The organism is Hydrococcus rivularis NIES-593 (genome assembly GCF_001904635.1).
Lineage (GTDB): Bacteria > Cyanobacteriota > Cyanobacteriia > Cyanobacteriales > Microcystaceae > Hydrococcus > Hydrococcus rivularis.
Window position 1 is genome coordinate 1 of the sequence record NZ_MRCB01000017.1, and the last position, 56,697, is coordinate 56,697.

Annotated in this window: 57 protein-coding genes and 4 pseudogenes (1 of these 61 only partly in view); 33 read left to right on the forward strand and 28 right to left on the reverse strand. The window is 46.2% G+C overall.

Annotated features, from left to right (window positions below; translation table 11 throughout):
- Nucleotides 1–267 precede the first annotated feature (267 nt).
- The 3 genes from NIES593_RS14205 to thiS all read left to right on the forward strand — a co-directional run bounded on the left by NIES593_RS14205 (nt 268) and on the right by thiS (nt 2,306).
- The gene (locus NIES593_RS14205; protein WP_073600211.1) at nt 268–945 is read left to right on the forward strand and encodes a uracil-DNA glycosylase family protein; all 678 of its coding nucleotides are present in this window, start codon (nt 268–270) and stop codon (nt 943–945) included.
- 13 nt (nt 946–958) lie between these two features.
- A complete protein-coding gene (locus NIES593_RS14210) occupies nt 959–2,002 on the forward strand; it encodes a thiamine phosphate synthase (protein ID WP_073600212.1) in 1,044 nt (347 codons plus the stop codon).
- A gap of 82 nt (nt 2,003–2,084) precedes the next feature.
- A complete protein-coding gene (gene thiS, locus NIES593_RS14215; RefSeq protein ID WP_073600213.1) occupies nt 2,085–2,306 on the forward strand; it encodes a sulfur carrier protein ThiS in 222 nt (73 codons plus the stop codon).
- A gap of 209 nt (nt 2,307–2,515) precedes the next feature.
- Here the strand turns inward: thiS and NIES593_RS25240 are convergent, their stop codons facing one another.
- The 6 genes and pseudogenes from NIES593_RS25240 to psaA all read right to left on the reverse strand — a co-directional run bounded on the left by NIES593_RS25240 (nt 2,516) and on the right by psaA (nt 8,895).
- Nucleotides 2,516–2,656 (reverse strand): photosystem I reaction center subunit IX, encoded by a 141-nt coding sequence (locus tag NIES593_RS25240; protein ID WP_073600214.1) that lies wholly within the window; start codon nt 2,654–2,656, stop codon nt 2,516–2,518.
- Nucleotides 2,657–2,710: 54 nt separating this feature from the next.
- Nucleotides 2,711–3,190, reverse strand: coding sequence for a Photosystem I reaction center subunit III (locus NIES593_RS14225; protein ID WP_073600215.1), 480 nt, complete (start codon nt 3,188–3,190; stop codon nt 2,711–2,713).
- Nucleotides 3,191–3,292: 102 nt separating this feature from the next.
- Nucleotides 3,293–3,421, reverse strand: a pseudogene (psaI, locus tag NIES593_RS25595) (photosystem I reaction center subunit VIII); the annotation flags it as partial.
- Nucleotides 3,422–3,486: 65 nt separating this feature from the next.
- Nucleotides 3,487–4,056 carry a photosystem I reaction center subunit XI gene (locus NIES593_RS14235; protein WP_073600216.1) on the reverse strand — a complete coding sequence of 190 codons (570 nt, stop codon included), beginning with the start codon at nt 4,054–4,056 and terminating at the stop codon, nt 3,487–3,489.
- A gap of 160 nt (nt 4,057–4,216) precedes the next feature.
- Complete coding sequence (psaB, locus tag NIES593_RS14240) at nt 4,217–6,448, reverse strand: photosystem I core protein PsaB (protein ID WP_073600217.1); 2,232 nt, start codon at nt 6,446–6,448, stop codon at nt 4,217–4,219.
- Between the two features lie 83 nt (nt 6,449–6,531).
- Nucleotides 6,532–8,895: a photosystem I core protein PsaA gene (gene psaA, locus NIES593_RS14245; RefSeq protein ID WP_073600218.1), complete on the reverse strand. Its 2,364-nt coding sequence runs from the start codon at nt 8,893–8,895 to the stop codon at nt 6,532–6,534.
- A 946-nt stretch (nt 8,896–9,841) separates the two neighbouring features.
- On the opposite strand from psaA, the gene NIES593_RS14250 reads away from it, so the two are divergent.
- From NIES593_RS14250 to NIES593_RS14260, 3 genes are read left to right on the forward strand one after another with little or no spacing between them, the layout of a single operon-like run.
- The gene (locus tag NIES593_RS14250) at nt 9,842–11,755 is read left to right on the forward strand and encodes a response regulator (protein WP_073600219.1); all 1,914 of its coding nucleotides are present in this window, start codon (nt 9,842–9,844) and stop codon (nt 11,753–11,755) included.
- Nucleotides 11,756–11,767: 12 nt separating this feature from the next.
- On the forward strand, nt 11,768–14,371 hold the full coding sequence (locus tag NIES593_RS14255; RefSeq protein WP_073600220.1) for an ATP-binding protein: 2,604 nt from the start codon (nt 11,768–11,770) through the stop codon (nt 14,369–14,371).
- 51 nt (nt 14,372–14,422) lie between these two features.
- Nucleotides 14,423–14,791 (forward strand): response regulator, encoded by a 369-nt coding sequence (locus NIES593_RS14260; protein ID WP_073600221.1) that lies wholly within the window; start codon nt 14,423–14,425, stop codon nt 14,789–14,791.
- Nucleotides 14,792–15,154: 363 nt separating this feature from the next.
- Here the strand turns inward: NIES593_RS14260 and NIES593_RS14265 are convergent, their stop codons facing one another.
- Nucleotides 15,155–15,745, reverse strand: a complete 591-nt coding sequence (locus tag NIES593_RS14265; RefSeq protein WP_073600222.1) for a protoglobin domain-containing protein — start codon at nt 15,743–15,745, stop codon at nt 15,155–15,157.
- Nucleotides 15,746–16,167: 422 nt separating this feature from the next.
- Here NIES593_RS14265 and dps point away from each other — a divergent pair, with 422 nt between their 5' ends.
- The 3 genes from dps (at nt 16,168) to NIES593_RS14280 (ending at nt 17,727) form a co-directional block, all read left to right on the forward strand.
- On the forward strand, nt 16,168–16,746 hold the full coding sequence (dps, locus tag NIES593_RS14270) for a DNA protection during starvation protein (RefSeq protein ID WP_073600290.1): 579 nt from the start codon (nt 16,168–16,170) through the stop codon (nt 16,744–16,746).
- 67 nt (nt 16,747–16,813) lie between these two features.
- On the forward strand, nt 16,814–17,182 hold the full coding sequence (locus NIES593_RS14275; protein WP_073600223.1) for a Rieske (2Fe-2S) protein: 369 nt from the start codon (nt 16,814–16,816) through the stop codon (nt 17,180–17,182).
- Nucleotides 17,179–17,727, forward strand: a complete 549-nt coding sequence (locus NIES593_RS14280) for a pentapeptide repeat-containing protein (protein WP_073600224.1) — start codon at nt 17,179–17,181, stop codon at nt 17,725–17,727. Before NIES593_RS14275 ends, NIES593_RS14280 begins: the two co-directional genes overlap by 4 nt.
- 160 nt (nt 17,728–17,887) lie before the next feature.
- Here the strand turns inward: NIES593_RS14280 and NIES593_RS24885 are convergent.
- A pseudogene (locus NIES593_RS24885) lies at nt 17,888–18,034 on the reverse strand (NADH-quinone oxidoreductase subunit B); the annotation flags it as partial.
- 484 nt (nt 18,035–18,518) lie between these two features.
- On the opposite strand from NIES593_RS24885, the gene NIES593_RS14285 reads away from it, so the two are divergent.
- Nucleotides 18,519–19,469, forward strand: a complete 951-nt coding sequence (locus NIES593_RS14285) for an NAD(P)/FAD-dependent oxidoreductase (protein WP_073600291.1) — start codon at nt 18,519–18,521, stop codon at nt 19,467–19,469.
- Between the two features lie 417 nt (nt 19,470–19,886).
- Here the strand turns inward: NIES593_RS14285 and NIES593_RS14290 are convergent.
- A pseudogene (locus NIES593_RS14290) lies at nt 19,887–20,123 on the reverse strand (iron-sulfur cluster biosynthesis transcriptional regulator SufR); the annotation flags it as partial.
- Between the two features lie 139 nt (nt 20,124–20,262).
- Between NIES593_RS14290 and NIES593_RS14295 the strand changes: the two are divergent.
- The 3 genes from NIES593_RS14295 (at nt 20,263) to NIES593_RS14305 (ending at nt 23,576) form a co-directional block, all read left to right on the forward strand.
- Nucleotides 20,263–20,661 carry a response regulator gene (locus NIES593_RS14295; RefSeq protein ID WP_083602450.1) on the forward strand — a complete coding sequence of 133 codons (399 nt, stop codon included), beginning with the start codon at nt 20,263–20,265 and terminating at the stop codon, nt 20,659–20,661.
- A gap of 540 nt (nt 20,662–21,201) precedes the next feature.
- The gene (gene psbA, locus NIES593_RS14300) at nt 21,202–22,284 is read left to right on the forward strand and encodes a photosystem II q(b) protein (RefSeq protein ID WP_073600226.1); all 1,083 of its coding nucleotides are present in this window, start codon (nt 21,202–21,204) and stop codon (nt 22,282–22,284) included.
- A gap of 140 nt (nt 22,285–22,424) precedes the next feature.
- The gene (locus NIES593_RS14305; RefSeq protein ID WP_139253713.1) at nt 22,425–23,576 is read left to right on the forward strand and encodes a photosynthetic reaction center family protein; all 1,152 of its coding nucleotides are present in this window, start codon (nt 22,425–22,427) and stop codon (nt 23,574–23,576) included.
- A gap of 18 nt (nt 23,577–23,594) precedes the next feature.
- Here the strand turns inward: NIES593_RS14305 and NIES593_RS24615 are convergent, their stop codons facing one another.
- Nucleotides 23,595–23,798 (reverse strand): hypothetical protein, encoded by a 204-nt coding sequence (locus NIES593_RS24615; RefSeq protein ID WP_217651910.1) that lies wholly within the window; start codon nt 23,796–23,798, stop codon nt 23,595–23,597.
- Here NIES593_RS24615 and psbC point away from each other — a divergent pair.
- From psbC to apcD (NIES593_RS14360), 11 genes are all read left to right on the forward strand, one after another.
- A complete protein-coding gene (gene psbC, locus NIES593_RS14315) occupies nt 23,786–25,219 on the forward strand; it encodes a photosystem II reaction center protein CP43 (RefSeq protein ID WP_073600228.1) in 1,434 nt (477 codons plus the stop codon). The two genes, NIES593_RS24615 and psbC, sit on opposite strands and share 13 nt — an antisense overlap.
- A gap of 71 nt (nt 25,220–25,290) precedes the next feature.
- Nucleotides 25,291–26,352: a photosystem II D2 protein (photosystem q(a) protein) gene (gene psbD / locus NIES593_RS14320; RefSeq protein ID WP_015143536.1), complete on the forward strand. Its 1,062-nt coding sequence runs from the start codon at nt 25,291–25,293 to the stop codon at nt 26,350–26,352.
- Nucleotides 26,353–26,363: 11 nt separating this feature from the next.
- Entirely contained in the window at nt 26,364–26,525 is a 162-nt protein-coding gene (locus NIES593_RS14325) for a hypothetical protein (RefSeq protein WP_083602451.1), read from the forward strand.
- A gap of 39 nt (nt 26,526–26,564) precedes the next feature.
- Nucleotides 26,565–28,097 (forward strand): photosystem II chlorophyll-binding protein CP47, encoded by a 1,533-nt coding sequence (gene psbB, locus NIES593_RS14330; protein WP_073600229.1) that lies wholly within the window; start codon nt 26,565–26,567, stop codon nt 28,095–28,097.
- A gap of 91 nt (nt 28,098–28,188) precedes the next feature.
- Complete coding sequence (gene psbH, locus NIES593_RS14335) at nt 28,189–28,413, forward strand: photosystem II reaction center phosphoprotein PsbH (protein WP_015143539.1); 225 nt, start codon at nt 28,189–28,191, stop codon at nt 28,411–28,413.
- Between the two features lie 20 nt (nt 28,414–28,433).
- Nucleotides 28,434–28,577, forward strand: coding sequence for a hypothetical protein (locus NIES593_RS24245; protein ID WP_015143540.1), 144 nt, complete (start codon nt 28,434–28,436; stop codon nt 28,575–28,577).
- Nucleotides 28,578–28,619: 42 nt separating this feature from the next.
- Nucleotides 28,620–29,096, forward strand: coding sequence for an allophycocyanin subunit alpha-B (gene apcD / locus NIES593_RS14340; protein ID WP_073600230.1), 477 nt, complete (start codon nt 28,620–28,622; stop codon nt 29,094–29,096).
- 88 nt (nt 29,097–29,184) lie between these two features.
- Nucleotides 29,185–29,670 (forward strand): globin family protein, encoded by a 486-nt coding sequence (locus tag NIES593_RS14345; protein ID WP_073600231.1) that lies wholly within the window; start codon nt 29,185–29,187, stop codon nt 29,668–29,670.
- A 111-nt stretch (nt 29,671–29,781) separates the two neighbouring features.
- Nucleotides 29,782–30,261 (forward strand): allophycocyanin subunit alpha-B, encoded by a 480-nt coding sequence (gene apcD / locus NIES593_RS14350; protein ID WP_073600232.1) that lies wholly within the window; start codon nt 29,782–29,784, stop codon nt 30,259–30,261.
- Between the two features lie 44 nt (nt 30,262–30,305).
- Complete coding sequence (locus tag NIES593_RS14355; RefSeq protein WP_073600233.1) at nt 30,306–32,582, forward strand: phycobilisome rod-core linker polypeptide; 2,277 nt, start codon at nt 30,306–30,308, stop codon at nt 32,580–32,582.
- Nucleotides 32,554–33,063, forward strand: a complete 510-nt coding sequence (gene apcD, locus NIES593_RS14360; RefSeq protein ID WP_073600234.1) for an allophycocyanin subunit alpha-B — start codon at nt 32,554–32,556, stop codon at nt 33,061–33,063. The genes NIES593_RS14355 and apcD (NIES593_RS14360) overlap by 29 nt, the downstream gene beginning before the upstream one ends.
- 21 nt (nt 33,064–33,084) lie before the next feature.
- Here the strand turns inward: apcD (NIES593_RS14360) and leuD are convergent, their stop codons facing one another.
- From leuD to NIES593_RS14380, 4 genes are all read right to left on the reverse strand, one after another.
- Entirely contained in the window at nt 33,085–33,678 is a 594-nt protein-coding gene (gene leuD, locus NIES593_RS14365) for a 3-isopropylmalate dehydratase small subunit (RefSeq protein ID WP_073600235.1), read from the reverse strand.
- Between the two features lie 67 nt (nt 33,679–33,745).
- Entirely contained in the window at nt 33,746–34,606 is an 861-nt protein-coding gene (locus NIES593_RS14370; protein ID WP_073600236.1) for an SWIM zinc finger family protein, read from the reverse strand.
- A complete protein-coding gene (locus tag NIES593_RS14375) occupies nt 34,603–35,364 on the reverse strand; it encodes a M15 family metallopeptidase (protein ID WP_073600237.1) in 762 nt (253 codons plus the stop codon). The genes NIES593_RS14370 and NIES593_RS14375 overlap by 4 nt, the downstream gene beginning before the upstream one ends.
- A gap of 53 nt (nt 35,365–35,417) precedes the next feature.
- Nucleotides 35,418–36,809 (reverse strand): malic enzyme-like NAD(P)-binding protein, encoded by a 1,392-nt coding sequence (locus NIES593_RS14380; RefSeq protein ID WP_073600238.1) that lies wholly within the window; start codon nt 36,807–36,809, stop codon nt 35,418–35,420.
- Nucleotides 36,810–36,966: 157 nt separating this feature from the next.
- On the opposite strand from NIES593_RS14380, the gene NIES593_RS14385 reads away from it, so the two are divergent.
- Both NIES593_RS14385 and NIES593_RS25245 read left to right on the forward strand, forming a co-directional pair.
- Nucleotides 36,967–37,593, forward strand: coding sequence for a hypothetical protein (locus NIES593_RS14385; protein ID WP_073600239.1), 627 nt, complete (start codon nt 36,967–36,969; stop codon nt 37,591–37,593).
- Complete coding sequence (locus NIES593_RS25245; RefSeq protein WP_281250748.1) at nt 37,590–37,724, forward strand: hypothetical protein; 135 nt, start codon at nt 37,590–37,592, stop codon at nt 37,722–37,724. Before NIES593_RS14385 ends, NIES593_RS25245 begins: the two co-directional genes overlap by 4 nt.
- On the opposite strand, the gene NIES593_RS14390 is transcribed toward NIES593_RS25245, so the two are convergent.
- From NIES593_RS14390 to NIES593_RS14420, 7 genes are all read right to left on the reverse strand, one after another.
- Nucleotides 37,711–38,058, reverse strand: coding sequence for a translation initiation factor (locus tag NIES593_RS14390; protein ID WP_073600240.1), 348 nt, complete (start codon nt 38,056–38,058; stop codon nt 37,711–37,713). The genes NIES593_RS25245 and NIES593_RS14390 overlap by 14 nt on opposite strands.
- A gap of 159 nt (nt 38,059–38,217) precedes the next feature.
- On the reverse strand, nt 38,218–38,625 hold the full coding sequence (locus NIES593_RS14395) for a CAAD domain-containing protein (RefSeq protein WP_073600241.1): 408 nt from the start codon (nt 38,623–38,625) through the stop codon (nt 38,218–38,220).
- 213 nt (nt 38,626–38,838) lie between these two features.
- Complete coding sequence (gene trxB, locus NIES593_RS14400; protein ID WP_073600242.1) at nt 38,839–40,221, reverse strand: thioredoxin-disulfide reductase; 1,383 nt, start codon at nt 40,219–40,221, stop codon at nt 38,839–38,841.
- Nucleotides 40,222–40,342: 121 nt separating this feature from the next.
- Complete coding sequence (locus tag NIES593_RS14405) at nt 40,343–40,546, reverse strand: hypothetical protein (protein ID WP_217651911.1); 204 nt, start codon at nt 40,544–40,546, stop codon at nt 40,343–40,345.
- Nucleotides 40,547–40,626: 80 nt separating this feature from the next.
- Nucleotides 40,627–41,217, reverse strand: a complete 591-nt coding sequence (locus NIES593_RS14410; protein ID WP_073600243.1) for a chromophore lyase CpcT/CpeT — start codon at nt 41,215–41,217, stop codon at nt 40,627–40,629.
- A gap of 27 nt (nt 41,218–41,244) precedes the next feature.
- Nucleotides 41,245–42,408, reverse strand: coding sequence for an esterase-like activity of phytase family protein (locus tag NIES593_RS14415; protein WP_073600244.1), 1,164 nt, complete (start codon nt 42,406–42,408; stop codon nt 41,245–41,247).
- Between the two features lie 57 nt (nt 42,409–42,465).
- Nucleotides 42,466–42,915, reverse strand: a complete 450-nt coding sequence (locus tag NIES593_RS14420; RefSeq protein ID WP_073600245.1) for a hypothetical protein — start codon at nt 42,913–42,915, stop codon at nt 42,466–42,468.
- Nucleotides 42,916–43,007: 92 nt separating this feature from the next.
- Here NIES593_RS14420 and NIES593_RS14425 point away from each other — a divergent pair, with 92 nt between their 5' ends.
- Nucleotides 43,008–44,186 carry a tetratricopeptide repeat protein gene (locus NIES593_RS14425; RefSeq protein WP_217651912.1) on the forward strand — a complete coding sequence of 393 codons (1,179 nt, stop codon included), beginning with the start codon at nt 43,008–43,010 and terminating at the stop codon, nt 44,184–44,186.
- Nucleotides 44,187–44,275: 89 nt separating this feature from the next.
- Here NIES593_RS14425 and NIES593_RS14430 read toward each other — a convergent pair whose 3' ends face one another.
- A complete protein-coding gene (locus NIES593_RS14430; protein WP_015143558.1) occupies nt 44,276–44,503 on the reverse strand; it encodes a photosystem II protein, Psb35-related in 228 nt (75 codons plus the stop codon).
- Between the two features lie 71 nt (nt 44,504–44,574).
- Entirely contained in the window at nt 44,575–44,772 is a 198-nt protein-coding gene (gene pgr5, locus NIES593_RS14435; protein WP_073600246.1) for a cyclic electron transport protein PGR5, read from the reverse strand.
- Between the two features lie 198 nt (nt 44,773–44,970).
- Between pgr5 and NIES593_RS14440 the strand changes: the two genes are divergently transcribed.
- Both NIES593_RS14440 and NIES593_RS14445 read left to right on the forward strand, forming a co-directional pair.
- On the forward strand, nt 44,971–46,380 hold the full coding sequence (locus tag NIES593_RS14440; RefSeq protein ID WP_073600247.1) for an amidase: 1,410 nt from the start codon (nt 44,971–44,973) through the stop codon (nt 46,378–46,380).
- A 52-nt stretch (nt 46,381–46,432) separates the two neighbouring features.
- Nucleotides 46,433–46,666, forward strand: coding sequence for a hypothetical protein (locus NIES593_RS14445; protein WP_073600248.1), 234 nt, complete (start codon nt 46,433–46,435; stop codon nt 46,664–46,666).
- Between the two features lie 81 nt (nt 46,667–46,747).
- On the opposite strand, the gene folE is transcribed toward NIES593_RS14445, so the two are convergent.
- Nucleotides 46,748–47,476 carry a GTP cyclohydrolase I FolE gene (folE, locus tag NIES593_RS14450; protein ID WP_073600249.1) on the reverse strand — a complete coding sequence of 243 codons (729 nt, stop codon included), beginning with the start codon at nt 47,474–47,476 and terminating at the stop codon, nt 46,748–46,750.
- Between the two features lie 46 nt (nt 47,477–47,522).
- Nucleotides 47,523–48,251 carry an SDR family oxidoreductase gene (locus NIES593_RS14455; RefSeq protein ID WP_073600250.1) on the reverse strand — a complete coding sequence of 243 codons (729 nt, stop codon included), beginning with the start codon at nt 48,249–48,251 and terminating at the stop codon, nt 47,523–47,525.
- A 480-nt stretch (nt 48,252–48,731) separates the two neighbouring features.
- Between NIES593_RS14455 and NIES593_RS14460 the strand changes: the two genes are divergently transcribed.
- Nucleotides 48,732–49,955, forward strand: a complete 1,224-nt coding sequence (locus NIES593_RS14460; protein WP_073600251.1) for a DUF790 family protein — start codon at nt 48,732–48,734, stop codon at nt 49,953–49,955.
- Nucleotides 49,956–50,179: 224 nt separating this feature from the next.
- Here the strand turns inward: NIES593_RS14460 and NIES593_RS14465 are convergent, their stop codons facing one another.
- A complete protein-coding gene (locus NIES593_RS14465; protein ID WP_073600252.1) occupies nt 50,180–50,575 on the reverse strand; it encodes a response regulator in 396 nt (131 codons plus the stop codon).
- A gap of 668 nt (nt 50,576–51,243) precedes the next feature.
- Between NIES593_RS14465 and htpG the strand changes: the two genes are divergently transcribed.
- Nucleotides 51,244–53,250, forward strand: a complete 2,007-nt coding sequence (gene htpG / locus NIES593_RS14470; protein ID WP_073600253.1) for a molecular chaperone HtpG — start codon at nt 51,244–51,246, stop codon at nt 53,248–53,250.
- Between the two features lie 120 nt (nt 53,251–53,370).
- Nucleotides 53,371–53,607 (forward strand): 50S ribosomal protein L28, encoded by a 237-nt coding sequence (gene rpmB / locus NIES593_RS14475; protein ID WP_073600254.1) that lies wholly within the window; start codon nt 53,371–53,373, stop codon nt 53,605–53,607.
- A gap of 30 nt (nt 53,608–53,637) precedes the next feature.
- Here the strand turns inward: rpmB and NIES593_RS14480 are convergent, their stop codons facing one another.
- A complete protein-coding gene (locus NIES593_RS14480) occupies nt 53,638–55,569 on the reverse strand; it encodes a S9 family peptidase (RefSeq protein ID WP_073600255.1) in 1,932 nt (643 codons plus the stop codon).
- Nucleotides 55,570–55,701: 132 nt separating this feature from the next.
- Here NIES593_RS14480 and NIES593_RS25600 point away from each other — a divergent pair.
- Nucleotides 55,702–55,969: pseudogene (locus NIES593_RS25600) on the forward strand (Txe/YoeB family addiction module toxin).
- Between the two features lie 13 nt (nt 55,970–55,982).
- On the opposite strand, the gene NIES593_RS14490 reads toward NIES593_RS25600, so the two are convergent.
- Nucleotides 55,983–56,697 carry the 3' portion of an FAD-dependent hydroxylase gene (locus tag NIES593_RS14490; RefSeq protein ID WP_073600256.1) on the reverse strand. The gene runs 530 nt beyond the window's last position, so only the last 715 of its 1,245 coding nucleotides appear in the window; its start codon lies beyond the right edge, outside the window; it ends in the stop codon at nt 55,983–55,985.

The window sequence follows — 56,697 nt, forward strand, 5'->3', positions numbered from 1 at the left end:
TAAGGTTGTTGTCATTTGCCTATGATTCCTATTCCTTTTTCAAGGTTCTTTATGATTTACATCATTATCTTAATAAAACTTCTTAGTTTTGTAAATCTTTTTAATAAAAACTATAGTTATACTAATCTATAAGCTTTTCTTATATAGCATTGGCAATGCGAGGTGAAGATCGCGTTGGTGCGATTGGTTGATTTCGGTGGTATGTTGGAAGATGCTTTGCGGCGATCTATAGTTATTGAACTAGCTCAGTAGTTACAGCTAAATCCAATGTCAGATGTAGACACTTTAATCGAACAAGTTCGACAAGAAGCAGAAAGAGAACCCTTTCCCATTGATGTAGATGTCTATAAAGCTGCTGGAAAAGAACCCACTCAACCCATACTCTATGCAGGCAATCTGAAAAGTCAGATTTGTTTTTTTGGTCGTGATTTGGGTAGGGATGAAGTGATCGCGGGGCAACCTTTGATTGGGGCGGCAGGAACTCTAGTACGCGAGGGATTTTACTGGGCAATGCACCATCAAAAACCCAAGGGAAGAAAAGATTTAAATTCGGTTTGCGATCGCGTCTTGCTAACCAATACAGTTCCCTACAAACCCCCTGGCAATAAAGCCTATGAAACAAAAGTCAAAGAAAGATTCCGCCCTTTTATAGCACGCTTATTAGTCATTCATTGGCAAGGCAATCAAATTATTACGCTGGGAACTGAAGCCTTTAAATGGTTTGCACCCTACGGCGCTAAAGGAGAGATAAATAAGTTTTTTCAAAGCAGCGATCGCTTTACATCTAAGCTCAAAGTTACCCTTACAGCCTTAGACGAGCAAGGAATACCATACCAGCGTCAAGTGACGTTATTGCCGCTGCCCCATCCTTCCCCTCTCAATCAACAGTGGTACGAAAAATTCCCCCAACTGCTTCAGGAGAGACTGAACGAATTTGAGTTTTGAAGTTAGATAAACGATGGACGAGCAATCTAACCAAAGAAAAGAACAACCGTTTGCGATCGAGCGGATCTTGGATGCAAACTTAGATCGTGCTAGAGAAGGATTGCGAATCGTAGAAGAATGGTGTCGCTTTGGTTTGAATGACACTCAACTGGCAGAAAAATGCAAGCAAATGCGACAAGAAATCGCTAGTTGGCATAGTTCGGAGTTGCGATTGGCACGAGATACATTAGAAGATGTGGGCACTGGGCTATCCCATCCCCAAGAAGAAACGCGCAGCAGTGTCGAACAAATTCTTCAAGCAAACCTGTGTCGCACCCAAGAAGCAATGCGAGTTTTAGAGGAGTATGGCAAGCTATACAAATCAGGGATGGGAGAAGCGTTCAAACAAATGCGCTATCAGGTTTATATTATGGAAAGCACATTATTAACATCCCGCCGTCGCCAGCAACTCAAGGACACTCGACTCTATCTCGTTACTTCTCCCTGCGAACAATTATTCTCCATCGTAGAAGCTGCCTTGAAAGGAGGACTGACGCTAGTTCAGTATCGAGATAAAAATACTGACGACATTGTCAGATTAGCAAACGCTCAAAAATTGCGCCAGTTGTGTCGCGATTATGGGGCATTGTTTATTATGAACGATCGCGTCGATTTAGCGTTGGCAGTCGATGCCGATGGCGTGCATCTAGGACAGCAAGACCTTCCCATTGCAGTGGCACGGCAAATATTAGGTCCTCAGCGGATTATCGGGCGATCGACCACCAATCCGCAAGAAATGGAGCAAGCGATCGCCCAAGGCGCAGATTACATCGGCGTGGGCCCTGTTTACGAAACGCCAACCAAAGCAGGCAAAGCAGCAGCAGGATTGGAGTACGTTCGCCATGCTGTCAAACATGCCCCGATTCCCTGGTTTGCGATCGGCGGGATCAATCTCTTTAATGTTAAAGATGTTATTGATGCAGGGGCAGAACGAGTGGCTGTCGTCCGCGCTATTATGCAAGCAGAAGACCCCACTAGAGTGACTCAAGTTTTTCTCTCTCAATTGATGAAAAAGTAGGAAAGAGGGAGAGATAGGGAGACTGGGGAACAAGCCGGGGGACAAGAAAGAATCAATCCAAAATACTTTCATCCAAAATCAAATGATCGATGACCAAGAACAAATCACTTTACAAGTGAATGGGAAACCGTATACTTGCCCTTCTCAGACGCGATTGCCCCAGATGCTAGAACAGTTAGGGTTAAATCCACATTTAGTGGCTGTTGAATATAATGGTGAAATTCTTCACCGACAGTATTGGGAGGAGACTCAACTGCAAGCGGGCGATCGCTTAGAAATTGTAACCATCGTCGGAGGCGGCTAATAATAACTTTTTTGTCACCAATGGTTGTTATTTTATGAGAGAATGTCCTACCTACTGGGGCAGACACTTTTTATATAAAGACTTCTAAGCTCATAAAAAGTGCCTACCTTACTAAACTAATTAGCGATTGTTAGTACCCTATTCAATAGCAAACTGTCGCGCTTTAGCAGCGATGCGAATTGTGAATTGTTTTAGTTAATCTCATGTTTTCAGGGTAGAGAATGAAAATAGGTGCCATACTGCAAACCTGGATAAAAGTAGTTCAACTCAATAAAAACGACGAAAACAATCACTAGCGACAGAATTGCCATTATGGGTGCAAGTGTCAAATATTTGAAGAAAGATTGCACAATCGAACCTCCTATTTATTGGATGAACTGATTTTATTATTTAGACTCAAGCAACTACCGAGGTGACACAGAAATCTCGCTATCTTTAGCAGTCAATTGACCAGTAATAAGTTCTTGAAAAGCTAAAACGGGCCAAAGTAAACCTTTAGCAAAAGATTGAATGGCTAAAGGAATATCGATGAAAATCTCCATCTGTTCTGGATTTTTAGACTGATTAGAAACTTGTAAATAGGAACGACCCGACCAACCTACAAAGCCAGCAAAATAGAAAAATATTCCGAAGGCAATAGCGATGTCGCCCGCGCGATCGAAACTGAGAGCTAAATGGGGCAAACCATCTTCCCCACAGAGAAGATATTCGGCATAGGCTTTACCCGGCTTATTGAAATAATAATTATCGGGAGCCTTTTTCATGCGTTCCTGATAGGCAGGTGAGTCCTTACAAGGAACGAGATGAGAAGTTTGTGCCCAAGCAGCAGGGACAAGAGTGAACCAAATAGCTAGGATTAAAACTAATGCCAGTAATCGTTTCATGATCTTTTATCCTTGTTGTTCGGTAACGCCAAATTGTTCGATAACATTAACTCGCTCAACTGAATTTTGAAATTGTTCTCTTGGGCTTTCTTCTTGAGATCCTTCTTTTTCAATCCAGAGAAAAAGTAATGCAAATACTGGGAAAGGAAGAATGTAAAAAACAAGAGGAATCATAATCCAAGGAAGCCATGAAGCAGCATAGGAACCCGTTAATTGTGTCATGTCTACCATGAGACAAATTCTCCTTTTTATCCTTTTTAATTAGTTGTCATTTGTCACTGATAACTGGTAACTGTTTAACTCGTTACCCAAGGAAGCCATTGTTGGCTCACATTAACTGCACCTCGCAGGATGGCATCCAAGTCATCAAAATTTTCGAGAAGGAGGTAGGCAAATATTGCTCCTCCCATCGATCCTAAAAAGACTCCACCTGCAAGCTGGAACCAGTCTTCTTTACTTCTCAAAGGTCTCAAGTCATCTTTGGAGTAAGAATTGTAAGAACCTTTAGGATTGTTTTGGAACATGGCAAGGGCAAAGATCGAAATTCCTAAAACTGCCGAGACGGCTATGTAAATAGCGCAAATTAAGCCGCTTAAATTGGCTCCATGTGCCGTTTCCCGTAGCGGCCCTACGACAACCTGCGGACCGACCAAAAAATAGCCATGAGCCATACCAATTTCTAGTCCTCGCATAAAGGGGGTTAGTCCAGGACGGTAGGCTGGAAGATTGCGAATGTAAGCTCTGACGATAGGAGAGTCATTAAAGGGAGTTGATAAATTGCCTTTCCAAGGGTCATTCTGATAAGGCTTAATCGGATCTAGTTCGGAATAGGCTTGAGGTAGCGATTGTGTTTCAGTTGTTGTCATATCTCTATTTCCTTTGTCGCTCTAATCTTGGAACAGGAAACCTGGTCAGTGCCCACATGACCAGGCGGTTTTTAGGAGAGAGGAGATCTCCCTAAACTTGAAGGCTGGGGTAAGGGGTAGAGTTGAGGCGATGCATTCATCTCCCTTACCCCATGACAAACTAGCCAAACCGACTAGCAGTTGAAGCAATCAAAAAGGCTCCGTAGGTGGCGATATAGCCCACTGTAAAGTGAGTTAAGCCCACCAAACGCGCTTGAACGATAGAGAGCGCAACTGGCTTATCTTTTGGATATCCAAACGAGAGCGGTGTATTTTCGTGCGCCCACATGAGGGTTTCAATCAACTCTTGCCAGTAACCGCGCCAAGTGATCAAGAACATGAAACTGACTGCCCAAGCAAGGTGTCCGAATAGGAACATCCACGCCCAAACAGCCAGGTTATTCGTACCAGCCGGATTATAGCCATTGATCAACTGGGCGGAGTTAGCCCACAGGTAATCGCGGAACCAACCCATCAGGTAGGTCGAGTTTTCATTAAATATGGCGACATTCCCCGACCAGAGGGTGAGGTGTTTCCAGTGCCAGTAAAAGGTGAGCCAACCTAAAGTGTTGAGCATCCAGAACATGGCAAGGTAGAACGCATCCCAAGCCGAGATATCGCATGTGCCACCCCGTCCGGGACCATCGCAAGGGAAAGCATAGCCGAAATCTTTCTTATCCGGCATCAGCTTGGAACCGCGAGCATCGAGCGCTCCCTTGACTAGGATCAGAGTAGTCACGTGAAGTCCGAGCGCGATCGCGTGGTGGACTAAGAAATCCCCAGGTCCGATAGGCAAGAATAGCGAGTTAGTACCACTATTAATTGCATCCAACCAACCGGGTAGCCAAACGTTGCCATAGTTGGGCCAAGCCGTCGAAGCAATACTATCGGGATTGGACAGCAGCGTACTCAGACCATAGAGAGTCTTGCCGTGGGCAGCTTGTATCCACTGGGCAAACACTGGCTCGATCAAAATCTGTTTTTCTGGTGCGGCAAAAGCGACCTCGCAATCGTTGTGGACGTATATCCCTAGCGTGTGGAAGCCCAGGAAGAGGGATACCCAGCTTAAGTGAGAAATAATCACTTCTTTGTGATTCAGCACCCGTGCTAATACGTTATCGCGATTGAGTTCGGGGTCGTAATCGCGTACCATAAAGATAGCGCCATGGGCAAAGGCCCCCACCATCAAAAATCCAGCAATGTACTGGTGGTGAGTATAAAGGGCTGACATGGCCGTGTAGTCTCTAGAGATGAAAGCATAGGGCGGCATTGAATACATATGCTGGGCAACCAGAGAGGTAATGACTCCCAAGCAAGCTAGGTGCCATCCCAACTGGAAGTGGAGCGAATTGTTGTAGTCCTCAAAAATCCCTAGGTGACCTCGACCAGTTCTGGGAGCGATAAAGAAGCCTTTCCAGCCCGGACCTTGAAGGGCATCGAGCATTTCCTTAATGTTGTGGCCGATGCCCCAGTTGGTTCGGTACATGTGTCCGGCGATAATGAATATTACGGCGATCGCTAAATGGTGATGCGCCATATCCGTCAGCCAGAGCGACTCGGTTTGGGGATGAAATCCGCCCAAGAAGGTTAAAATTGCTGTCCCCGCACCTTGAGAGGTATTAAATACATGCTCGGCAGTGTCGGGATTTTGAGCGTAGACTCCCCAATTCCCGGTAAAGAATGGTCCTAAGCCAGCCGGATGCGGTTTAGTGGTGAGAAAGTTATCCCAGCCGACGTGCTGTCCTCTCGATTCGGGAATGGCAACGTGAATGAGATGACCCGCCCATGCCAGGGAGCTAACCCCAAACAAGCCAGCCAAATGGTGGTTCAGGCGAGATTCTGCATTCTTAAACCAGCTTAGGCTGGGACGAAATCTGGGTTGCAAGTGCAGCCAGCCTGCATACAAGAAAACAGCAGCCAGCAGAATTAAGAATATTGCACCCGTATACAAATCGTTATTCGTCCGCATCCCGATGGTATACCACCAGTGATAGACACCAGAGGTACAAATATCTACTGGGTTTGAGGCTCCAGCTTGAGTATACGCTTGGATTGCTGGCGCTCCGAATTGAGCGTCCCAAATCGCGTGAGCGATAGGACGAACGGTGAGAGGATCTTTAACCCATTGTTCAAAGTTACCTTGCCAGGCTACGTGGAAGAGAATACCCGACGTCCACAGAAAGATGATGGCAATGTGACCGAAGTGGGAAGCAAAAATCCGTTGATAGAGATTTTCCTCGGTCATGCCATCGTGACTTTCAAAGTCGTGGGCAGTCGCGATCGCATACCAGATACGCCGCGTCGTTGGGTCTTGCTGTAAATCCTGGCTAAATTTGGGAAATTTTGTAGCCATAGTTTAAATCTTCGTTTTCTTTGTCAACTGCTTTTGTTAGTAGTTAGTCGAACCATTAACTATCAACCAATCACTACTAACTCTTACCCAATTGCCGCCATACGAGCTAAGAAAAACGCCCAGGTTGTCACAATTCCTCCCAGGAGGTAATGAGCGACTCCTACGGCTCGACCGTGGATGATACTCAAAGCGCGAGGCTGAATGGCTGGCGTAATTTTGAGCTTGTTGTGCGCCCAAACGATCGACTCGATCAGTTCCTGCCAATAACCGCGACCGCTAAAGAGGAACATGAGGCTGAAGCCGAAGATGAAATGTCCGCCCAAGAACAGCAAGCCATAGGCGGACAGTGCGCCACCATAAGAGGTGATAGCTTGAGTGGACTGTGCCCATAAGAAATCGCGCAACCAGCCGTTATTCGTAATCGAGCTTTGCGCCCAGTTTCCCAAAGTAATGTGGGTTATCGAGCCATCGGCATCGACCGTTCCCCACACGTCCGATTGCATCTTCCAGAAGAAGTGGAAAATGACGATCGACAGGGAGTTATACATCCAGAACAAGCCTAGGAAAACGTGATCCCAAGCCGATACTTGGCAAGTACCGCCGCGACCGGGACCGTCGCAGGGGAAGCGGAAGCCCAATTCCGATTTGTCGGGAATCAGACGAGAGTTGCGGGCATATAGTACGCCTTTGAGCAGCACCAACACTGTTACGTGAATGGTGAAGGCATGGATGTGGTGAATGAGGAAGTCTGCCGTACCCAGAGTAATGGGCATCATGGCGATTTTTCCGCCGACAGCGACGACTCCACCGCCAAAAGCATAGCTGACAGGTTCGCTCAAGCCAGGGGCTGTAGTCCCCAGTCCCGACAGTTCGATATTCCGCAGTCCGCCAAAGACATTGCCTAAGGGCTGTGCTGCTTGTCCAACCCCGACCGCTGCCGTGTGAACGTGTTGAATCCACTGGGCAAATACGGGTTGTAATTGGATGCCAGTATCTGAGAACATGTCTTGAGGGCGACCAAAAGCTCGCATCGTATCGTTGTGACAATACATGGCAAAGCTATGAAAGCCTAAAAATTGGCACACCCAAGCTAGGTGGGAAATAATGGCATCTCGGTGACGGATGACGCGATCGAGGACATTGTTGACGTTCTTGGCAGGATCGTAGTCCCGCACCATGTAGATAGCGGCGTGAGCGGCAGCACCAACGATCAGAAAGCCGCCAATCCAGACGTGATGGGTAAACAGAGATAGCACGGTGGCATAGTCCGTTGCCAAGTAAGGATAGGGCGGCATGGCATACATGTGATGAGCAACGATAATGCTCAGCGAACCTAACATCGCCAAGTTGATCGATAGCTGCGCGTGCCAAGAAGTGGTGAGGGTTTCAAAGAGACCTTTGTGACCTTCTGGACCGATAAAGCTTAAGAATGGCAGCATGTTAGGAGTTCTGGCATCATCGAGCATTTCTTTGATGCTGTGACCGATACCCCAGTTGGTTCGGTACATGTGTCCGGCAATGATAAATAGCACCGCGATCGCAAGGTGATGGTGCGCCGTATCCGACAGCCACAAGCCCCCCGTTGCCGGATTCAGACCACCTTTGAAGGTAAGAAAATCAGCATACTGACCCCAGTTGAGCGTGAAGAACGGAATCACGCCGCTGGGAAAACCCCAATTTACGTGGGGATATAGCTGCTGCATCAAATTGGGGTTGAGGATGAACTCGTGGGGTAGGGGAATTTTCTCGATGGGAACTCCGCGATCGAGCATCTGGTTAATCGGCAAGGCGACATGAATTTGGTGCCCCGCCCATCCCAGCGAGCCAAGACCGAGCAAGCCCGCTAGGTGGTGATTCAGCATTGCCTGCACGTTCTGGAACCATTCCAGTTTGGGCGCTCGCACGTGGTAATGGAACCAGCCAGCAAATAGCATCAAGGCTGCCATGACTAGCCCGCCTATAGCAGTGCAGAAAAGCTGAAACTCATTGGTGATGCCAGAGGCACGCCAAAGTTGAAAGAGACCGGATGTGATTTGAATGCCATGGAAGCCTCCCCCTACGTCGGCGTTGAGGATGTCTTGACCGAAAATGGGCCAGACGACTTGAGCGCTGGGCTTGATATGTAGGGGATCGGCAAGCCAAGCGGTATAGTTAGAAAACTTAGCGCCATGAAAATACATGCCGCTCAACCAGACGAAGACGACGGCAAGATGCCCAAAGTGAGCGGAGAAAATCTTGCGCGATACGTCTTCGAGATCGCTGGTATGACTGTCGAAATCGTGAGCGTTGGCGTGGAGATTCCAAATCCAGGTGGTGGTTTTTGGACCTCTGGCTAGAGTGCGATCGAAGTGTCCCGGCTTGGCCCAGTTTTCAAAGGAAGTGGGCACCGGATTGTTATCGACGACCACTCTTACCTGTTGCTCCGGTTTCGGAGGCGTAATGGTCATTGCAACTCTCCTTATGACGATTTGATTTTTTGCCAAAAACTCTGTCGCTAGGCAGATAAGAAATTCTCTGTCTCAGATGTTAAAGTCTGTTTAGAGCCAGATCTTGCACCTTTGACATCAACGCCTAGAATAAAGTTCTAGGCTCAAAGCTTAATTCAATTAAAATCGACTGAAATTCCTATCGGGTCTTCTTTAGAAGAATTCTTCGATCGGACAGGGCATTCATTACAAAAGCGGTTGTTGCCACTGCTGCAAGAGCGAAATTTAGACAGACTTAATCTTTGAGTTCCAAGAAATATACTTGTTGTTGGCAAACTAAAACCTATTGGAGGATAAGGGCACGAAAACATCCTCACCTGTAGAGATAAAATTGATGGTGATGAAGATATTCGGCGGTTTAGCTAAATACTTGAGAAAAAAACTAAGATTTAACCAAGGCGAGTATCTGCGCTCGTTTAGCAGCATAAATTAAAGACTCCTTACTTAGGGTTAGATTGGTTCTCTTCACAGCGGTTTCCGAGGCCAGATGCGAGAGAGAAACCTTCCGCGATCGTAACTAAAATGTTTGTTATCAAACTACTCTCGATTCAATGGATAGATTTATTTGAATGGGGTAGTTTTCTAAACATTAATGTTTTCGGTCTTTAGGAAATAAACTCCTCGATTAGAAACTTAGCAAAAACTGAGATAAGTTTGTACCAGTTCGACTTTTTTTTAACAAAAGTTTAAATAAAGTGAGTATTTGCTCATATATTTTTGCGAAAATATCAATAAATTGCTCAAAATGTAAAAAAAATTAAACTTTAATAAATTCAATTGAATTTTTAGCTAGAAAGAAAAATAAAAATATTGACTTCTTAAAATCTGAGTCAATTCTTTGTGCGATTAAACCATAGACTTTTATCAATAAAAGTCTGCGGCATTGATGCAGATAAAGTAACAAAGCATGAGAATTTTAGTAGTCGAGGACGATAAATCTATCGCCGAGACTCTCGAAAGAGTTTTAGGCGAGCAACATTACGTCGTGGATGCAGCTACAGACGGCGAAATGGGTTGGGAACTGGTAGAGGTATTTGCCTACGATTTAATCGTGCTTGACGTAATGTTACCCAAACTCAACGGAATTGAGTTTTGCCAGCGCTTGCGATCGCCTCGCGATCGCACTCCCATCTTGCTGCTGACTGCTAAAAGCTCCAGTACCGATAAAACGATGGGATTAAATGCCGGAGCAGATGATTATGTCGTTAAACCGTTCGATCTTCCAGAATTACTAGCTCGCATTCGCGTCCTGCTGCGTCGGAAAAATTCATTGATCCCTCCAGTTCTGGAATGGGGAGACTTGCGTCTCGATCCCAATACTTGCGAAGCTAGTTATGGCAGTCAGCCTCTACGCTTAACTCCCAAAGAATATCGATTGCTAGAGCTTTTTCTGCGCAACTCCCAGCAAGTGTTGACTCGCAATGCAATTCTGGAAAATCTCTGGTCGGCGGAAGAAACGCCAAGTGAAGATACGATTACCGCTCATATCAAAAGTCTGCGACAGAAACTCAAAAAGGCTGGAAGTCCGCCCGATGCGATCGCAACGGTTTATGGGATCGGATATCGGCTAAAATCATCTGCCCCAAGTAAATCGGAAGCGTCTTGTGCGCCATCTGCAACGGATAAACGCGCGATTTCTTCCTCGATCGCTATTTCCTACTCAGACGCTACGCGATCGCGGATCGCCCAGCAAACTAAATCGGGATTAAAGGTCGTTTGGGAAAAGTTTCAAGGACAGACTAAAGCGAGAGTCACCATTTTAGAACAAGCGACAGCAGCTTTGCGAGACAATGCTCTAGATGAAGACCTCCAACAACAAGCTAAAGCAGCAGCGCATAAATTGGCAGGAACCTTGGGCGTTTTTGGTTTTCCGGAGGGATCGCGTCTAGCAAAAGAAATAGAGCAGTTCTTCTCGAAGAAAACTATCGTTCCAACTCGAAGTTCCCATCTGTCTAGGCGAGTAGTAGCTCTGCGGCAGCTGTTAGAGGAATCATCTGCCACTCAGATAGCCGAACCGATAGCTCGTCATCGCTCGCCCGTTCTCCTAGTTATTAGTGACGATGCCAAAGCAGCGAGGCGTTTGGTCGAATTAGCTGTAGCATCGAAAATCCGCATTCGGCTAGTGCTAAGCTTAACAGCAGCCAAAGAGGCACTAGCTCATGGGTCTTTAGATGTAGTATTGCTGGTTTTTTCTCTGACCAATGCTGCCAAAGACAATCTCGCTGTTCTGGCCGACCTAATTAACCAAACGCCACCGACTCCAGTACTCTTCTTGACGAATAGCGATAATTTAACCGTTCGGATCGAGGCGGCTCGATTGTGCGATCGCGCTTTTTTTCAGAAACTTCAACTACCAGAACGGGGACTGGCCACAATGACCCAAGTCCTGAAGCAGATTCGCAGGAGAGTTGCCAAAGTCATGATAGTCGATGACGACCCGCAGATGCTATCCGTGATGAAAACATTACTGGAAATTTGGGGAATTAAAGTGGCAACCTTAGAAGAGACATCAAGATTTTGGGAAACTTTAGCCAAATTTTCGCCAGATTTACTTATTCTTGACGTAGAAATGCCAATTTTTAACGGTATCGAACTGTGCCAAGTCGTGCGCAACGACCCTTATTGGTGCGGTTTGCCAATTGTGTTTGTCTCAGTTCACACTGACGAGGGCACGGCAAACCAGATCTTGAGAGCGGGTGGCGACGATCGCATCAGCAAGTCTCTCATCGGACCAGAGCTGGTGAATCGCATTCTCAATCGTCTCGAACGAGTCCACACTCTACGAAGTTTAACAAACGCAAATAATCCTCAGTTGAGATAGAGACGCTCGCCGATGGTCAAACCCAAAAAATCTCCCCAAAACGCCCTCTTATCGTCTAATTCTGCCTCTGGCAGGAAGGTTGAAAAAAAACACACCGCCGCCAGCTCCACCGGGCGACAGAACCTTGATTCCCTCGCCATTCTGTTGCACCGGATGACGAATCGCATCCGTCAATCGCTGGAATTGTCGGAGATTCTCTGTGCTACTGTCGCCGAAGTCCGCGACTTTTTAGAAACCGATCGCGTAATGGTTTATCGATTCGATCGAGATGGGAGTGGAGAAGTCGTTGCCGAATCGGTACGAAAGATGCGTCTACCATCCCTGCTCGGACAACATTTCCCAGCCCAAGACATTCCAGAAGAGATTCGAGAACTCTATCTCAAAGCACGCTTGCGATCGATTGTCGATGTTACCTCGCAACAAATCGGTTTGAGTCCCCTAGATTGCCCGGAAACGGGAGAGCCATTAGCCGAGGAAGATATCCGATTTCGACCGGTAGATCCCTGTCATGCAGAATATTTGACGGCGATGGGAGTAAAATCGTCGCTGGTAATCCCGATTTTACACGGCGAGCGCCTGTGGGGGCTGCTGGTCTCTCATCACAGTTTACCGCGACGGATGACGGAGCGAGAATTGCAGGTCGTGCAGTTAGTTGCCGACCAAGTATCGATCGCGATCGCTCACGCGATTTTGCTCGAAGGAACGCGCCTTCAAGCTCGACAAGAAGCAACGATCAACCGAGTAGCGACGCTGCTGCACTCCATGACTGAGATGCAGGTGCAACAAGCTCTCGAACAAACCGTCTCCGCTCTGGAGGGAGTGGGAGGTAGAGTGTGCATTGCCCCACAACTGTTTGTCTGCGGGAAACAGCCATTGGCAACTCAGAAGTCGGAAGACAGAAGGATGGGGAGACGAAGCGATAAGAAGACTTGGGGACAATTAATCCAAAATTCTATTGAAGAGCATCCCGATTGGCAAGCATGGTTAGATAAAGAAGCTCAAGTTAGTCAAGAAAGCGAAGTTTGGGCGATCGCGGATTTACATCGAGCTTTATTGCCATCCGATTTGGCGAGTGCATTTCTGGCGGCTGGGATTCGCAGCGTGCTGATAATTCGCTTGCAATATCGGCAGCAGTTTTTGGGGTATTTGAGTATTTTTAGAGAAGCGATCGACATTGAAATTTTCTGGGCGGGAAGACCCGATGGCGACGATCCGCGCAATCTACGTCCCAGACAATCTTTTGAGACTTGGCGCGAGTTAAAGCAGGGGCAAGCGCGATCGTGGACTAGCTCGGAAATCGAACTCGCGCGATCGCTGGCAAACCACTTCGCCATGGCAATCCATCAATATGAATTATATCGACAAGTCCAGGCACTTAATGCCGATTTAGCTAAAGATATCGAAAGGCGCAAGCTTGCCGAGATCCAGATTTGTGCGTTGAATGCCGAACTAGAGCAACGAGTAGAAGAACGAACGGCCCAATTGCAGCGTGCCAATACTGAACTGATGCGGGAAATCGGAGAGCGCCAACAAGCAACAGCGTCTCTAGAACGACTCAGCCATCAAAACGAGTTAATCCTAAACTCGGCAGGCGAGGGAATCTTTGGATTGGATCTTCAGGGAAAAACCACCTTCGTCAATCCCGCAGCCGCCAGAATGCTGGGATATGAAGTCGAAGAACTCGTCGATCGATACATGCATGCGGTCTTAAAACACTCGAAGCCAGATGGAACTCCCTATCTGCCAAAAGAAAGCCCCATCCATGCCACTCTGTCCGTCGGAGAAGTCCATCACATTGCCGAGGAGATCTTTTGGCGGCGGGATGGATCTAGTTTCGCCGTCGAGTACGTCAGCACCCCAATCCGAGAACAAGGCGCGATCGTCGGTGCAGTGGTCATCTTCAAAGACATTACAGAGCGACAGATCGTAGAGCGGATGAAGGATGAATTTGTCTCTGTCGTAAGTCATGAATTGCGAACGCCCTTAACTTCTATTCGCAGCGCCTTGGGCGTACTCATGAGCGGTCGGCTCAACGCCCAACCCATCAAAAGTCAGCGCCTGCTAGAAATTGCCTTTGAGAATTCTAATCGCTTGGTGCGCTTGCTCGACAATATCCTCGATCTAGAGCGCATCAAATCCGGTAAAGTGACGATGGAAAAACGGCCTTGCCGAGCTGCCGACCTCATGGCGCAGGCGGTGGAAGTGATGCAGGCAATGGCGGAAAAAGCCGAAATCCGCCTCTGTGTCATGCCAGTACCGATTCAGCTCTGGGCAGATCCCGATCGCATCATCCAAACCCTAACCAATTTGCTCAGTAACGCGATTAAATTTTCGCCACCCAACACCACTGTTTTACTATCTGCCGAGTTGCAAGACGAGCAAACGGTCTTATTTCGCATCCAAGATCGGGGGCGAGGCATTCCTAGCGATAAATTGGAAACGATCTTCGATCGCTTTGAGCAAGTCGATGCCTCTGATTCGCGCCATCAGGGAGGCACGGGTTTGGGATTAGCTATTTGCAGAAGCATCGTACAACAGCATGGCGGTCAGATCTGGGCTGAGAGTACTCTAGGAGAAGGCAGCACTTTCTACTTCACGTTGCCCATTAGTCATTAGTGACTAATAACCAATTAATAGTCAGACTCTAATTACGAATTGGAGTTAATCATGCGTATCCTGATTATTGATGACGAAGACGATATCCGGGAAGCAACCCAGATCTGTCTGGAAGTAACAGGGGATTGGGAGGTACTGACAGCTAGTTCGGGCAGGGAGGGATTAGCCAAAGCAGCAGCCGAACAACCCGATGCTATTCTTCTAGATGTGATGATGCCCGATATGGACGGCCTGGCCACTTTGGAGAAATTGCAAGCCTCTCCGGCTACCAACAGGATTCCCGTCATTTTGCTTACTGCCAAAGCCCAGCCTGCCGAACAACGTCGATTTAGCCAGCTAGATGTAGCAGCCGTGATTCTCAAGCCCTACGATCCTTTTACGCTCTCCGACCAAGTGATCGACGCTTTAAAGACAGGATAAAATTTGACGGAAAAATTCAGGATCTAACTGTATCTAAAAACTATTTTAACCACTACTTTGCAGTCATTCTGTTTGACGACAGTTAGACAACAGCAATCCGCCCCTCGATGTTCTATCGCTGCCTCATAGAGAAAGTCGTCTTGCATACGACTGCATAACATTTGAGTTCATTAAAACTGAGATCTTGTGCTTTTTTTGACAACTGCTGTTGCAATTAATTTCTTGTCCGATCGAAAAAGTCTTTTTTAGAAGACTCGATAGGAATTTCAGTCGATTTTAATCGAGTTGGCATTAACGCCTAGAACTTGAGTTCTAGGCGTTGATGCTTGAGCAATAAGCCGGAAAATTCATTTCCTGGCGACTTTAAAAATACCCTTGCTTAGCGTAAGGATAACTCCAAAGCGTCACTTGCAAAACAATTGATTTAAACCATGCCTGGTACATCTTCTCGACTTCTTCAGAACTGTTCCCCTTCTTGGCTAAAAAGGGCTTAATTGTTGCTGTAATTGGATAGATGAAGGCAATCATGTATCGAAGTCCGATGTGAGGAACGGATTGAACGTGGTCTGTCTGACCTTTTTTTTCCTGGGTGTGCCGTAGACCAATCTCTTGCTGATAGTTTAACCAATCGCGATCGTAGGGGCGCTGACAAGTATCCAAAATCCACTGACCGAAGCGCTTGCGAACAGCCATAAGATATTCTTCAATTAGCTTTCCATCAGGCGTGCTAAAGTAACGAATTAAATGAGGATGAGAGCCGACAAAAGAGTACCACACATCAAGCACATCCTCAACCCGATCTTGAAGCACTTCACCAGCTAAGTGCAAATACTTTTCATCTTCCTCTGTAAAAAGCACGGTTTTTTTGATGAGTTCAAAGTCTTCCATCGAGATTGGGGACTTGGCTACTGTCTCAGTACCGTAGGTATAGCCAGGGATTGCTGCAGTCGTCATTTTTACCTCCTCTTAATTTGAGAGGACAATGGATTCCAGTTGAACTGGTTTTTGTGCGTCGGTGCAAACTTCTAAATTTACAGAAAATTTAGATAGTCTAAAAATTTTGTTCGATAAGCTACAGATTTTTATAATACTTTTATGATAGAGAAAAGCCAAAAAAAATTTTTTTAATTTTTGTATCAAAAATCACACATTATCTTGGCATCCGTACAACATTGAAGTAAGCAGATATACAAACTCATTACGAGTTTGGGTTTGTGAATCAAAGAAGCACGATCGCAACAGCGATCGGCTGAAGGGACTTGCTTGATCTTAAACTCGGCGATCGCGCGTTAACTGCCGATCCACTATCAAGTTAATTCATGACTACCTGGTTTAAAAAATTCTTTTTTACAAATTTATTTAAGAGGAGAACGACCATGGCACAAGTTGCACAGCAAGTTGTAAGAGATACTGGTGTCAATACCGAAGAACTGCTCAAGAAACTGGTTCGCGCAGCAGCAGCTGAGTTTACTACCTACTACTACTACACGATCCTCCGGGTAAACGCCATTGGTTTTGAAGGCGAAGGACTCAAAGAAATTATCGAAGATGCTCGCTTAGAAGACCGAAATCATTTTGAAGCGCTGGTACCCCGAATTTACGAGCTAGGCGGCGAATTGCCCAGAGATATTCGGGATTTTGCCAACGATGCCGCTTGTCCCGATGCATACCTTCCCCAGAACCCACGAGATGTCAAGGAGATGCTCAAAGTACTGGTAGAAGCCGAACGTTGCGCTATCAGAGTTTATACAGATATCTGCAATATGACTTTCGGCAAAGATCATCGCACCTACGAGCTATCCCTCGCTATCCTCAACGAGGAAATCGAACACGAAGCCTGGTTCTCCGAGTTTCTGGGCGAAGGACCCTCCGGTCATATCCGCCGGGGTTCGCCTGGGGAATCTCCCTATACTTCCCGCTTCTTGGTAGTACCCAACCACCATCAGAAAGCATAAATAAAAGCTGAAGAGAAGGGTGAAGGTTGAAGAGATTTTCAGACTTTATCCTTCGCCCTTGAATGCTATGAGCGAGTTCGTTAAAGTAGCAAAAGTCAGCGAGGTGCTTCCAGACAGTCTACTAGCTGTTGAAATTAACGGTCAGCGCCTGCTCCTAGTCAACTTAGGTCAAGAATTTTATGCGATCGATGCCCGATGTCCCCATCGAAATGGTCCTCTGGAGAAAGGGCATTTGTATGAGAACGAAGGCATTATCGAATGCCCTTGGCATTATTACCGTTATGACGTGAGGACTGGGAAAAATCTCTATCCCCGCAATGTTTATCCGGCCGATCTTACTTATTTAGAGCGAGATTTAAAACCTTTGCAACACTATCGGGTGCGGGTGGAAGGCGATGAGATCTTGGTTGAGTTTCACGGAGATCGAAAGGAATGAGCGCGAATTTTTTCTCCTTTCAAGGGAGAGCATATCAAGACGACATGGACGTGGCAGAATTGGTAAGCCGATATGCACGAGGAGAAAGGAATTTTCACGAAATCAACCTCAATGGGGTAAGTCTGTGGAAAATAAACCTCAGCGAGGCAGACTTAAGCGGAGCAGATTTGATTGGGGCAGATTTGAGTCAGGCAAACCTGAGAGGGATAAACCTCAATAGTGCTAATTTAACAGGAGCTAACCTGCAAGGTGCTAATTTAATTGATGCCAAGTTGATTCTGACAACTCTGCGCGGCGCTAATCTGGAGCGGGCAGAATTAAGTAAAGCCAATTTGACTCAGGCAGACTTAAGCTGGGCAAATCTGAGCGAAGCTAACTTAAGCGCGGCTAATTTGGGTGAAGCTAACTTAAATGGAACAAAATTGAGTTTGGTTATTCTGCGGGGAGCCAACCTGAAGCAGGCAAAAGTTGATTTAAGGAATGCAGACATACCCGACTTAAATCTAGCTTGGACGATTATGCCCGATGGCACCATCCATAAGTAAACTACTCCCGATAAATCGGGAGCTTCCTATGTGATATCAAATCTGTGTAGCGTGCGCGTAAGCGCATACGTCCTGCTCGCGAGCAGGATGTAAAGTGCTCCGCACCCGCTACGCTTTCCGCACTACTAGGTATTGCGGTTGTTTACCGGATTTAATATGACTTGCCATCGTGAATGGGAAGGATCGCTTTCATCTTATGAGCGATGCTATGGTAACGGTGGGTTGGCTGCATCGAAGCTACTCGCTCTTGGATAGATCGATCGGCAATCTTTTTTCTTAACTTCACGATCGCATCAATAATTGCCTCTATTGCTAGTTTTGCAACAAAAAAAGTTGCTAAAGCTAAGTTGCTAAAGCTAATTGTTAGCGATCGCTCTCTTGGCAGAAATTTTTAAATATTAGTATTAAAAAACTCAAGCTTATAAGAGGAAAGTGAATATAATTGCCTTATTAAAATTATTTTTCATTCATATAAGCAATAAATCGCTATCTTTGCTGTTTGACTTTAGCAAGATGAATATTGCTAAACTAGCAAGCAATGACTTAAACAACATTTTTGTTGTTTAACTAAGGATGAGATACTAAAAAGTTAAACAACGAAACGATAAGCAGGGAAAATCTAAATACTTGGAAATAATCTAAGGACTCCTGGCTGACTTTTTTCCTCGCCTTCTAACCGCTGCCGTCGTGAGGCGCGGTAGCGGTTTTCTTCAAATCAATATATGCAAGTTCAATATGTGCATGTGAAAGTCGGAGGGGCAAAACAACTAGAGTTTAGACTAAGTAGGACTATGGATTACTTTGATTACGATGTTGTCATTATTGGCGGCGGACCAGCAGGTTGTACTTGTGCCCTCTATACGGCACGATCTGACCTAAAAACAATCATCCTCGACAAAAATCCGGCGGCTGGCGCACTCGCCGTTACTCATAAGATTGCTAACTATCCCGGCGTGCGAGGTGAGGTAGGTGGCGACGAATTGCTAGAGGTAATGCGCGAGCAAGCGATTGAATTTGGCGCTGACTATAAGCGGGCACAAGTTTTCGGGATCGATGTCAGCGATTCCCAGAAAAAAGTCTATACTCCAGAAGAGACTTTTAGGTGTCGCGCACTCGTACTTGCCTCTGGCGCAATGGGTCGGGTTGCCTCGATTCCTGGCGAGTCCGAGTATTTAGGTCGGGGAGTAAGCTACTGCGCTACCTGCGATGGGGCTTTTATGCGCGATCGCGAAGTGGTCGTCGTCGGCAGCAGCGAAGAAGCTATTGAAGAAGCTCATGTACTCACGAAGTTTGCTGCTAAAATCCATTGGGTCACTCCTAAAGACCCAGCAACGCTTAATGGTCATGCCGAGAACCTACTAGCTCATCAGTCGATCAAACTCTGGAGCAAAACTCGTCTGCTGAAGATCCACGGCGAAGAAAGCGGTGTCACGGCGGTTGAAGTACTTCCCAAAGGTCGGGAGCCAATCTCAATTGCTCCGGTTGAAGGCGTTTTCATCTATCTGCAAGGTGCCAAACCAATTACAGATTTTTTAGGCGGTCAGATCGAACTGAAACCCGATGGTGGCGTTAAGGTCGATGAGATGATGCAGACTAATATACCTGGCGTTTGGGCGGTTGGCGATATCCGCAACACCCCTTTTAAACAAGCAGTCGTCGCCGCTTCAGACGGTTGTATTGCCGCGATGGCAATTGACCGCTACCTGAATCAACGCAAGAATATCCGACCTGACTGGAGTTAATGTTTTTAATAGTTTTAACAAATCGAGAACACTAATTCATGCGATCGCGTCACAAGATTTTCAGGTTTTCGCGATCGACATTCTTCTCCCCTCTCCCTATTTGGGAGAGGGGTTGGGGGCGAGGGCGATCGACTATCTGTGTCATTAATGAATGAAAAATGGTATAACCAGCATCAACGCCTAGAACTCAAGTTCTAGGCGTTAATGCCAACTCGATTAAAATCGACTGAGTCGATCGGCCGGGAAATTCATTACAAAAGCAGTTGTTGCCACTGCTACAAGAGCTAAATTGAAATGGACATAAACACTTATCCAGTCGTCTTTAGACGACTTTACCTATGAGGCAGCGATTTCAACCGCTGACTGACTGGTTGGAAAGTTAACTTCGTGTGCTGGTTTATCAGTCCCATCATATTCTCACTTAGCTCGAATCAAATAGCCACAGCAGCGATCGCCGTTATTAATCCAATGGGGTCGCTCGATCGTACAATCTGGCAAGAGAGCAGCAAACATTTCTAATTCATGAGCGCACACCACGGGAAAAAACTTGGCAACTTTTGCGATCGCGCAGTTATGCTCGGTGAGGACAAATTGATTTTGGCAGCGATCGCTTTCTAGTCGATAAAATTCTGCCATGTACCCTTCCTCTTTTTTAGAAATGGTCTTAAAGATTGAAAATCGGTAAAAAATTTCATCGGTTTTTCAGAATTTTTCTCTACCCTACAAGATAGGACTGACAAGATTTTAACGGCAGCCAACAACTTAGCCAAGCCATCGAGCTTCCTGGCATTAAATGCACATGACAACATTGCCAACCCGACGCATCCTGCTCATTAGTCAGGAAAAAGCGGTGCAGGAGATTACTCAGATTTGCCTAGAAACAGTTGCCAACTGCGAAGTCCTGACGGCAGATTCGGGCAATGAGGGAATAGCCAAAGCCGAGACTCAACAAGTTAATGCTATTCTTCTCGATCTCGACGAGATGACGGTCGATCCGGACTGGTACGCGATCGTGCAAACGCTCCAAAATAACCCAGCTACTCGGCACATTCCCGTGATTTTGTTAACCACTACGGAACACTCCAAAGACTTACCTAGATTTAATCAGACAGGAGTAAGGGCAGCAATCGCTAAATCTTTCGATCTTTTAGCTTTAGCCAGTCAAGTTGCGGCGGCGCTGGAGTGGAACTAATCCACTCAATTGTAACTTTTTGTTAAGACAGTAACTTCTTTCATGAGTTTTTCAGGTTTTTTTCGTACTCTGCTAAACAAGCTAGTTTTTTAATTTGACTAGCCAGCGACAATCGTTTTCCCAATCTTGCTCGATAGGGCAAGACAGTCAATTTCACTTTTTTCCTTTTAGAAGAATCGATTTTTCGGAAGACATTTTAGTGTTTGCTTCCTAAAATAATCCCCTCGCCTCTGGCCTCGGAAACCGTGACGAGGGGAAATTCCATACCCTTTTAGTAAGGATTCTCTATCTATGATACCGCAAGAATTTACCCTCAAGCCATCTATCCACAGCAGTCTTTTTGATAAACGCTTAACCAAGCCGATAGCTCTTAGGGTAGATAGTCCCCATTCTCCAAGAATTTTTTGGCTCGTTTAGTAAAGAGCTAGTCAGAGCTATTATTTCGCCAACATGCCCAAGCTTTGCGATCGCGCAAGGTTCTCAACTTACCTGAGTTGGTTGAGTTCAAATTTCTGTTGAAAAAAAACACTGGTCAATTCTATGACGACAACTCTTCAAAAACGCGAAATTCCTAACTTATGGGAACAGTTTTGTCAATGGGTCACCAGTACCGAAAATCGCCTTTACATTGGCTGGTTTGGGGTGCTAATGATTCCACTGCTCGGAGTCTCCACCACGGTTTTTGTTCTCGCCATCATTGCTGCTCCTCCCGTGGATATGGACGGACTCCGCGAACCGATAACGGGTTCGATCCTCTATGGCAATAACATTATTACTGCGGCTGTCGTTCCCACTTCCAACGCCATCGGCTTGCACTTTTATCCCATTTGGGAAGCCGCCTCTATGGACGAATGGCTATATAACGGCGGTCCCTATCAAATGATTGCTCTCCACTACGTCCCAGCCCTGTGTTGCTATCTAGGACGAGAGTGGGAGTTGAGCTATCGCCTCGGCATGCGTCCTTGGATTTGCGTTGCTTTCAGCGCTCCTGTTGCTGCCACGACATCCGTTTTTCTAATTTATCCTCTCGGACAAGGCAGCTTCGCCGATGGTCTGCCCATGAGTATTAGCGGCACGTTCAACTTTATGTTCGTCTTCCAAGCCGAACATAACATCCTCATGCATCCCTTCCACATGCTGGGAGTTGCTGGTGTATTTGGAGGTGCTTTTTTCTGTGCCATGCACGGTTCGCTAGTGACTTCTAGCCTGATTCGGGAGACTAGCGAGAACGAATCGCAAAACTATGGTTACAAGTTCGGACAAGAAGAAGAAACTTATAACATTGTTGCCGCTCATGGCTACTTCGGTCGCCTGATCTTCCAGTACGCCAGCTTTAACAATAGCCGCAACCTGCACTTCTTCTTAGCCGCTTGGCCAGTAATTTGCATCTGGTTTACGGCTTTGGGGATCTGCGTCATGGCGTTTAACCTCAATGGATTCAACTTTAATAATTCCATCCACGACGCTCAAGGTCGGGTGTTGCCTAGCTGGGCAGATGTGATTAACCAGGCCAATCTGGGTTTTGAAGTTATGCACGAGCGCAATGCTCACAACTTCCCACTCGATCTTGCCAGTGGCAAGGCTATCCCAGTTGCTTTACGTGCCCCTGCAATTGCTAGTTAGATTGAGTTTTCTCCAAAAAGACGCGAGCGTCTGCTTTAGTCAAGTTACTATCTCCAAACAAGTTACCCCCGTCGTCTCTAAACTCGGAAACCGGGGCGATGGGGTTATCTCCTACCCTTTCTGTAAGGAAGAGTTAATACATGGTACAGCAAGAGCCTACTCTCACGCCTTCGATTGAAGTGGATTCTGTTATTGAATCTCCAACAGAGTCAACGACTGCTCTCAATAGACGCGAAACTCTATTAGCCAAGTGGGAGGAATTTTGTCGATGGATTACCAGTACCGAAAACCGCATTTATATTGGCTGGTTTGGGGTAATCATGATTCCGACCCTTTCAACGGCTGCGATCGCATTTATCATTGCTTTCATCGTCGCTCCTCCAGTCGATTGGGAGGCAACGGGCGCGCCTGTGACTGGCGCTTTACTCGGCGGCAACAATCTGATTACGGCTGCGGTTATTCCTACCTCCTCAGCCATTGGTCTGCATTTTTATCCTATTTGGGCAGCAGCTTCAATCGATGAGTGGCTGTACAATGGCGGTCCTTACCAGCTCATCGTGCTGCATTTTTTGATCGGCATTATCTGCTATCAAGATCGGGAGTGGGAATTGAGCTATCGGTTAGGAATGCGTCCTTGGATTTCCCTCGCTTTCACCGCTCCCGTTGCTGCTTGCATATCGGTGTTTTTGGTCTACCCCGTCGGACAAGGAAGCTTTTCTGAGGGAATGCCGTTGGGAATCTCCGGTACATTTAACTTTATGTTGCGATTTCAAGCCGATCACAATATCCTGATGAATCCTTTTCATCAGATAGGAGTCATTGGGGTATTGGGCGGTGCTTTTTTAGCTGCCATGCACGGTTCGTTGGTCACGTCAACGCTCATTCGCAAGACGGGCGAGTCTGAATCGATTAATACCGGATACAGACTAGGTCAGAAGAACCCAACTTACAGCTTTGGCGCGGCACGAGGATACATGCAGCGATTCTGGCATTTTAGTTTTCCCAATTCTCGCACTTTGCATTTTTTCCTTGCCGCTTGGCCCGTGGCAGGAATTTGGTCGGCTGCTTTGGGGATCGACATCGCTGCCTTTGGCTTTGACGGATTCAACGTCGATCGCTGGGTTCCGATCTATCAATCGCAAGGACAATTTCTTCCTAGCTGGGTAGACATAATCGATCGCGCCAATCTGGGGATAGAAGCCATGCAAAAGCGTCCTTTTGAAAACTTCCCCTTGAATTTAGATTCAAACGAAGTACTTCCACTCACGATCGATACGGACGATCGCCCTTAGGCGAACCTCTCTCATCAGTCAATTAAGTTTTTCTGCGCGATCGGTCGCTGGTTTTGGCATCGATTGACAACTCAGCAGCGATCGATCTCGCCAACCAAGCAGCAATGATGCCAAGCTCTTCGGAAGAATGGCTCCGAGTGGGTGAGGAATATCTTCAAAATTCCTAGATTTTAGGACTTCAACCGTTCGTTTTTCACAAGGACTCAAGCATGGAAACACCATTTAATTCTTCTACTGTCAAAATTGGGACAACCGTCCAAGACGTTACTACCAGAGATGCTACCTTCGATCTTGCCCGCGAAGGTCGCGATGAAGCTTCCACCGGATATGCTTGGTGGGCGGGAAATGCCCGTTTTATTAATCTGTCTGGGAAATTCTTAGGGGCACACGTTGCCCATGCAGGGCTGATGGCTTTTTGGGCGGGAGCGATGCTGCTGTTTGAGATCGCTCACTATGTTCCAGAAAAGCCCATGTACGAACAGGGGTGCATTCTCATGCCCCACCTTGCCACTTTGGGCTTCGGCGTCGGTCCTGGCGGTCAAGTAGTCGATACATTTCCCTATTTTGCGATCGCGGTAATCCATTTAATTGGTTCTGCCGTTCTCGGCATTGGCGGACTCTATCACTCGCTGCGCGGACCGGAGAAACTAGCAGGTTTCTTCGATTTTGATTGGTCGGACAAGGATAAGATGACTAGCATCATCGGCTATCATCTGATTGCCCTGGGAATTGGCGCGTTCCTGTTGGTAGGCAAAGCCATGTTCTGGGGGGGCTTGTACGACACTTGGCTGCCGGGAGGCGGTGGCGTGCGCCTGGTTACCAATCCTACCCTCGATCCGAGAGTTATCTTCGGTTACTTTTTCAAGTCGCCTCTAGGCGGTTCGGGTTGGATCGTGAGCGTGGATAATTTAGAAGATATCGTCGGCGGACATATTTGGATGGGTGGCATCCTGATTGCGGGCGGCATTTGGCACATTTTTACCAAACCCTGGAAGTGGACAGATAAGGTCTTCATCTGGTCTGGAGAAGCTTACCTTTCTCAAAGCTTGGGCAATATCGCCGGACAAGCGTTTATTGCCGCCATGTTTATCTGGTTTAACAACACCGCCTATCCGAGCGAATTCTACGGTCCGACCGTTCCTGAAGCTTCTCAGGCTCAAGCGTTGGTGTTTCTGGCAAGAGACCAACGCCTGGGAGCGGATATAGGAACCGCTCAAAGTGTTACGGGACTGGGCAAGTATTTAATGCGATCGCCGACTGGAGAAATTATTTTTGGCGGGGAAACCATGCGTTTCTGGGATTTTCGCGGTCCTTGGCTAGAACCGTTACGCGGCACGAATGGTTTAGATCTCAAAAAACTTCAGCATGACATTCAACCCTGGCAAATTCGCCGCGCTTCCGAATACATGGTTCATGCACCCCTGGGTTCGATTAACTCAGTAGCAGGTCTTGCTACTGATGTCAACTCCTTTAACTATGTATCTCCGCGCACCTGGATGACTGCCTCTCACTTGATTTTTGCCCTCTTTTTCCTAGTCGGTCACTGGTGGCATGCCGGTCGGGCACGGGCGGCGGCTGCTGGTTTTGTCAGAGGGATTAACCGCGAAGACGAACCAGTTCGCTCGATGGGGGACATAGATTAGTTAATTCGATTCACAATTCACAATTAGCAATTGCCAATTGAAAAAATTGAGTTTTTAGATGATTAAAAACCATGACTATAGCAATTACTCGCAGACAACCAACCCAAGGATGGTTTAGAACGCTAGACGACTGGCTCAAGCGCGAACGCTTTGTCTTCATTGGCTGGTCGGGACTGCTGCTCTTTCCCTGTGCCTATCTAGCAATCGGAGGATGGTTTACTGGCACTACCTTCGTTACCGCTTGGTATACTCACGGGTTAGTCAGCTCTTACCTAGAAGGATGTAACGTCCTGACTGCCGCTGTCTCTACTCCTGCCGACAGCATGGGACATTCCCTGCTGCTGCTGTGGGGACCAGAAGCCAACTGGAACTTTACCCGTTGGTGTCAGATAGGGGGGTTATGGACGTTTACTGCCTTACATGGCGCTTTAGGATTAATGGGCTTCATGCTGCGGCAGTTAGAAATTGCCCGTTTGGTAGGAGTGCGACCCTACAACGCGATCGCTTTTAGCGCTCCCATTGCCGTATATGTCAGCGTCTTTTTGGTCTATCCTTTATTCCAATCGAGCTGGTTTTTTGCCCCCAGCTTTGGCATCGCTGGCATTTTCCGTTTCGTTCTTTTCTTCCAAGGCTTCCACAACTATACCAATAACCCCTTCCACATGATGGGAGTAGCTGGCGTTCTCGGAGGCGCTTTATTGTGTGCCATTCACGGTGCAACGGTACAAAACACGATCTTTGAAGACACGAAAAGTTTCAATACCTTTGGCGGATTCAGTCCCACGCAAGAAGAAGAAACCTATTCGATGGTGACTGCAAACCGCTTCTGGTCTCAGATCTTTGGCATTGCTTTCTCCAACAAGCGCTGGCTGCACTTCTTTATGTTATTCGTTCCGGTAACTGGCTTATGGATGAGTGCGATCGGCATGGTCGGTTTAGCGTTCAACCTGAGAGCCTACGACTTTGTTTCTCAAGAGTTGCGAGCAGCCGAAGACCCAGAGTTTGAGACTTTCTACACCAAGAATATTCTCTTGAATGAAGGTTTGCGAGCTTGGATGGCAACGATGGATCAGCCTCACGAACGCTTCCAGTTTCCCGATGAAGTGCTGCCTCGCGGTAATGCGGCTAAGTAGGAGATCGACCAATGAAGAAGTTTCTGAAGTATATCATTGCCGCTCCAGTAGTTTCTACTATTTTGTTTGCTGGTTTTTCAGCCCTAGTCGCTGCGTTAGATCGCTGTTTCCCCGGTTCGCTGGACGGCACTTATCTTCGACTCTTTTTTCCACCGACAGATATAAATGTTTGATGCAATTTTAAATCTTCTTTCAGACAAGGAGAATCTTTCATGGGACTACCTTGGTATCGCGTCCATACAGTGGTTTTAAACGACCCAGGACGACTCATTGCCGTCCATCTGATGCACAATGCCCTTTGTGCGGGTTTTGCTGGCTCGATGCTTTTGTTTGAGCTAGCTTTGTACGATCCCAGCGATCCAGTTCTCAACCCCATGTGGCGGCAGGGATGTTTCTTAATGCCTTTTGTGGCACGACTGGGGGTAACGAACTCCTGGCAGGGCTGGAGCATTACGGGCGAAACCTTTGACGATCCGGGTTTCTGGACATTTGAAACCGTCGCGATCGCTCATATCGTCTTTTCCGGTCTCGAATTCCTGGCTGCTGTCTGGCATTGGGTTAACTGGGATCTCGTCACCTTTTTTGACGAAAAAACTGGCGAGCCAACTTTGGATTTGCCCAGAATCTTTGGCATTCATCTATTTTTAGCAGGTTTACTCTGTTTTGGTTTCGGAGCTTTTCATTTAACCGGTATTTTTGGTCCGGGGATGTGGGTTTCAGACCCTTATGGTCTCACGGGTCACGTACAAGGCGTTGCCCCCGTCTGGGGACCGGAAGGCTTTAATCCTTACAACCCTGGCGGCGTGGTCGCTCACCACATTGCAGCGGGGATTGTCGGCATTATCGGCGGACTATTTCATATTGTCGTTCGACCTTCAGAAGGACTCTATCGACTCCTGCGGATGGGAAATATAGAAGGCGTACTCGCCAGTTCTCTTGCTGTCTTCTTTTTCGCGGGTTTTGTCGCCAGTGCCAGCATGTGGTACGGAACTGCCACCACTCCCATCGAATTGTGGGGACCGACACGCTATCAGTGGGATAAAGGTTACTTCCAGCAAGAGATTGACAGGCGGGTGCAAGCTGGCTTAGCTGAGGGAAAAAGCCTTAACCAAGCCTGGTCGGCGATTCCTCCCAAGCTGGCTTTCTACGACTATATCGGCAATAGTCCTGCTAAGGGGGGTCTGTTCCGAGTCGGTCGCATGGTCGATGGCGATGGACTTGCTACGGGTTGGTTAGGGCATCCCGTCTTTAAAGACGGCGAAGGTCGGGAATTGACCGTGAGGCGCATGCCTAATTTCTTTGAGACTTTCCCCGTAGTGATGACCGATAAAGATGGAGTCGTTCGGGCAGATATTCCTTTTCGGCGCACCGACGCTAAGTATAGTGTCGAGCAAACCGGAGTCACGGTGAGTTTTTACGGCGGTCTTCTCGACGGTCAAACCATTAGCGATCCCGCATTGGTGAAGCAATATGCTCGTAAGGCTCAACTCGGCGAACCGTTTGAGTTCGATCGCCAAGCCTATAATTCCGATGGCGTATTCCGAACCAGTAACCGAGGCTGGTTTGCCTTTTTCCACGCATGTTTTGCGCTGGTCTGGTTTTTTGGGCACGTCTGGCACGGATCGCGCACTCTCTTCCGAGATGTTTTTGCTGGCATCGATCCAGACCTTGATGAAGAGCAAGTAGAATTTGGTGTCTGGCAAAAAGTGGGAGATATTACCTCGCGCAAACGGCAAGTTGCTTAGGAGTGCCAGTAGTAGTGCGGGCAGGATGCCTGCACTACTACCAAAACCTTCAAAAATTTCATCGAGATTCAGAGATTCACTAGAGGAATTCATGCAAGTACGAAAATTTGCTCCCAAAAAAGTTGCTCCCTTGCAATATTTTTTCAAGCGCTTTAATTCCCAAGCAGGTAAGGTAATTCCTGGCTGGGGAACTACGCCTCTGATGTTGGCTTTGATGCTGTTGTTTTTCTTCTTTTTGTTGATGCTGCTCGAGATTGTCAATGCCTCGATTCAATTGGAAGGGATTGACGTGGATTGGAAAAGCTTGAGCTATTAGTGCGATCGCGAGGAGGTTCGATGTCATCGATCTTTTTTGCCTACGGAGAGGGACAGTTTTCCTCAACTGCAACTGGAATAACTTTAGGGTTGCTAGCGGCTGTATTATTTTGCGTCCTCCTGGGAGTCTATGCAGCCTATACCTACCCAGCCAACCGAGAATAAAACACTTTTAAATGTTTGATTGTCAAAAACAAGGAGAAAACCATGAGCATCGTCACCGAATTAATTCTCAATGCCGATAGCGAAGCTCGCTATCCCGGTCCCAAAGAGCTACACATCTTCCAAGACTTCTTAAAAACAGGAGAGCAACGGCTTCGGATTGCAAAGTTTCTGGCAGACAACGAACAACAGCTCGTCCAAAATGGCAGTGCCCGGTTCTGGGAACGGTGTCCGGTTACGCCGAGCAACAGCGGCAATCCAAGAAAAACAGCCTCCTGTCAGCGCGATCAAGGCTGGTATATCCGTCTGATTGCCTACTCAGTTTTGGCAGGTAGCGAGAAACCCCTCGAAGAAATAGGCACGATTGGGATTAAAGAGATGTATAACTCCCTGGAGATTCCAATCGCCAATATCGTCGTAGCAATGCAATGCCTCAAAGAAGAAGCCGTATCTATGATGGGTGAGGAGGATGCCGCCGAAGTCGCCCCCTATTTTGACTACGTTATTCAGGCATTGTCCTAACGATAAGTCATTAGTCATTGGTCGTTGACCATTTGTCCCAATGACTAATGACCAATAACAAATAACAAATCACAAGGAGACAAGATTTATGCAAGACGCAATTACTTCTGCAATCAATGCCTTTGACGTTCAAGGTCGCTATCTAGACGACGACGCGATCGCAAGGCTGCGGGGATATTTCCAAAGCGGCACCATGCGAGCCAAGGCAGCTACGGTTATTGGCGCTAATGCCAAATCTATCATCACTAAGACCGTAGCCAAGTCTCTGATGTACACAGATATCACTGCTCCTGGCGGCAATATGTACACCTGCCGTCGCTATGCTGCTTGCATCCGCGACTTGGATTATTTTCTTCGCTATGCAACCTATGCCATGCTTGCAGGCGACCCCTCAATTCTCGACGAGCGCATCCTCAATGGACTGAGGGAAACTTATAACTCTCTAGGCGTTCCTATTAGTGCAACGGTAAGAGCATTACAGGCAATGAAGGAAGTGACTGCCGATATTGTAGGGCCGGATGCTGGCAAGGAGATGGGCGTCTACTTCGACCACATTTGCTCTGGCTTGAGTTAAAGACTTTTTGGTTAATCGATAGTTGTTAGTCGTTGGTAGAGAGTTTCTTGTATCCACTAACGACTAACTTTACTGAAATACTCGATCGCTATCACAAACAAGGAAAACGACATGAGCATTATTACTCGCTCTATTGCGAACGCCGATCGCGAAGTTCGCTATCTCAACCTCGGAGAATTAAATGCCATTCGCAATTTTTATGAGGGAGGAAAAAATCGACTCCGGATCGCTGAGATTTTGACAGCAAATGAAGAAAGCATCCTCGAAAGAGGAAGTCAAAAATTCTGGAAGCGATGTCCCGATACACCGAGCAATACTGGCAACGCAACTTTTCGCGCCTCCTGCATGCGAGATCAAGGTTGGTATATCCGCCTAATTACTTATGCGATCGTAGTGGGGGATATAGAACCCTTAGAAAAAACTGGCATCAAAGGCGTAAAGGAAATGTACGAATCCCTAGAAATTCCTCTCACAAATGTCGTTGAATGCATGCGTTGCCTCAAAGAAGTGACTCTAGAGATGCTGTCGCTAGAAGATGCTGCTGAGGTAGCGCCTTATTTTGATTATTTGATACAAGGAATGATGCCTTAATTTCAATTTTGGATTTTAGATTTTGGATTTTGGATTGAAAAAAAATGAGTGTCAATGCTAGTGGTGGCAGTCCGGTTGTCCACCCACAACAATATCAAACTTTACCGACTTCTCTACTTTCCCAGGCAGAACAGCAAGATCGTAGCTTAAGACGCAGCGAACTCGATGAATTATTGAGTTTTTTTAGATCTGGTGTCAAGCTGCTGCAAATTGTCGAAACCCTAACCGAGAATGCAGACCAAATTGTCTCAGCTGGTGCCAAGCGAATTTTTTGGGGCGGGAATCCGATGGATTACCTGGACAAGCCCATAGAAAAGATAGATTTACCGGGGTTTGGGAGGCCGGTAACCCTTGCCGAAGCAGCGCTTGCCAAGGAGGCTGTACTCGATCGCGAATTCAAGAAGCTGCAAGTCCCTAGTTCGATAAATCCTCCTCGCAACTTCAATCCCTTCAGCCACTTGTGGGAGAATCTTCAGGGGGCTATTCAAGGCATGCTGGCAGGCGATCGAGAAGCCCTGCCTGGGGGATTCAAAGCCATTAATATCTCTCGCTATGGCACCGTCAGAATGAAAAGGTCGATGCGGGATCTGGCTTGGTTTTTGCGCTACATCACCTACGCGATCGTTGCCGGCGATGGGAGTATTCTAACAGTCAATGCTAGGGGATTGCGGGGAGTTATTCCCGAAGATGTCACGATGGCTACGGTGGTGGCACTCAAGGAAATGCGCTGGAAGTCTTTGACCTACTTCAAAGGGGATGAGGAAGCCAGCGAAATTATCAAACACTATTTCGATGTATTAATTGATGCCTATCAAGTCGAAAAACCTCCCGTCAGACTCCGGCAAGGGGTATCGAACGACCAGCAGGGATTGCAACTACCCGAAAGTTATTCCCTCAGTGCCGAAGTGCGATCGAAATTTTTCATCCAGCCCGGTTTCTTGGCAACGGAGAAGCAAGCAGCCATCAAAGCTGCCTACCGACAAGTCTTTGAGTGCGACATTAACCGCGCCTACGGACTATCTTTATCCGACCTCGAATCGAAGGTCAACAGCGGTAATCTTTCGATGAAGGAATTTATCCGCGCTTTGGGGAAATCTCGTCTCTACCGCAGACAGTTCTACGAACCTTACGCCATTAGCCGAGTTATAGAACTTGCCTTTCGTCACTTTCTCGGTCGCGGGTTGAGTTCTTTAGAGGAGTTCCAAGAACACTTTGAGATTATGTCAAAAGGCGGCCTGCCTGCTTTGGTGGATGCTTTAGTAGACTCTGAAGAATATGCCGATTACTTTGGCGAAGAGACGGTGCCTTACCTGCGGGGTTTGGGTCAAGAAGCTCAAGAATGCCGCAACTGGGGCCCCCAGTTCGATCTATTTAAACACAGCGCCCCTGTCCGCAAAGTTCCTCAGTTCGTTACGCTGTTCGCCAATTACCAAAAACCCTTATCCAATCAACACGTCTATGGGACTGGAAACGATCCGCTAGAAATCCAGTTTGGGGCGATCTTTCCCGAAGAAACTCGCAATCTGGCTGCCCAACCCTCACCTTATGGTAAGGATAATCGCCGCATTTTGATTGGTTGCGGTTTGGGAAATGGCAACGGACATAAGAATGGGAGTCCTCTAGGAAGAGCACCTTCTTTGAGTTCGAAAGTATTGAAGCTCAATGGTGCTGCGAATGGAAATGGGAATCGGGGTGCAAACATCAACCTGGCAATCCACTGTGCCGAAACGGCAATTAGAGGGGCTTACCGACAGGTATTCGGACGGGATGTCTATTCGGGTCAGCGTCTCGTGAGTGCTGAAACCAAGCTTAAAGGCGGCGAAATTACCATGCGAGAGTTTGTGAGACAGCTAGCCAAGTCTCGTTTATTCCGCAGTTTGTATTGGGATTCGTTCTATATTACCAAAGCGATCGAATACATCCATCGGCGTTTGTTGGGTCGTCCTACTTACGGGCGAGCAGAAATGAGTCGCTACTACGATCTCTGCGCCAAAAAGGGTTTTTATGCCTTAATCGACGAAATAATTGATAGCCTCGAATACTCAGAAGCTTTTGGAGAAGATACAGTTCCTTACGAGCGGTATGTAACGCCGAGGGGATTTGCCATGCGATCGCTGCGGGAACCCGCCCATTGGTCATCCTCTCAACTGAACCGAACCGTTAGTGCGGGTATGTTTCTAGCTCAAAAAATGCAAGAAAAAAATAAGACTCGCATAACTGCTGCCAATCGTAACGCCAGTCAAACCCAAGCTCAACAGACAACTCTGCTAGTTACCGTTCGGGAGGAAACCCATGAGTATAGTCAAACAAGTGATTCTTAACGCCGATGAAGAACTTCGCTATCCTACTCCTGGCGAACTCCGCCTATTTCAAAATTTCTGCCAGTCGGGAGAAAAGCGAATCCGCATTGCTAACAAGCTAGCGGCAAACGAAAAGAGGTTAGTAGAAAGAGGTTCGGCAAGGTTTTGGCAACGTTGTCCGGTTACGCCCAGCAATAGCGGCAATATGAGAAAAACAGCTTCCTGCCAGCGCGATCAAGGCTGGTATATTCGCTTAATTGCTTACTGCGTTTTAGCCGGAAACGAACAGCCCCTTGCAGAGATCGGCACGATTGGCATGAAGGAAATGTACCAATCTTTGGGCATTCCTATATTTAATTGGGTTGAGGCTTTAAAATGTCTCAAAGAAGAGGCGATCGCGTTGCTGGGCGAAGAGGATGCTGCTGAGGTCACGCCCTATTTCGACCATATTATCCAAACGCTTGCTTTACCGGGACCGCCTTATTATATGAATGATAAATGAGCCAACAATCGTGTTGGGAATTTAGCTTGCCCAAGATAGATAAGGCAATTTTGAGGCTGTGGCTCGAATTCGGTCGGTATCTTGGATCAGTTGTCCGCAGCTATCCCAGGTTCCCGAAATCAGCATTTGCCGCGAACCTTCATCCATAAAAACGGGAGCGCTAAAATCTCCGCAGCGAACTTGCATGGTTTCTAGATCGACGGACATGGCAGCTTGAGGATTTTCTTGTAGCAACGCTTGTAGTCGTTCGATCGCCTTCGGTTCTGCGGTAAGGCAAGGAACGCCATTGGCCACGCAATTGCCAAAAAAGATTTCGGCAAAACTTTCGCCGACGATCGCTTGGATTCCCCATTTAATAATCGCTTGGGGAGCGTGTTCTCGCGAAGATCCGCAGCCAAAGTTAGCGTTGACGACTAAGATATTAGCACCTTGGTATTGAGGGAGATCGAAGGGATGCTGTCCGCTAGCTTGGGCGCGATCGTCGGCAAAAACCTGCGCTCCTAGCCCGTCAAAGGTCACGCAGCGCAAAAAACGCGCGGGAATAATGCGATCGGTGTCAATATCGTCTCCAACTAAAGGAATTCCTCGTCCCGAAATCCGTTCTATCTTACTCATGAAATAATACGCCAAATTGACTTGCTACTATCATCGCAAATAATTGCTAGGCTAGGACATTGGGATGTCAATCGCTGCTTAAGGCAGACGCGATCGCTTGTTGGCTTGCGGTTCGATAAACTTGCTCTAGGTATTGCTCTACCGCCTGCGCGTCAGCATAGGCTAACGGAATCCTGCCCAAAAGATTGAGGACGGTTTTGCCGTCGGCGGGAGGAACGATTGCCACCAGCGAAGAGTCTAGCGGCTCGTCATATTGCCAGAATTGTTCAATATTACTTGTTTTTTGGGATTTTTTACCAATTTCTGGCTTCTGGACGGGCGGGTTTTCCAGATTAACTGTCGGTAAGTCGGTTGAGTTTCTAGATAAACCCGCCTCTACGGCTGACTCCTGACTTCTCAGCTGCCGGAGGGCTTCGAGAATCTGTTCTTTTGTACGTCCTCGGAGTTGAAAGAGAACGAACGGATCTTCGCTAAAGCGATCGCCCAATTGATAGTAAACCGCACCGATATGCTTGCAGGGATTGGCTTTATCGGGACAGCTACAATGGGAATGAATATCCGATAGGGTAAAGGGAAACAAACTCAATCCATTAGCGGTAAAAACTTCTTCAATCTTGTCGGGCATTTCTCCCGCCAACAGTTGAGCGGAAAAAATTGCTTTTTGGGACAGGGTATCTATGACGTAATTCCAGTCTTCATCGGTAAACGGATCGAGGGAGATGGAGACTCGATAAGGTTCTGGTTCGCTTCCCTGTACCTTTGCCAAAACCTTAGCCCCTTCAAATTCGATACTGAGGACGTTTCCTTCCCTGGCATAAATTCTGGCTCTTTCCAGACGTTTTTTAAAACGGTAGGAATCGAGCAATTCTAACCAACGCTGTACCCACCAGGGAGAATTCCCAATTGTGAATTCTGAATTTTGAATCATCTTGATTGACTGTTGTTGGTTGGTTGTTTGAGTTCTCTGGCTTTATAGAAAGTTTCTAGGCTATTGCGATCGCCCACATATCGCCAGTGCCAGGGTTCATAACTCACTCCTTGAGGATTATTGGGTGGAAAGGACAATTCAAAACTATAGCGATTGGCGTTATTTTTCAGCCAGCGAAAGGCAGCGGTTTTCTCAAAACTAACGCTGAGATTGGTTGCGGGCGATCGCCCATCGCCAAGATCGATCGCGTAACCCGTGTGATGTTCGCTATAACCGGGAGGGGCGCTAACTTCTGCTCGCTTACTTGCTTCTTGATTGCGCTGTTGCTTGACTTCAAAAAACAGGCGATTTTGTTCCCTAACCGAGCGAAATCCGGAAATAGGAATCAAAATAACGCCATCCGCTCTTGCTGCTGCCTGTAATTGCAAGAATGCCTCTGCCGCCGCCAAGCGCATGCGAATGCGACCGTCGGGCGTTATCGCTTTCAACTCCGATTCGGGAGCTTCTTCATAAGGAAGATGACCCAAAACGTTTTCCACTGGTTCGCTAGTTGGCGTTGGCGCAGGGGTGGTTGGAGTAGGGGTAACGGTGGCAGCAGACTTTTGGGGCACTTTAGCGGGAGAACGAAACAATAATACCCCCGCGATAATCGCTAGCATCCCCAGTCCTAACGAGAAGCCAATGAGGAATAGCGGCAACTGTCGCGACGATTGTTTGTTCTTTGGGCTGTCTCGCAACGCCTCTGGAATCTCGTCCATACTCCCCCACCAAATCTTCCCATTCCTAATTTAGCGGAATTTCTGTAGCGATATCATTGACGGGCGACTCCATCCTGACGGGCTGCCTGTTGAACCGCGGCAGAGACAGCAGTTGCGACTCGCCGATCGAACACCGAGGGAATAATATGTTCTCGGTCGAGGTTGCCACAATGAACCAGAGATGCGATCGCTTTGGCAGCTTCTAGATACATATGGTCGGTAAAAGTTTTAGCGCGACAATCTAACGCGCCGCGAAAAACGCCGGGAAAAGCGAGGACGTTGTTGATCTGATTGGGATAGTCGCTGCGTCCGGTTGCCATGACTGCCACATCATTTTTTACCAGTTCGGGTTGAATTTCGGGAATGGGATTAGCCATGGCGAAGACAATGGGATCTTTTGCCATAGAACGCACCATCTGGGGCGTTACCACTCCGGGAACGCTCACGCCCAAGAAAACATCGGCCTCTTTGATGGCATCGGCAAGGTTTCCGCTAGCTTCTACGGCAAATTCTTGTTTCTGAGGGGTGAGATCGGTACGTGTTTTGGAAAGAATGCCTTTAGAGTCGCACAGCCAGATATCAGTCGCTCCGGCTTGGCGCAGGAGGCGGGCGATCGCGATGCCTGCGGCTCCCGCCCCATTGATAACGATTCGCACGTCTTCCATCGGCTTCCCGACGAGTTTGAGGGCATTAATTAAGGCTGCTAGCGTAACGATCGCCGTTCCGTGTTGGTCGTCGTGAAAGACGGGAATATTAAGTTTCTCGCGCAACCGTCGTTCGATTTCAAAGCAACGGGGAGCGGCAATATCTTCGAGATTAATACCGCCAAAAACGGGAGCGATATTTTTAACCGTCGCCACGATTTCATCGGTGTCTTGGGTTGCCAAACAGATAGGAAAAGCATCCACGCCAGCAAATTCTTTAAAAAGCATGGCTTTTCCTTCCATGACTGGCAGGGCAGCTTCGGGTCCCAAATTTCCCAGTCCGAGAACGGCGCTGCCATCGGTGACAATGGCGACGGTATTGCTTTTGATCGTCAGGGAAAAAACTTGAGCGCGATCGTGGGAGATCGCTTCACAGATCCGTCCTACCCCAGGCGTGTATGCCATCGCCAACTCGGACTGAGAGGCAAGGGGAAATCGACTGACAATCTCTATTTTGCCACCCCGATGCAGGTCGAAAGTGCGATCGGAAACTTCCAGGACTTTGATATCCGGTAGTGCTTTAATGGCAATGACAATTTGTTGGGCATGTTCCTCGCTGGCAGCATCGACGGTCAGTTCTCGCCGAGAGATTTTTAAGTTGCGATCGATCAAAGAAATCTGTCCGAGACTGCCACCCACTTTTGCGATCGCTTGGGTGACAGAGGCTAAGCTTCCGGCTTGATTGGGTAGTTCGATCTGAAGCGTTAGGCTATAACTAGGATTAGGGGTTAAATTGACCATTTTGCTGCTGAGTGATGCCGCTTGCTTGAGGCGGATAAATATTAGCTAATAGATAAATATTAGTAAATGACGAAGTCTTGATTGTATTGTATTAGTCTTATCAGTGAGTCGCGATCGCATAGATATAAAGAATTAATTGCATCAATCTAAAAAATTAATGGAAAATTTGCTATCACTCGAACGAGCTGCCAAATCTATTATTACCAATTCTTCCCAAAAACCGTCCCCAAACGATCTGGTTAATGCTTTACTCCAGGCAGAAAAAACTGCCAAGCGCGACAAAAAACGCTATTCCTTTCTACAATTAATCGGAACTTGGCGGTTGTGTTTCATCACGGGAACCCAAAAAACGCGCCAGCGTGCGGGCATCGTATTAAAATCTGGGCGATATCTTCCCTCTTGGGTCAAGATATATCTGTCTTATTCTCCTGTAGGCGATGGAGACTCGCCCGAAGCGCGCGGTAATATTCAAAACCTGGTCGAGTTGGGTTCTCTACAATTTTCTTTTTCTGGTCCGGTGAAATTTTTGAGTGGGAAAAATATTCTTGCCTTTGACTTTACGCGAATAATAGTTAAATTGTTTGGATTCAAGCTCTATGAAGGATATATCAGAGGTGGCAAAACTAGCGAAGAAAAATTTTATGCAGAAAGGGTAGGCAAGCAGGCATTTTTTGCTTATTTTCTAGTCCAAGAAAATCTTATTGCTGCCAGGGGAAGAGGAGGCGGGTTGGCATTTTGGGGAAAGGATAAAACTAACGATATGGAGCGACGCAGAGAAAGATGAATGAGATGCTAACCGAAAAAATTCGGAATGATTTCGACCGAATTGCCTTGTACGATCGAGAGAGAAAGACTTTTGCTATTAGCTTGGGCATTCATTTCCAAGCTGATGCCAGTCTAATCAGCCGCCACTAATTTTTGCCTTGTATCCCAATTCTATTAAAATTTGCAAAATTTTTTGTTGATGTTCTCCCTGAATTTCTAAGGTATTTTCTTTAACTGTGCCACCACTGCCGCATTGAGTTTTTAATTGTTTTAGTAACTGTGCCAAAGTTTCTGGCTTACACTGAAAGCCACTAATAATCGTCACGGTTTTTCCCTTGCGTCCGGATTTGGAAGCCTGCACTCGCAAATTTTGTTGGTTAGGTGGTAACTCTGGAACTGCTCTTTCTAGAGCTTGAGAATTATCTGGATTGCCAAATTCTTGGTAGACAATTCGATTTTTAGAAGACTGATTTTTAGAAGACATGATAGCCAGTTAAAAATTTAATAGCAAAAATTGTTGGTTTGCGATCGCGACCAGGAAAAACCTTGATAAATTCGGTTCTTTCCACTCATTATAAAAAATTCCATAAAAAAATCCTCCGTACCATAACAGCCGGAGGGTTTTTAAAACGATGTAGATCTCTTATGCTTTGTCGCCGAAAACTTGGGTTTTAATTGCTTCAAACTCGGCGAGCAATTCTCTACGAGTTTCTGATTTTAAGAGATAGCGCCAAACAAACCAAGCCGTGTATCCTATGCCAACCAGTTCTAGCAAAGGTGCTAGCAGGGGTATATCATTAACTGCATCGAGGACAGCTAGCGTGATTTTGACGGTAATGATACCCAGAACAAAGAGTCCAATGACAATCAGGAATTGCTTGTTTTCGGTATAAAACTGACCGATATAATCCGGAACTTTAGCAACCACCTCCATAACGGGTTCTACCCATTCTCGCCAAGGGCTATCGGTAGAAGGTGCTTTTTTTTCTATCTGTCCTCCAGAGCCAAGCTTAATACCTAGATCCTGTTTTGTGCTTTCTTGGGATTCCATATTGACCTATCCTCAATGTAAGATTAGATATTTTATAACAAGAGTCAGACAGACGCACTGACGAGCGAACTGACTGACTTTGCCCATATTATCAGACACTTTCGATCGCGCGATCGTTACAAGTCGCTAAGTATTTACAATTAGTTAGTTAAAAGACACGAAAACCCAGAAGTCTCTGGATTTTCCTCCGCTTGCTCCCATCGAGTGTTTTAACTAGCGAACGCTAGCAGGCAGATAGCTGTCAATGGCTTGACGAAATTCGCTCTTTTGCTTAACCCCTCTAAATTCTTTGAGCAATTCTTTGTCCTTAAACAATTGTACGGTTGGCGTTCCTACTACATGAGCGGCTTTAGCAATTTCTGGGTCGGCTTCAATGTCAATTTCGACAAAGTGAATCTTGCCGTCGTACTCGTCTACCACTTTATCTAAAATTGGCTTAAGGGTGCGACAAGGACCGCAGGTAGGGGAAACATACTTGACTACGATCAAGCGATCGCTTTCATGGAATAGCTTGCGCAGTGCAAATCCCCCGACGTGGCGCGTGGCATTGATGTCGAAGGTTTCTTCCGTATCTGCCACCGCTTCTTTCTCTTGTGTCTTGACAGGCTGTTCCGATTCGGGTTTTTGATGGTATTCCTGAATCAGATGATTGGCAGAGAGCCAGCGTTCTGCGGTTAGCGCCGCCATGCATCCAGTTCCCGCTGCCGTGATAGCTTGACGATATTCGTGGTCTTGCACGTCTCCAGCCGCATAGACTCCCTCGACGCTAGTTTCTACCGTACCGGGTTTGACGACAATGTACCCGACGGGATCTAACTCCAATTGTCCTTTGAATAGGGATGTATTGGGCGTATGACCGATGGCGTAGAATAATCCGCTTACGCGCAGTTCGCTTTCTTCACCCGTCTTATTATTGCGGATTTTTATCCCTTCCATGCGACCCTGGGTTCCGAAGACTTCGGTTGCTTCGGTATTCCAGTGAACCGTTATTTTAGGATTATTCATCACCCGATCTTGCATGGCTTTACTAGCTCGCATTTCCTCTCTACGTACCAACAGATGAACGTGAGAGCCGTATTTGGTCAAATACACGGCTTCTTCAGCCGCAGAGTCGCCGCCGCCGATAACGGCTAATTCTTCATTTCTAAAAATCGGGGTTGCGCCATCGCAAATCGCACACGCCGAAATCCCCTGACTCCAAAACTGTGTTTCACCGGGCAATCCCAACCGCTTCGCCGTCGCTCCCGTAGCGATGATGATACTATGAGTTTTAACTTCCCTCTCGCTCGATCGCACGGTGAAGGGACGCTGGCTGAGATCGACTGCAATTACATCTTCTGTATAGCACTCCGTTCCCCAGCGTTCGGCTTGCGCCTTCATTCTTTCCATCAGTTGCGGTCCGGTGATTCCTTCGGGAAAGCCAGGGAAATTCTCTACTTCTGTCGTCGTCATCAGTTGTCCGCCTGGAATGCCTCCCGCCTGAAAACCTTCAAACATGACGGGTTTTAGATTGGCTCGCGCCGCATAGATGGCAGCAGTATAGCCAGCAGGACCGGAACCAATAATAACTAGATTCTCTACAGTTGGGTTTGCCATTACCTGTAACTAAAACTCATAACGACTACGTTTAATAGTATAGCGAATTCCGCCACTTTCAGCACAAAATTTTTAAAAGCTGGGTTTACCTTTTATATATTGTTGATTCTAACCGAGTTGCTTACCCTATTCGTGCTTTTGCCCAAGCGCGAAAAGTACTCATTGCTTTATTTGTGCCCTCACTCTTGCAGCGATCGCTCTCATTGAGGGTTAACAAACAGATGATTTCTCTCAAGGGTAAATTAGGAAAGTTGGGACTAAATTCAGACTCGACCTCGACATACTTGCCGTTTCGCAACACTCGCCGTCCTGGCCGTACGGTCAAGCGTTTCAATTCCAATAACATGTTTTTATCTCAATTTTTTTTGGTTTGAGAGAGGGCGGTCGCGACTCGCCCTTTTGTCGCTAAATTTCTACTTCGTCGGCAAAACTATGCTTGCGGGTAAATTCAAAAGCTCCCGCGATCGACCCCCAAACCAGTTCGTCGGTTTCGGGATCTAAGCCGCGATCGATGCTAAACAATTTATGTTCGCTAACCTCGAAACTATTATCGAGATAAGTTGTCTTGTCGTTGCGCACAACAATGCAGTTTTTTCCTGGCTTGATATATCCCTTGAAACTGCTGCCCGTCCAGTCAACAAACATATCGCAACCTTCCATTTTTTCTAAGCGATCGCTTGTCAGTTTTTGCAAGCGTTCCAAGTTACGAGAAGCCCCAAAAAATTCTTCTTCGTCTTTGACTTTATAGTTTTCTAATTCGATGCGATCGCCCACTACTGCTAATTTAAACACCCGCAAACGATAAGGGGTATCGAGCATAAAATCATAAGCTTGTTCCAGAAATAAGCTTGTTTGCCCCAACAAAGCCAGAGGCAATGGGCGCATGCAGACGCGAATGTGAGCAAACAGAGGAGGATTAGCCCAAGCTTGTTCTTGATTGCTGAAATCTGCTGCCATCCAGCGAGCAAGAGTTTTGATATCGGTTGCGTGAGACATAGTAATTTTGGATTTTAGATTGAGAATTTACGCTCCGGTGAGACGAAATAGGAGAAATTGAGTGACTTGTTCGTTTTTAAAATTATCGTCGCTAACGACTACTAATGTTTGACTGCCGTCGGGTAATTTTGGTCCGAGGGTCATTCCTTCTAAATTATCGAGGTCGATCCCCAATTCGCCTAAATCTAACAACAATTTTTTCTGTAAGGGGACAACTTTCGCGAGATTTCCTTGAAAACTGAGAAGGCGCGAGGTATCAGTCCCGTTGCTGTTGACGACTTGATAAATTTTTGCCCCAAAGCCAGATAAGCCTAAAGTTCTCTCTAGCGCGAGAAGATAGCCTTCCCTCTCTAGGGCTGTCAGTTCGCACAATCCATTGGCAAGCGTATCGTTTGAAGCCCCATCGAGCAAATACAAATTCTCTGACACTAAAACGGGTTCGCCGATGGGATTGATAACGTAGTGCAACAGACGAATCCTGGCGTTTTCTTCGGGAGTTTTTGGCGGACTGTCTTGCAAGAGTGCCGATTCGGTGGCGGTAAACAAGCGGAAGGGATCGTCTTTCATGACGCTGTTTTGCCCTAGAGTGAGGGCTTCAAAGCCCAAATTATCCTGAATGCCGCGAGGTTCTGTCTCAGAAGCTTTCGAGTCTGCAAATAAAAACCGCTGAGGAATTCTTAAATTTTGCTGCAATTTTCCAGTTTTTAAGTCAAATTCGCCAATAAAAGGCTGTATATTTTGTCCGATCGCGCCTTCGCTAGAAATAAATAGAGTTCCTCGCGGAGAAAGGGCGATTCCTTCGAGGTCAATCGTTCCTGGGGGGTAAGTTTCTCCTCGTTCGTTTTTGAGAAAAGTAACTCCTTCGATCTCGATTTTGTCTATATTGACTTTCCCGGTTTCCGATCGATTGAGGTGGAGATTTAGGGTATAAAATCGAGCGGGAGCTAGTTGAGAGCGATCGTCAGAAATGGCATAGAAACGATTGGTTTGGCGATCGTAAGTTATGGCAGATAAACCGCCTATCGGCGTATCTTGAAACGTTTGTTTTGGGAGCTGATATTCTCCTAAAAACTCTAGGGAAAGATCGAGAAACATTCGTTGTTGGGCACTAACTCGCGGAAGCATTCCACAAGCTGACAATACGAAAATTAAAATGATACTAAAAAACGATTTAAATAATAATTTCTTCATCGGATTAGTAGTTAGTAGTTGATGGTTACTCCTGGGACTTCCAAGTTCTGTCCTACATTAAAATTCCCATCCTAGATTTCTTGTCTTGTTTTCTGGAGATAGATCGGTAATGCCGCTGGTATAAGCTTCTTTAATTTTTTCAAAAATAAATTCATAAACTTCTTCAAATTGATTGAATTCATCCCAGAAAAGTTTAAATTCTTTTCCCCAAGGTAAAATCATCACGACATAATTATCCAATATTTTGTCTAAAGTTAAAGAAACATTAACTCTTTCTGATGCAAACTTTTCTGGTTGGCTGAGATTTTCATATAAAGTAATCAAAATACTAAAATACATGATACCGCGTTCGTCGAAGCTAATGTCTGTCTTTTCTACCGGGCACTGAAAATAGTCGCTCATTTTCCGAACGAAAGAGTTGACAAAATCCTGACGCATTTGCATCGACTCTAAATAGTCTTTTCGAGCAGCAGCATAAGCTTGACATAGTTCTTCAAATTTAGACATGTCTGACTTTTCTAAGCTATGGTTAGGAAGATAGAATTAACTGATATCGGATGAGCGATCGCACTTATTTTTCAAGGATACTAAATTTGGTCGTGGCTGTTGTTATCATTTTCTTGGAAACGGCGGTTATTCAAGAAGATAAAGCTTTAGCTCAGTCCGAGCAAACCAATCGCCCCGATCCCCTAGAGCAACCAATTGAAGACCCTTTGCTTCCTTCTCGGAGGCGATCGCTAACTCCTTTTGAAGTACGCCGACTCCGAGAAGCGTTAGATGCTTTGAATGCCGAAGCACAAGCGCAACTACAAGCAGGAGATGCCAACCAAGCTTTTGCAATTTGGTATCGCGAACTAAGATTGAGAAGAACTCTCGGTCGTCTAGAAGAAATCGACGCGCTAGGAAGAGTCGGACAGATTGCATGGGAGCGAGAACGCGGTCAGGACGTACAAACGATCGCAAAACGTTTAAATGTCGTGCAACAGGAAGCTGAAGCAGAAGCGTCTCTAAGTCCAGAATTATTAAAGGCATTCGCTACAGCTTATCAACAAGTCCATAATATTAATAATTCTATTGATATTTATCAAAAAATTCTCGCCAACGCGCGTCAAGAAAAAGATACTAGCGCTGAAGAAGAAGCGTTAAAAAAACTTGGAGAGTTATATTTAGCCAAGTTTGACTATCCTAATGCTGCAAAAATTTACGAAGAATTATTAAAGCGATCGCAATCTCGATCGAATAGCTACAATGAAGGGATTTATTTACAAAAACTAGCCGAAATTTATAGTCAAGCACTGCAAACTGAAAATGCAGTGCGAATTAAAGAACAACTAGCTGAAAACTCTCAGAACAATCAAATTACTCTAGCGTTAGCCGAGTTAAAGCTGGAGATAGGAGCAGATTATGAAACTCTAAAACAACCCGAAAAAGCTTCTCAAAACTATCAAGAAGCTTTTTCATTAGCTTGGTCGCAGCAAGAATATGGAACCGCAGGAGATGCTTTAATAAAACTGGGCAATCTTTATCAAGCTTATCACCAAGATGACCATGCTCTGCAAATCTATCAAGAGTTAATTAAAGTCGAGCAACAATCTTATAATTACTACGGATTGATGCAAACCTACGATCGCATCGGACAAATTTATTTAAAGCAAAAAAACTATCCTCAAGCTTTAACAGCTTTTCAACAAGGTTTAGAAATTGCTAGAGCCTTAAAATATAGAGAAGATTATTTTCTCTCACAAATAAAGCAAATAAATAGTCAAACAATTCCTTAACTTTTAGCAATTTATTTTCTAAAGAAAAAACCTCGGTTACTAGCCGAGGCAAGAGGAGAACTCATTGTCTTTCAGGAGATAGCAACGCTTTAGTTAGGCAGGTTGTTGCTAGTGTAAGCATCCATACTGTAGGCAGGTACGCGCTCTGCATAATTAATGTCGCGTCCGGTAACGGCTTTAGCGAGCTTTTCAAAAGATTCAGATTTCCAGTTGCGGTTATGAATTGGCTTGGTTTGTTCGCCGAGAAAATAAGCTTGGGTGCCAATGATAGATGCTGCAATCCAACCAACTAAAAAGAGGCAAATTAAGATAGTCATTGTTTTTTCTCCTTGATTAATTGTGTTAATAGTTGAACGTCAAAAATTTAATAAGTTTTTACTAATAACGTTTAAGCTAGCAAACCTAATTTCTTACCATTATTTTTTGCCAAACGAATTAGGTTTTGTCTTTCTTTAGATTCGAGTCCGAAACGATTGCAGAAAGCGGTGATAACTTGGGCGTGGAGTGCGATCGCTTTGCCGCGTAGTTGATTGAATTGAGCTTGTCCCATCCGATCGCGGAGCAACATGACCACAGGTGCAAACATTTTTAACTCCTCTGTTCTTTTGTTTGTTTCTCTATGTAAATAAATGTAACAATTTTATTAACTATTGTAAAGATGTATTGACAAAACATTTTCGATACTATCTATAAGCTTTACTTATAAAAAATAGGAGAGAGGAAGAGAGAAAGTAACCAATCGCTATATAAACTGGAGCTATGTATCGCTTGTAAGCAAACAGCAATGAATTTAGTCGATCTCGCTTTCACTCCAGCCTTAGAACAAGCGCGACTCATCCGCGATCGCCAGATTTCTCCCCTAGAATTGGTCGAGCTATATTTAGATCGCATCGAGCAATACGACTCTCGATTGGGCAGCTACTTCAGCATTGCAGCCGAAACCGCTTTAGCCGAAGCGCAAGCCAAAACCGAACAGCTAGCCAACCTCAGAGATCCTGATGCACTGCCTCCTTTTTTCGGCGTTCCTAGTGCAATAAAAGACCTCAATTCCGTTACGGGCATGCCTTTGACTTTGGGCGTGGCTGCCCTGAAAGATAAAATTGGTACCTATGATGATGGGGTAGTCGCGCGAATGAGGACGGCTGGATTTATTATCTTGGGGAAAACGGCTACCTCAGAACTGGGTTCTTTTCCCTACATCGAAGCGCCGGGATTTCCGCCGACTCGTAATCCTTGGAACCCAGATTACACGGCAGGGGGATCGAGTGGGGGAGCCGCAGCAGCCGTTGCTGCCGGATTGTGTCCTATCGCTCAAGGTTCTGATGGAGGCGGTTCGATAAGAGGTCCCGCTACTTGTTGCGGTATCGTTGGCATTAAACCTTCGCGAGGTCGAGTATCTTGCGCTCCTGTAGGCGATTATCTCAACGGCATTGCTACTAACGGTTCTTTGGCACGTACCGTCGCCGATGCCGCAGCGTTGTTAGATGTTATGTCTGGATATACTACCGGAGATCCTTATTGGTTGCCCGAACCGGAAATGTCTTTTCTAGAAGCAACGCGTCAAAAACCGAAACGGCTGCGCATTGCTTTTTCTTCTGCATTAACGTCGTTTGGGGAAGCCGCAGACATCTTTCAGCAAGGCATTGAGCAGACAGTCAGGCATTTAGAAGCGATGGGACACATTTTAGAACCCGCCTGCCCCGACGTGAGAGATTTAGAGGAACCCTTCACAAAAATTTGGCAAGCCGGGGCTGCGTCAGTCGGAATTCCCTTAGAATTCCTAAGTCCGATTAGTCGCTGGAATATCGAAAAATCTGGGTCTGCGGGAGAATATTTACAGGCAGTCAGTCAGATGCAAATTATTTCTCGTCGGATTGTCGCTTTCTTTGAGCAATTCGATGCTCTCATACTGCCTGTCTATTTACATCAACCCATTCGGATTGGCGAGTGGGCAGAGTTATCGCCCCAAGAAACCCTAGACAAAATTATTAACTGGATAGCTCCCTGTCCGCCGTTTAATGCGAGTGGCTTGCCGGCGATCGCCATTCCGACGGGTTTTGATGCCAATGGATTGCCAGCAGGCATTCAAATCGTCGGCAAACCCGCAGCTGAAACGACGATAATTGCTCTAGCCGCTCGATTGGAGGAAGCGAATCCTTGGTTAACTCAGCGCCCGATCTTGTTTAGTGTTTAGTGTTTTTTGGGAATACTAAGGTTATCAGTGGTTTCCCATCTAGGAGACGGTAATGCGTCCTAAAACTTTGTTAACGGGGCTGTTAGTTCTAGGATTGCTCTTTATTGCGGTTGGCGATCGCATCCTTCCCCAACCGCTTAGCGATGCGAGTCGAAACGCGCGGACAAGCATCAACCAAATGATGCTGGGATTGTTTCCTAAATCTCGCACAGTCGAAAAACTTGAGAAACGAGAAAAAGAAGTGGAAAATCTCCTCGAGCAAAAAGCACGCCCTAAGTCCAATTAATTCTCATTCATGAGAAGGGGGAAAGGGCAAAGGGCAAAGACATTTTCATTTTTCACCCTTTCCCTTGTTTCTAAACAAAAATTACATAAAATTGGGTCGATGACGAATTAAATTCAAGAATTCTTCGCGAGTTTTCTGATCCTCTTGAAAAACTCCCACCATAGCACTCGTGACCGTCCAAGAACCGGGCTTTTGCACGCCCCTCATCACCATACACATATGGCTGGCTTCCATAACGACGGCAACGCCTTGAGGATCTAAAATGGTCTGAATTGCTTCGGCGATTTGACGAGTTAGGCGTTCTTGTACCTGGAGGCGGCGGGAGTACATTTCTACAATGCGAGCGAGTTTGCTCAAGCCCACCACTTTTTGATTGGGAATGTAGGCAACGTGCGCTCTGCCCATAAAAGGTAGCATGTGGTGTTCGCAGAGGCTGAAGAAATCGATATCCCGTACCAACACCATCTCATTGTGTCCTTCGTCAAAGATGGCACCGTTGACCAGTTCTTCGAGGGATTGGGTATACCCCTGAGTCAGAAATTGCATCGCTTCTGCGACTCGCTTGGGCGTTTTCAGCAGTCCCTCCCGCTCTGGATCTTCGCCAACTGATTCGAGCATCGTTCGCACTGCTTCTATCATTCTGTCTTGGTTTTCTGCGGAAGCAGCGTGGAATTGAGCTTCCTGACCGTCGTGAGTATTGCGGTCGGGCCTGCTCTTGACGCGTTCTATGAGATTGGGATTTAGAGCATTGGGACGATTCATGCTAGATGAATTGGGACGATTAAAACCGTTAGAAGATGTTATTGTCATGATCGAGCTTTGATAAAAGGCTTACCTAGTTTTGAGATTGCGATCGCTACAAGGTTCCAGCGCTTGGCATGACGGTCATTTCTTCAATGACTGCTTCGGCTGGAAGTTGGGCTACATAAAGAATGGCGCGAGCGACGATATCTGGGTTTAGCATGGCTGCGCGATCGAAATCTGCCCGCACTGTCTCGCTATCCCAAAGTGGCGTATTTACCGCACCCGGATAGATGTTCGCAACTCGAATGCCGTTGGCTCTTTCTTCGGCTGCCAGCACTTTAGAAAAAGCGACTAAGCCAGCTTTGCTCGCACAGTAGGCTCCCCAACCAGGAAAGGGAGACTGAGCGGCAATAGAAGCCACGTTGATAATCAATCCATTAGCGCGATCGCGCATTCCCGGCAATACGCCAAGGATGCACTGAAAGACGCTAGAAAGATTGAGGTTAATGACCTGCTGCCAGTCAGCAAGCGTCGTTTCGCTCAGGGGTTTGGTGTAACCGATTCCCGCACTGTTTACTAGGATATCGACCCCGCCAAAATCAGCAGCGATCGCTGCTATCTTTGGTTGTACCTCCTCAAGTTTCGCCAAGTCTAGGGAGTATGCTTTAGCTTTAACTCCCACTTCTTTTGCTGCGATCGCGACTGCTTCTAACTTGTCTTGGGAGCGGCCGACTAAGGCTACGTCAATTCCGGCTTTGGCAAAGGCTAAAGCGGTTGCTCTGCCAATCCCGCTACTGGCTCCCACGATCGTGGCTCGTTTTCGGTTAGGAGGAGAATTCATATGATACTCCGAGCTACTAAAAACCTAATTTACCTGCAATTGCCATTCAGTCTAAAGTGACCTTCAAATAAGTTTGAAGGCAGGGTAAGACCTACCCAATCGCACCATTTTTGTGAGATTAGGGGATTAAGCGGTCAATCATTGAGCATAATGTAAATTCTTTGTTATCTCTCGATTAGGGTAAGGTTAACATCAGAACAAGAGAAAATCCTCCAAGTACACTAACCCTCTATAAAATTTGTCTTTAAATAGCGAGTTACTTGTCTTGCAGATAACGTCTGTTGACATTAATCATTGTTACAAAATGTTACCTCGGTCATTATAACACTCACAGATTGTCTCTCGATAAACTTTTTTCGATCCGAGAACAAGACTTATCGCTCAGAATTAGCTGTTTTAGCATCATTGGACAGATCCTTAAAAAATGTATATGAAAATAGAGCTTTTTGACCTAATTACGCTACTTACTTTAAAATTGTAATGCTTCCTTCTAATTTATTGATCTATCGATACAAAGGTGAAACAGTCATTCCTAAGAGATTGCCAATTAACGAGGTTTCGCTAAACTTAGCTAGCGATTGGATTGCCTGCTTTCAAGATGCTGTGGGGAATTCGCAAGGAGAACTCGATCGCCAACTGCAAGAATTAGAAGGCGATAGCCCAGACTACCGAGTCAAGCGGGGACTTGCCCACCTTCTTAAGAATAACTTTTCGACCTTTGAAGTCATCAGTCCTCTCGAACCTCAACTCCTGCGACAGCGAGTGTTTGAGCGTGCTGCGACTACAGCGACCATCCCTGAAAATCGCGATCGCGCTCTAGAATCTTTAGCCAGTCATCTGAGCCAAGAACTCAATCGCGAAGTTCTACCCAACGAAATCGAAAAAGGACTGTACGCCGACTTACAAGAAAATCGCATCTTTACCCAGTTCGATCCGCCAGCACCAGAAGCCCTGATCCACCTCTACAATCTTTCCCAAGTTCAAGGGATTTTCTATCGCGCCAGTCACATCGTTATCAACGCCCATCGCAACGATCCCGGAAAATATAAATTACTCTTTCGCTATCTCAAACTCTTTCAGTTAATGGCATATATTGAGGGCGATGCCGATACTGGATTTACTATTACTATTGACGGACCGACCAGCTTATTTAAAGCCAGCACGCGCTATGGCTTGGCATTGGCTAAGATGATTCCTGCCTTACTCCACGTCAGCAAATGGAGTTTGAAGGCAAAATTGCAAAGTCGCGATTTTTATACAAATGGCATCAAAACTGGCTATTTTGACTTAGATGATAAGTGCGGTCTAGTCACTCACTATCCGCCAGGAAAAACCTATGACTCTATGTTAGAGGCTTCCTTTGCCAAGAGTTGGTCGAAACTAAAAACTGACTGGCGTTTGGAAAGGGAAGTCGATTTAGTTCCGCTGCCAGGCAGCGTCATGATCCCAGATTTTCGCCTCGTTCATCCCGACGGACGCGATTTTTTATTAGAAATTGTTGGCTATTGGCGACCGGAATATTTGCAAAAGAAGTTTTATCAAGTTCGTCGCGCCGGTGCCGATAATCTAATTTTAGCAGTTTCAGAACGGTTAAATCTAGAAAAAGCAGGAATTAAATTTACCGATCTGCCAGCAAGGATTATTTGGTTTAAAGACAAGTTATCTCCTCAAGCTGTGTTAAAAATTTTAGATAAAAATATATAAGTTTTGTTTTCTATAATTACTCAGAAAATAATAGGTTAAAAATGTTGCGATCGCAGCTATTCGATCGGATTAAATTATTAGGATTTTGGGAAAGCAGAAAGCTTTGCGCGATCGACCTTTTGCTTTTTTGTTTCGATCCAAACCTATTAAGTCTTATATTAATTATCCACCCCCCACGCTCCCTACAATCTCTCCATCTGTAGCAAGATTAAAAAGAAACGATATTAGCCATCGCTGTTAACAACCTGATTACAAGAAGCTTTGATGAGCTGTTTCACCGTGTAAGTGAATTCTGCCTTGGTTACTGGTTTGGTGAGGTAGGCATCGGCTCCCTGCTTCAGTCCCCAATAAAAATCGACATTTTCTCCTTTAGAAGAACACATCACTATAGGCACCTGTCGGGTGGTAGGATTGTTCTTCAAGCGACGGCAAAGTTCATAGCCGTTCGGACCTGGCAGAATAATATCTAAAACAATTAGATCTGGTAGTTGGCGCTCGATTTTTTCTAGGGCTTCTTTTCCATTTTTAGCGGTTATAATCTCAAAATTCTCTTTTGATAAATAGCCCCAGAGAATTTCTAGATCGGTTAGGGAGTCTTCAACGATTAAAACTGTCTGCATACTCTTCATCTTGAGAAGATTAAATTGAATTTTGAGTAGGATTTTTTGAAACTTTAACGGGAGAAATTAGACTTCCCAATTTTAAGTCAAAATCGCTGCTGCGATCGCCTCTCGATCGAAAAAATTTTTAGAAATTCTTCTCAAGAAGAGAAAATAAATTTAATTTGCATTGCATCAAAAATACGATTTCGATATTTATCAACTTTCTGGTTTTTCCCTAATGAATTTTTAAGTCTTAATGAGGAATTGTTTAGCTAGCCAGCCACCTCAAGAAAAAAATAAGACGCGATCGATGGAGCTTGGAGAGATTTTGGAAATCGGGCGGGTCGCCTCGTCTTGCCAGCTGGGCGCGTGCGCTTGTGGCATGAAGCAGAGATCTCAAACGGCGGTCAGCTAGATGCTGTCAATTTGGAAAAATTTAAGGTTTGGAGCGATGGAATTTCAGGAATTTCATCTCTGCAGCCGTCGGTTACTCTGCTGAAGTTAGAAAATTAATTTAGAAGGGGACTTATGCGTTTTAGCTTTCCTGTTACCCTGTCAGCTTGTTGCTTATTGCACCTCTCCACCGAAGGATAAGTACGGAAATCCGAATTCTTGTTGAAGTGTGGATCGGGTCGCGATCGGTCAAAATCGGTAATTAGGATACGTTAATCTTAAGAGAAAGCGCTATGACCGTACTCGAAAAAGGCAATATTACTATTCATACCGAGAATATCTTTCCCATTATCAAGAAATCGCTCTACACCGACCATGAAATTTTCCTGCGAGAGCTGATTTCTAATGCGGTAGATGCCATCTCCAAACTAAAAATGGCATCCCTGGCAGGAGAGGTCAAGGGCGAACTCAGCGAACCCGAAATTGTCATTACCGTTGACAAAGAGAACAAAACCCTCTCGGTTTCCGATAATGGCATTGGCATGACCGCCGAGGAAGTTAAGAAATATATTAATCAGGTTGCTTTTTCTAGCGCAGAAGACTTTATTCAAAAGTATCAAAAATCGGCAAACGATCTCATCGGTCACTTCGGACTGGGTTTCTATTCTGCTTTCATGGTTGCCAAGAAAGTCGAAATCGATACCCTTTCCTATAAAAAAGGCGCTAAACCCGTACATTGGTCGTGCGATGGTTCGCCTGAATTTGAATTGAGCGAATCTTCCCGCACCCAAATCGGAACTACCATCACTCTCACCTTGATGGACGAGGAACTAGAATATCTCGAACCTGCCCGGATCAAACAATTGGTGAAAACCTATTCCGATTTCGTGTCCGTGCCCATCAAGTTTGAGAACGAAGCGATCAACAAACAACGGGCATTGTGGAAGGAATCGCCTCAAAATCTCACCAAAGAAGATTATTTAGAGTTCTATCGCTACCTCTATCCCTTCCAAGAAGATCCCCTGCTCTGGGTACACTTGAGTACAGATTATCCTTTCCTGCTCAACGGCATTCTCTACTTCCCAAAACTTCGACCCGATGTCGATGTGAGTAAAGGACACATTAAACTCTTCTGCAATCAGGTATTTGTTAACGACCACTGCGAAGAGATTATCCCCGAATTTCTCAGACCGCTACGGGGAGTTATTGACAGTCCCGACATTCCCCTCAACGTCTCTCGCAGTGCCCTAACCAACGATCGCACCGTCCGCCGCATTGCCGATTTCATCGCCAAAAAAATTGCCGATCGCCTCAAGTCTCTTTACAACGAAAATGTTGAAGAGTACATTCACTGTTGGCAAGATGTCGGCAATTTTATCAAATTCGGTTCTCTCAAAGACGACAAATTCAGAAAGCAAGTCGAAGACATCCTGATCTATCGCACTACCTACAAAAGTGCCGAAACCGAACAAAAAGCAGACAGTGGGATTCCTACCGTTGAAGTGCAAACAGAGGAAGATATCTGGCAAGACGTAACCCCCCAACAAAAAGAATCGGGCAGTTCTCCATCTACTTACGAACAAGCCGGATATACTACCCTGAAAGCCTATCTAGAACGCAATAAAGACCGCCACGAAAATCGCGTCTTTTATTGTACCGATGAAGCTACTCAGGCAACCTATGTCGAACTGTATAAAAAACAAGGTCTAGAAGTCCTATTTATGGACTCCTTCATCGACACCAATTACTATATCCCCTTCCTCGAATTCGACTACTCCAATGTTAAATTCTCCCGCGTCGATGCGGAACTGGATAAAACTTTACTCGAACAAGATAAAAGCAGCGAAATCGTCGATCCTACTACCAATAAAACTCGCAGCCAACAGATTAAGGAACTGTTCGAGAAAGCTATCAATAAGCCCAAAGTTAATATTCGCACCGAAGCCCTAAAATCTGACAATCCTCAAGGAACGCCTTCCGCGATGGTACTTTTGCCCGAATCCATGCGGCGATTGCGGGAATTGACGGCTTTGACGCAGCAACAAGAGATGGGATTCCCAGAAGAACACATTTTGTTGATTAATACTTCTCATCCTCTAATTCAAAAGATTGCCCAACTCGCTCAGGGAAGCATCGTGCAAGGGACGGGAGAATCCCCCTCTGGCGAATTGGCGAAGATGCTGTGTCGCCATGTTTATGATTTGGCATTGATAGCACAGAAAGGCTTCGATGCCGAAGGCATGAAAGCTTTTGTGGAACGATCCAATCAGGTGTTAACGAAACTGATGGAGAAAATTTAGCATCCCTTTTTTGGTGGGGCAAGGGATTCCTTGTCCCTACTTTTGGGCTTTTTTATTCAAAACTCAGGTTAAACTAGAAAGGTTGGAAATTGGGTAGAAAACAGATACAGGAGAAATTTTATGTCTCGCAGATGTCAGTTAACTGGCAAAAAGGCGAATAATGCCTATGCCATTTCTCACTCCCACCGTCGCACCAAGAAGCTACAGCAGGCGAACTTGCAGTGGAAGCGGATTTGGTGGCCCGAAGGCAATCGCTGGGTGAGGTTGCGCCTTTCGACAAAAGCTATCAAAACGTTAGAGAAGAAAGGAATAGACGCGATGGCAAAAGAAGCTGGTATTAATCTCAATAAATTTTAACCAGGTAGGGGCAGGTTTTGAGACCCGCCCTTACAAGTTATCGATCGCGATTGGCGCGATCGCGTCGGCAGGCTCGAATCCAAACACGCGAGAATAAAAGTAAAATTCCCCATCTAAGGCGCGTTTGATATTTTCGGCACGACGAAAACCGTGTTGTTCGCCCTCAAAGGGAACGTAAGCGACGGGTAATCCTTTCTTTTTCAAAACGTCCACCATCATTTCCGCTTGATTGGGAGGGACGACTCGATCTTCTAGTCCTTGGAAAAAGATAACGGGACAGGAAAGGCGATCGATATGATGAATGGGCGAGCGCGTTTCGTAAATGGCTTTCTGTTCGGGATATTTACCAACTAAGCGATCGAGGTAGCGCGATTCAAATTTATGAGTATCTTTTACCAATGCCTCTAGATCGCTAACTCCATAATAACTGGCTCCGGCTTTAAAGGTATCTTTGAAAGTAAGGGCGGCTAGGGTGGTATATCCCCCCGCACTACCGCCGGAAATCGCCATGCGATTTCCGTCCGCTTTTCCTTGTCGGACGAGATATTTTGCCGCATTAACGCAGTCGTCTACGTCCACAATTCCCCAGTTTCTATCCAACCGTTGGCGATATTCTCGTCCGTAACCCGTACTTCCTCCATAGTTAACGTCCAAATAGGCAAATCCGCGACTCGTCCAATACTGAACCTTTAAGCTTAAGCTAGCTGAGGCAGCAGCAGTCGGACCGCCATGACTTTTGACCAGTAGAGGAGGTAATTCTCCTTCTGGTGCGACGTAATCTTTATTTTTGGGCGGATAATACCAAGCGTAGGCAGTTAGACCGTTCTTTGTCGGAAATGCGATCGCTTCTGGGATAGATAAATATCCAGGATCGATTTCTAGATCGCTCGATCGTTTGAGAATCTCTGTTTTCCCCCTACCCAAGTCCAGTATAACTACTGCCGTTTGTTGTGTTGGCGAACCGCCGATGAAGGCAATTTTATTTCCCCGTACCTGAAGCGAGGAAATGTTATTGTAAGGCGTATTGATAGGTTGGAGTTGTTTGGTATTGGCATCCAAACTAGCTAAATACCAACTTCCATTTTGGGTATAGGTGCAAATAATTCGAGATTCAGAGGCAAATCCGTAGTTAGAAAGTCCAAACACCCAATGAGGGTAGGCAAACTCTGCCTCCATTTCGCACAGAGATTCGATCGTGCCATCTCGATTGTAGCGATAGAGATTCCACCAACCCGTGCGATCGCTAGAAAAATATAACCTCCCGTCGGGCGACCATCGCGGTTCGCAAATAGATTCTTCGGTTCCTCCGGCAATACATGTTGCTTCGCCAAGCGAACCATCGGCATTGATGGTTGCAATCCATAGTTGCGACTCATCCCAAGGCATATTGGGATGATTCCAACTTATCCATGCTAAATGTGTACCATTGGTACACAAACGGGGAGAAGAATAGAAATCGCTGCCCGAAACTAATACCCGAACTTCACCCGTATCTAAATCGACGCTGACTATTGTATTTTCTGGTTCTCTATCTGCTTGCGTATGGTCTTCGCAGATACAAATCAAGCGATTTCGTTGCGAGTCAATGATTGCATCTGCGTAGCGTCGCTTTGATTCTGGCGTCAATGGTTGCGGTTGGGAACCTCGCGTTTGTTTATAAATCCGTTGGTCGGCAAAATTGGAAAAGTAAATCGTGCCATCGACTATTAGGTATGAACCGCCGCCGTATTCGTGGACGCGAGTACGCACGTTAAAAGGTTGCGGCGTAATATCTGTTACGGTTCCATCAGGAGTGCGCCTGACGAGTACGTTTCTTCCTTCTTCCGTCGGTCGTCCTTCTAACCAATAAATATCCTCGCCATCAAAAGCAACGCCTCCGAGTCCAATCGTTCCCGCGACGATGAGATCTGAGGTAATCGGCGATTTCCAAGAACCATAGGGTGCGGTTTGAGGGAATGTCATGGTGTAGATGTCTCGATGACGGTTTCGTATTTTCTACTATTGTTCCAGATTCTAGAGACAGATGGTTCGGGTTCTTGGTGTTCTTGTAAACCATTGTTTATTGGCCTTAGACGATTAGGTTAAGCCAATGAAATAATTGACGTTAGCTTTCTCGAAGACCTTACCTATTATTGGGTAGGCAGCAGTAAAAACTAATAGAAAAATTTCACTGCGCCTTTTATCTCTGGTGGAAGAGATTAGGCGAAATCCTTTTATAGGAACTGGAAAACCAGAACGGTTGAAGTATCAGGATGGAAATGTTTGGTCGCGCCGTCTGACGGAAAAGGATCGTCTTGTATATATGGTTAGCGACGATCGCATTGATTTTCTTCAAGCTCGATATCACTATAGCGATCGCTGAGTTAACCTGATACCTAATGCTGTGCTAATTGTGGCTTTCGCCCCTTCAAACCCGTCATTAATTGAAGGGCAAAAATTTTCAACGGTGGCAGATGGTGCAGCATCAATAACCCCAGACGACGTACCGCTACGATGGGCAACCAGTTATTAGAAAATAGCCGATCTAAGAAATCTGTAAATCCTAAAATGGTCAAATTCTCTGGCTTGCGCCAGCGTTCGTAGCGTTTTAAGACGCGAATATCGCCAATATCTTCTTCTTTCTCGCGTGCCTCTTTTAAAACTTGTGCTAGCGCCGCCGCATCTCGGATGCCGAGATTTAATCCTTGTCCGCCGACGGGATGGCAGCAGTGCGCTGCATCGCCAATTAAAGCCAGTCTGGATTTCGTATAGCGATCGCACTGCATTAACTGTACCGGAAACAAATAGCGATCGCTTGCCATTTCCAATCGCCCCAGCAATCCACCCGTATGATATTCCAGTTTTGCCAAAAATTCCTTTTCGTCCAATTCTTGTAAAGCTTTTGCTCGATCGTGGGGTGCCGTCCAAACAATTTGACAGCGATTTCCGGGTAGGGGTAGAATGCCCATCGGTCCCGCGGGCCAAAAACGTTCAAAAGCCGTCTCGTTAGCAGTAGCTTGGTGTTTAATCGTAAAAGTGACGCAGGATTGCCAATATTTCCAGCCTTTTGTTTTAATTCCTGCCAAAGAACGAATTCGCGATCGCGCTCCG

Bases quoted from the DNA above. Each gene is read 5' to 3' on its own strand.
- NIES593_RS14205 (WP_073600211.1), top strand. From the start codon at position 268: ATGTCAGATGTAGACACTTTAATCGAACAAGTTCGACAAGAAGCAGAA.
- NIES593_RS14210 (WP_073600212.1), top strand. From the start codon at position 959: ATGGACGAGCAATCTAACCAAAGAAAAGAACAACCGTTTGCGATCGAG.
- thiS (WP_073600213.1), top strand. From the start codon at position 2,085: ATGATCGATGACCAAGAACAAATCACTTTACAAGTGAATGGGAAACCG.
- NIES593_RS14225 (WP_073600215.1), bottom strand. From the start codon at position 3,190: ATGAAACGATTACTGGCATTAGTTTTAATCCTAGCTATTTGGTTCACT.
- NIES593_RS14235 (WP_073600216.1), bottom strand. From the start codon at position 4,056: ATGACAACAACTGAAACACAATCGCTACCTCAAGCCTATTCCGAACTA.
- psaB (WP_073600217.1), bottom strand. From the start codon at position 6,448: ATGGCTACAAAATTTCCCAAATTTAGCCAGGATTTACAGCAAGACCCA.
- psaA (WP_073600218.1), bottom strand. From the start codon at position 8,895: ATGACCATTACGCCTCCGAAACCGGAGCAACAGGTAAGAGTGGTCGTC.
- NIES593_RS14250 (WP_073600219.1), top strand. From the start codon at position 9,842: ATGAGAATTTTAGTAGTCGAGGACGATAAATCTATCGCCGAGACTCTC.
- NIES593_RS14255 (WP_073600220.1), top strand. From the start codon at position 11,768: ATGGTCAAACCCAAAAAATCTCCCCAAAACGCCCTCTTATCGTCTAAT.
- NIES593_RS14260 (WP_073600221.1), top strand. From the start codon at position 14,423: ATGCGTATCCTGATTATTGATGACGAAGACGATATCCGGGAAGCAACC.
- NIES593_RS14265 (WP_073600222.1), bottom strand. From the start codon at position 15,745: ATGACGACTGCAGCAATCCCTGGCTATACCTACGGTACTGAGACAGTA.
- dps (WP_073600290.1), top strand. From the start codon at position 16,168: ATGGCACAAGTTGCACAGCAAGTTGTAAGAGATACTGGTGTCAATACC.
- NIES593_RS14275 (WP_073600223.1), top strand. From the start codon at position 16,814: ATGAGCGAGTTCGTTAAAGTAGCAAAAGTCAGCGAGGTGCTTCCAGAC.
- NIES593_RS14280 (WP_073600224.1), top strand. From the start codon at position 17,179: ATGAGCGCGAATTTTTTCTCCTTTCAAGGGAGAGCATATCAAGACGAC.
- NIES593_RS14285 (WP_073600291.1), top strand. From the start codon at position 18,519: ATGGATTACTTTGATTACGATGTTGTCATTATTGGCGGCGGACCAGCA.
- NIES593_RS14295 (WP_083602450.1), top strand. From the start codon at position 20,263: ATGCACATGACAACATTGCCAACCCGACGCATCCTGCTCATTAGTCAG.
- psbA (WP_073600226.1), top strand. From the start codon at position 21,202: ATGACGACAACTCTTCAAAAACGCGAAATTCCTAACTTATGGGAACAG.
- NIES593_RS14305 (WP_139253713.1), top strand. From the start codon at position 22,425: ATGGTACAGCAAGAGCCTACTCTCACGCCTTCGATTGAAGTGGATTCT.
- psbC (WP_073600228.1), top strand. From the start codon at position 23,786: ATGGAAACACCATTTAATTCTTCTACTGTCAAAATTGGGACAACCGTC.
- NIES593_RS24615 (WP_217651910.1), bottom strand. From the start codon at position 23,798: ATGGTGTTTCCATGCTTGAGTCCTTGTGAAAAACGAACGGTTGAAGTC.
- psbD (WP_015143536.1), top strand. From the start codon at position 25,291: ATGACTATAGCAATTACTCGCAGACAACCAACCCAAGGATGGTTTAGA.
- NIES593_RS14325 (WP_083602451.1), top strand. From the start codon at position 26,364: ATGAAGAAGTTTCTGAAGTATATCATTGCCGCTCCAGTAGTTTCTACT.
- psbB (WP_073600229.1), top strand. From the start codon at position 26,565: ATGGGACTACCTTGGTATCGCGTCCATACAGTGGTTTTAAACGACCCA.
- psbH (WP_015143539.1), top strand. From the start codon at position 28,189: ATGCAAGTACGAAAATTTGCTCCCAAAAAAGTTGCTCCCTTGCAATAT.
- NIES593_RS24245 (WP_015143540.1), top strand. From the start codon at position 28,434: ATGTCATCGATCTTTTTTGCCTACGGAGAGGGACAGTTTTCCTCAACT.
- apcD (WP_073600230.1), top strand. From the start codon at position 28,620: ATGAGCATCGTCACCGAATTAATTCTCAATGCCGATAGCGAAGCTCGC.
- NIES593_RS14345 (WP_073600231.1), top strand. From the start codon at position 29,185: ATGCAAGACGCAATTACTTCTGCAATCAATGCCTTTGACGTTCAAGGT.
- apcD (WP_073600232.1), top strand. From the start codon at position 29,782: ATGAGCATTATTACTCGCTCTATTGCGAACGCCGATCGCGAAGTTCGC.
- NIES593_RS14355 (WP_073600233.1), top strand. From the start codon at position 30,306: ATGAGTGTCAATGCTAGTGGTGGCAGTCCGGTTGTCCACCCACAACAA.
- apcD (WP_073600234.1), top strand. From the start codon at position 32,554: ATGAGTATAGTCAAACAAGTGATTCTTAACGCCGATGAAGAACTTCGC.
- leuD (WP_073600235.1), bottom strand. From the start codon at position 33,678: ATGAGTAAGATAGAACGGATTTCGGGACGAGGAATTCCTTTAGTTGGA.
- NIES593_RS14370 (WP_073600236.1), bottom strand. From the start codon at position 34,606: ATGATTCAAAATTCAGAATTCACAATTGGGAATTCTCCCTGGTGGGTA.
- NIES593_RS14375 (WP_073600237.1), bottom strand. From the start codon at position 35,364: ATGGACGAGATTCCAGAGGCGTTGCGAGACAGCCCAAAGAACAAACAA.
- NIES593_RS14380 (WP_073600238.1), bottom strand. From the start codon at position 36,809: ATGGTCAATTTAACCCCTAATCCTAGTTATAGCCTAACGCTTCAGATC.
- NIES593_RS14385 (WP_073600239.1), top strand. From the start codon at position 36,967: ATGGAAAATTTGCTATCACTCGAACGAGCTGCCAAATCTATTATTACC.
- NIES593_RS25245 (WP_281250748.1), top strand. From the start codon at position 37,590: ATGAATGAGATGCTAACCGAAAAAATTCGGAATGATTTCGACCGAATT.
- NIES593_RS14390 (WP_073600240.1), bottom strand. From the start codon at position 38,058: ATGTCTTCTAAAAATCAGTCTTCTAAAAATCGAATTGTCTACCAAGAA.
- NIES593_RS14395 (WP_073600241.1), bottom strand. From the start codon at position 38,625: ATGGAATCCCAAGAAAGCACAAAACAGGATCTAGGTATTAAGCTTGGC.
- trxB (WP_073600242.1), bottom strand. From the start codon at position 40,221: ATGGCAAACCCAACTGTAGAGAATCTAGTTATTATTGGTTCCGGTCCT.
- NIES593_RS14410 (WP_073600243.1), bottom strand. From the start codon at position 41,217: ATGTCTCACGCAACCGATATCAAAACTCTTGCTCGCTGGATGGCAGCA.
- NIES593_RS14415 (WP_073600244.1), bottom strand. From the start codon at position 42,408: ATGAAGAAATTATTATTTAAATCGTTTTTTAGTATCATTTTAATTTTC.
- NIES593_RS14420 (WP_073600245.1), bottom strand. From the start codon at position 42,915: ATGTCTAAATTTGAAGAACTATGTCAAGCTTATGCTGCTGCTCGAAAA.
- NIES593_RS14430 (WP_015143558.1), bottom strand. From the start codon at position 44,503: ATGACTATCTTAATTTGCCTCTTTTTAGTTGGTTGGATTGCAGCATCT.
- pgr5 (WP_073600246.1), bottom strand. From the start codon at position 44,772: ATGTTTGCACCTGTGGTCATGTTGCTCCGCGATCGGATGGGACAAGCT.
- NIES593_RS14440 (WP_073600247.1), top strand. From the start codon at position 44,971: ATGAATTTAGTCGATCTCGCTTTCACTCCAGCCTTAGAACAAGCGCGA.
- NIES593_RS14445 (WP_073600248.1), top strand. From the start codon at position 46,433: ATGCGTCCTAAAACTTTGTTAACGGGGCTGTTAGTTCTAGGATTGCTC.
- folE (WP_073600249.1), bottom strand. From the start codon at position 47,476: ATGACAATAACATCTTCTAACGGTTTTAATCGTCCCAATTCATCTAGC.
- NIES593_RS14455 (WP_073600250.1), bottom strand. From the start codon at position 48,251: ATGAATTCTCCTCCTAACCGAAAACGAGCCACGATCGTGGGAGCCAGT.
- NIES593_RS14460 (WP_073600251.1), top strand. From the start codon at position 48,732: ATGCTTCCTTCTAATTTATTGATCTATCGATACAAAGGTGAAACAGTC.
- NIES593_RS14465 (WP_073600252.1), bottom strand. From the start codon at position 50,575: ATGCAGACAGTTTTAATCGTTGAAGACTCCCTAACCGATCTAGAAATT.
- htpG (WP_073600253.1), top strand. From the start codon at position 51,244: ATGACCGTACTCGAAAAAGGCAATATTACTATTCATACCGAGAATATC.
- rpmB (WP_073600254.1), top strand. From the start codon at position 53,371: ATGTCTCGCAGATGTCAGTTAACTGGCAAAAAGGCGAATAATGCCTAT.
- NIES593_RS14480 (WP_073600255.1), bottom strand. From the start codon at position 55,569: ATGACATTCCCTCAAACCGCACCCTATGGTTCTTGGAAATCGCCGATT.